The sequence below is a fragment of the Paractinoplanes abujensis genome (genome assembly GCF_014204895.1).
Classification (GTDB): Bacteria; Actinomycetota; Actinomycetes; order Mycobacteriales; family Micromonosporaceae; genus Actinoplanes; species Actinoplanes abujensis.
In genome coordinates this window covers 6591718-6647369 of sequence record NZ_JACHMF010000001.1, presented here as the reverse complement: position 1 = coordinate 6647369, position 55652 = coordinate 6591718, and the positions used below count along the sequence as shown (strand labels likewise).

The 55652-nt window shown below is 69.0% G+C and carries 52 protein-coding genes, 4 tRNA genes and 3 rRNA genes (2 of these 59 only partly in view); 37 read left to right on the top strand and 22 right to left on the bottom strand.

The window, feature by feature from the left end; all coding sequences use genetic code 11:
- Both BKA14_RS30445 and BKA14_RS30440 read left to right on the top strand, forming a co-directional pair.
- Positions 1 to 465, top strand: partial view of a hypothetical protein gene (locus BKA14_RS30445; RefSeq protein ID WP_184954236.1) — the 3' portion only. 87 nt of this gene lie to the left of the window's left edge; only the last 465 of its 552 coding nucleotides appear in the window; its start codon lies beyond the left edge, outside the window; its stop codon occupies positions 463 to 465.
- Positions 466 to 518: 53 nt separating this feature from the next.
- Positions 519 to 1700, top strand: a complete 1182-nt coding sequence (locus BKA14_RS30440; protein ID WP_239093103.1) for a PrsW family intramembrane metalloprotease — start codon at positions 519 to 521, stop codon at positions 1698 to 1700.
- Between the two features lie 6 nt (positions 1701 to 1706).
- On the opposite strand, the gene BKA14_RS30435 is transcribed toward BKA14_RS30440, so the two are convergent.
- A complete protein-coding gene (locus BKA14_RS30435) occupies positions 1707 to 1955 on the bottom strand; it encodes a hypothetical protein (RefSeq protein ID WP_184954234.1) in 249 nt (82 codons plus the stop codon).
- Between the two features lie 93 nt (positions 1956 to 2048).
- Here BKA14_RS30435 and BKA14_RS30430 point away from each other — a divergent pair, with 93 nt between their 5' ends.
- Positions 2049 to 2468 (top strand): PaaI family thioesterase, encoded by a 420-nt coding sequence (locus BKA14_RS30430; protein ID WP_184954233.1) that lies wholly within the window; start codon positions 2049 to 2051, stop codon positions 2466 to 2468.
- 51 nt (positions 2469 to 2519) lie between these two features.
- Positions 2520 to 2909 (top strand): hypothetical protein, encoded by a 390-nt coding sequence (locus tag BKA14_RS30425; RefSeq protein ID WP_184954232.1) that lies wholly within the window; start codon positions 2520 to 2522, stop codon positions 2907 to 2909.
- Here the strand turns inward: BKA14_RS30425 and BKA14_RS30420 are convergent.
- Positions 2906 to 3214 carry a hypothetical protein gene (locus BKA14_RS30420; protein ID WP_184954231.1) on the bottom strand — a complete coding sequence of 103 codons (309 nt, stop codon included), beginning with the start codon at positions 3212 to 3214 and terminating at the stop codon, positions 2906 to 2908. The two genes, BKA14_RS30425 and BKA14_RS30420, sit on opposite strands and share 4 nt — an antisense overlap.
- A 41-nt stretch (positions 3215 to 3255) precedes the next feature.
- Between BKA14_RS30420 and BKA14_RS30415 the strand changes: the two genes are divergently transcribed.
- Positions 3256 to 3903: an HAD family hydrolase gene (locus BKA14_RS30415; RefSeq protein ID WP_184954230.1), complete on the top strand. Its 648-nt coding sequence runs from the start codon at positions 3256 to 3258 to the stop codon at positions 3901 to 3903.
- On the opposite strand, the gene BKA14_RS30410 is transcribed toward BKA14_RS30415, so the two are convergent.
- Complete coding sequence (locus BKA14_RS30410; RefSeq protein ID WP_203722496.1) at positions 3887 to 4939, bottom strand: TDT family transporter; 1053 nt, start codon at positions 4937 to 4939, stop codon at positions 3887 to 3889. The genes BKA14_RS30415 and BKA14_RS30410 overlap by 17 nt on opposite strands.
- A gap of 71 nt (positions 4940 to 5010) precedes the next feature.
- Between BKA14_RS30410 and BKA14_RS30405 the strand changes: the two genes are divergently transcribed.
- The gene (locus BKA14_RS30405) at positions 5011 to 5907 is read left to right on the top strand and encodes a LysR family transcriptional regulator (RefSeq protein ID WP_184954228.1); all 897 of its coding nucleotides are present in this window, start codon (positions 5011 to 5013) and stop codon (positions 5905 to 5907) included.
- A 31-nt stretch (positions 5908 to 5938) separates the two neighbouring features.
- On the opposite strand, the gene BKA14_RS30400 is transcribed toward BKA14_RS30405, so the two are convergent.
- Positions 5939 to 6361, bottom strand: coding sequence for a YybH family protein (locus BKA14_RS30400; RefSeq protein WP_184954227.1), 423 nt, complete (start codon positions 6359 to 6361; stop codon positions 5939 to 5941).
- Between the two features lie 89 nt (positions 6362 to 6450).
- Here BKA14_RS30400 and BKA14_RS30395 point away from each other — a divergent pair, with 89 nt between their 5' ends.
- Positions 6451 to 6822: a YciI family protein gene (locus BKA14_RS30395; protein ID WP_184954226.1), complete on the top strand. Its 372-nt coding sequence runs from the start codon at positions 6451 to 6453 to the stop codon at positions 6820 to 6822.
- Positions 6819 to 8012 (top strand): RNA polymerase sigma factor, encoded by a 1194-nt coding sequence (locus BKA14_RS30390; RefSeq protein ID WP_203722506.1) that lies wholly within the window; start codon positions 6819 to 6821, stop codon positions 8010 to 8012. The genes BKA14_RS30395 and BKA14_RS30390 overlap by 4 nt, the downstream gene beginning before the upstream one ends.
- A gap of 304 nt (positions 8013 to 8316) precedes the next feature.
- Here BKA14_RS30390 and BKA14_RS30385 read toward each other — a convergent pair whose 3' ends face one another.
- The 3 genes from BKA14_RS30385 to BKA14_RS30375 form a co-directional block, all read right to left on the bottom strand.
- Positions 8317 to 8799, bottom strand: coding sequence for a MarR family winged helix-turn-helix transcriptional regulator (locus tag BKA14_RS30385; protein ID WP_184954224.1), 483 nt, complete (start codon positions 8797 to 8799; stop codon positions 8317 to 8319).
- A gap of 149 nt (positions 8800 to 8948) precedes the next feature.
- Positions 8949 to 10274, bottom strand: coding sequence for a cryptochrome/photolyase family protein (locus tag BKA14_RS30380; RefSeq protein ID WP_184954223.1), 1326 nt, complete (start codon positions 10272 to 10274; stop codon positions 8949 to 8951).
- 1 nt (position 10275) lies between these two features.
- Positions 10276 to 11163: a phytoene/squalene synthase family protein gene (locus tag BKA14_RS30375; protein ID WP_184954222.1), complete on the bottom strand. Its 888-nt coding sequence runs from the start codon at positions 11161 to 11163 to the stop codon at positions 10276 to 10278.
- Positions 11164 to 11230: 67 nt separating this feature from the next.
- On the opposite strand from BKA14_RS30375, the gene BKA14_RS30370 reads away from it, so the two are divergent.
- The 8 genes from BKA14_RS30370 to BKA14_RS30335 all read left to right on the top strand — a co-directional run bounded on the left by BKA14_RS30370 (position 11231) and on the right by BKA14_RS30335 (position 16321).
- Positions 11231 to 12364 carry a polyprenyl synthetase family protein gene (locus BKA14_RS30370; RefSeq protein ID WP_184954221.1) on the top strand — a complete coding sequence of 378 codons (1134 nt, stop codon included), beginning with the start codon at positions 11231 to 11233 and terminating at the stop codon, positions 12362 to 12364.
- A gap of 23 nt (positions 12365 to 12387) precedes the next feature.
- Positions 12388 to 13860 (top strand): phytoene desaturase family protein, encoded by a 1473-nt coding sequence (crtI, locus tag BKA14_RS30365; protein WP_184954220.1) that lies wholly within the window; start codon positions 12388 to 12390, stop codon positions 13858 to 13860.
- On the top strand, positions 13857 to 14441 hold the full coding sequence (gene idi, locus BKA14_RS30360; protein WP_184954219.1) for an isopentenyl-diphosphate Delta-isomerase: 585 nt from the start codon (positions 13857 to 13859) through the stop codon (positions 14439 to 14441). The genes crtI and idi overlap by 4 nt, the downstream gene beginning before the upstream one ends.
- The gene (locus tag BKA14_RS30355) at positions 14431 to 15324 is read left to right on the top strand and encodes a MerR family transcriptional regulator (protein ID WP_184954218.1); all 894 of its coding nucleotides are present in this window, start codon (positions 14431 to 14433) and stop codon (positions 15322 to 15324) included. The genes idi and BKA14_RS30355 overlap by 11 nt, the downstream gene beginning before the upstream one ends.
- Before the next feature lie 149 nt (positions 15325 to 15473).
- A tRNA-Glu gene (locus BKA14_RS30350) sits at positions 15474 to 15546 on the top strand.
- 56 nt (positions 15547 to 15602) lie between these two features.
- Positions 15603 to 15676, top strand: a tRNA-Asp gene (locus BKA14_RS30345).
- A gap of 14 nt (positions 15677 to 15690) precedes the next feature.
- Positions 15691 to 15767: transfer RNA gene (locus BKA14_RS30340), tRNA-Phe, on the top strand.
- 212 nt (positions 15768 to 15979) lie between these two features.
- Positions 15980 to 16321 (top strand): hypothetical protein, encoded by a 342-nt coding sequence (locus BKA14_RS30335; RefSeq protein ID WP_184954217.1) that lies wholly within the window; start codon positions 15980 to 15982, stop codon positions 16319 to 16321.
- 23 nt (positions 16322 to 16344) lie between these two features.
- On the opposite strand, the gene BKA14_RS30330 is transcribed toward BKA14_RS30335, so the two are convergent.
- The 3 genes from BKA14_RS30330 to BKA14_RS30320 all read right to left on the bottom strand — a co-directional run bounded on the left by BKA14_RS30330 (position 16345) and on the right by BKA14_RS30320 (position 19147).
- Positions 16345 to 17202 (bottom strand): hypothetical protein, encoded by an 858-nt coding sequence (locus tag BKA14_RS30330; protein WP_184954216.1) that lies wholly within the window; start codon positions 17200 to 17202, stop codon positions 16345 to 16347.
- Between the two features lie 97 nt (positions 17203 to 17299).
- Complete coding sequence (locus BKA14_RS30325; protein ID WP_184954215.1) at positions 17300 to 18316, bottom strand: serine hydrolase domain-containing protein; 1017 nt, start codon at positions 18314 to 18316, stop codon at positions 17300 to 17302.
- Positions 18317 to 18334: 18 nt separating this feature from the next.
- Positions 18335 to 19147, bottom strand: a complete 813-nt coding sequence (locus BKA14_RS30320; protein WP_184954214.1) for an MEDS domain-containing protein — start codon at positions 19145 to 19147, stop codon at positions 18335 to 18337.
- A 72-nt stretch (positions 19148 to 19219) separates the two neighbouring features.
- Here BKA14_RS30320 and BKA14_RS30315 point away from each other — a divergent pair, with 72 nt between their 5' ends.
- From BKA14_RS30315 to BKA14_RS30295, 5 genes are all read left to right on the top strand, one after another.
- Entirely contained in the window at positions 19220 to 20053 is an 834-nt protein-coding gene (locus tag BKA14_RS30315; protein ID WP_184954213.1) for a Rieske (2Fe-2S) protein, read from the top strand.
- 454 nt (positions 20054 to 20507) lie between these two features.
- A 16S ribosomal RNA gene (locus BKA14_RS30310) occupies positions 20508 to 22026 on the top strand.
- Between the two features lie 416 nt (positions 22027 to 22442).
- Positions 22443 to 25551, top strand: a 23S ribosomal RNA gene (locus tag BKA14_RS30305).
- Positions 25552 to 25667: 116 nt separating this feature from the next.
- Positions 25668 to 25784: ribosomal RNA gene (gene rrf, locus BKA14_RS30300) — 5S ribosomal RNA — on the top strand.
- Together the 16S, 23S and 5S rRNA genes form the textbook arrangement of a ribosomal RNA operon.
- Before the next feature lie 120 nt (positions 25785 to 25904).
- Positions 25905 to 27113 (top strand): phytase, encoded by a 1209-nt coding sequence (locus BKA14_RS30295; RefSeq protein ID WP_184954212.1) that lies wholly within the window; start codon positions 25905 to 25907, stop codon positions 27111 to 27113.
- On the opposite strand, the gene BKA14_RS30290 is transcribed toward BKA14_RS30295, so the two are convergent.
- On the bottom strand, positions 27110 to 27652 hold the full coding sequence (locus BKA14_RS30290; protein ID WP_184954211.1) for an RNA polymerase sigma factor: 543 nt from the start codon (positions 27650 to 27652) through the stop codon (positions 27110 to 27112). The genes BKA14_RS30295 and BKA14_RS30290 overlap by 4 nt on opposite strands.
- Positions 27653 to 27701: 49 nt before the next feature.
- Here BKA14_RS30290 and BKA14_RS30285 point away from each other — a divergent pair, with 49 nt between their 5' ends.
- Positions 27702 to 29024: a serine/threonine-protein kinase gene (locus tag BKA14_RS30285; protein ID WP_184954210.1), complete on the top strand. Its 1323-nt coding sequence runs from the start codon at positions 27702 to 27704 to the stop codon at positions 29022 to 29024.
- On the opposite strand, the gene BKA14_RS30280 is transcribed toward BKA14_RS30285, so the two are convergent.
- Positions 29005 to 29739 (bottom strand): hypothetical protein, encoded by a 735-nt coding sequence (locus tag BKA14_RS30280; protein WP_184954209.1) that lies wholly within the window; start codon positions 29737 to 29739, stop codon positions 29005 to 29007. The two genes, BKA14_RS30285 and BKA14_RS30280, sit on opposite strands and share 20 nt — an antisense overlap.
- Before the next feature lie 108 nt (positions 29740 to 29847).
- Here BKA14_RS30280 and BKA14_RS30275 point away from each other — a divergent pair, with 108 nt between their 5' ends.
- The 3 genes from BKA14_RS30275 (at position 29848) to BKA14_RS30265 (ending at position 32644) form a co-directional block, all read left to right on the top strand.
- Positions 29848 to 30990, top strand: coding sequence for a glycosyltransferase family 4 protein (locus tag BKA14_RS30275; RefSeq protein WP_184954208.1), 1143 nt, complete (start codon positions 29848 to 29850; stop codon positions 30988 to 30990).
- Positions 30948 to 32108: a glycosyltransferase gene (locus BKA14_RS30270; RefSeq protein ID WP_239093437.1), complete on the top strand. Its 1161-nt coding sequence runs from the start codon at positions 30948 to 30950 to the stop codon at positions 32106 to 32108. Before BKA14_RS30275 ends, BKA14_RS30270 begins: the two co-directional genes overlap by 43 nt.
- Positions 32109 to 32281: 173 nt before the next feature.
- Positions 32282 to 32644, top strand: a complete 363-nt coding sequence (locus tag BKA14_RS30265; RefSeq protein WP_184954206.1) for a hypothetical protein — start codon at positions 32282 to 32284, stop codon at positions 32642 to 32644.
- Between the two features lie 124 nt (positions 32645 to 32768).
- Here BKA14_RS30265 and BKA14_RS30260 read toward each other — a convergent pair whose 3' ends face one another.
- Complete coding sequence (locus tag BKA14_RS30260; RefSeq protein WP_184954205.1) at positions 32769 to 33836, bottom strand: hypothetical protein; 1068 nt, start codon at positions 33834 to 33836, stop codon at positions 32769 to 32771.
- Between the two features lie 242 nt (positions 33837 to 34078).
- On the opposite strand from BKA14_RS30260, the gene BKA14_RS30255 reads away from it, so the two are divergent.
- From BKA14_RS30255 to BKA14_RS30245, 3 genes are all read left to right on the top strand, one after another.
- Positions 34079 to 35998, top strand: a complete 1920-nt coding sequence (locus BKA14_RS30255; protein ID WP_184954204.1) for a hypothetical protein — start codon at positions 34079 to 34081, stop codon at positions 35996 to 35998.
- Positions 35995 to 37614 carry a hypothetical protein gene (locus BKA14_RS30250; protein ID WP_184954203.1) on the top strand — a complete coding sequence of 540 codons (1620 nt, stop codon included), beginning with the start codon at positions 35995 to 35997 and terminating at the stop codon, positions 37612 to 37614. The genes BKA14_RS30255 and BKA14_RS30250 overlap by 4 nt, the downstream gene beginning before the upstream one ends.
- 103 nt (positions 37615 to 37717) lie before the next feature.
- Positions 37718 to 37792 (top strand) — tRNA-Lys (locus BKA14_RS30245).
- A 26-nt stretch (positions 37793 to 37818) separates the two neighbouring features.
- Here the strand turns inward: BKA14_RS30245 and BKA14_RS30240 are convergent.
- On the bottom strand, positions 37819 to 38097 hold the full coding sequence (locus BKA14_RS30240; protein ID WP_184954202.1) for a hypothetical protein: 279 nt from the start codon (positions 38095 to 38097) through the stop codon (positions 37819 to 37821).
- Positions 38098 to 38742: 645 nt separating this feature from the next.
- Here BKA14_RS30240 and BKA14_RS30235 point away from each other — a divergent pair.
- Together BKA14_RS30235 and BKA14_RS30230 are read left to right on the top strand one after the other, a co-directional pair.
- Entirely contained in the window at positions 38743 to 39882 is a 1140-nt protein-coding gene (locus tag BKA14_RS30235; RefSeq protein WP_184954201.1) for a glycoside hydrolase family 19 protein, read from the top strand.
- A 58-nt stretch (positions 39883 to 39940) separates the two neighbouring features.
- Entirely contained in the window at positions 39941 to 41440 is a 1500-nt protein-coding gene (locus BKA14_RS30230; RefSeq protein ID WP_184954200.1) for a class I SAM-dependent methyltransferase, read from the top strand.
- Here the strand turns inward: BKA14_RS30230 and BKA14_RS30225 are convergent.
- The 4 genes from BKA14_RS30225 to BKA14_RS30210 are packed head-to-tail and all read right to left on the bottom strand — an operon-like array spanning position 41437 to position 43683.
- Positions 41437 to 41625 carry a hypothetical protein gene (locus BKA14_RS30225; protein WP_184954199.1) on the bottom strand — a complete coding sequence of 63 codons (189 nt, stop codon included), beginning with the start codon at positions 41623 to 41625 and terminating at the stop codon, positions 41437 to 41439. The genes BKA14_RS30230 and BKA14_RS30225 overlap by 4 nt on opposite strands.
- Before the next feature lie 11 nt (positions 41626 to 41636).
- Entirely contained in the window at positions 41637 to 42290 is a 654-nt protein-coding gene (locus BKA14_RS30220; RefSeq protein WP_184954198.1) for a response regulator transcription factor, read from the bottom strand.
- A complete protein-coding gene (locus tag BKA14_RS30215) occupies positions 42287 to 43432 on the bottom strand; it encodes a sensor histidine kinase (protein ID WP_184954197.1) in 1146 nt (381 codons plus the stop codon). The genes BKA14_RS30220 and BKA14_RS30215 overlap by 4 nt, the downstream gene beginning before the upstream one ends.
- Complete coding sequence (locus BKA14_RS30210) at positions 43432 to 43683, bottom strand: hypothetical protein (protein ID WP_184954196.1); 252 nt, start codon at positions 43681 to 43683, stop codon at positions 43432 to 43434. The genes BKA14_RS30215 and BKA14_RS30210 overlap by 1 nt, the downstream gene beginning before the upstream one ends.
- A 471-nt stretch (positions 43684 to 44154) precedes the next feature.
- On the opposite strand from BKA14_RS30210, the gene BKA14_RS30205 reads away from it, so the two are divergent.
- Positions 44155 to 44985 (top strand): universal stress protein, encoded by an 831-nt coding sequence (locus BKA14_RS30205; RefSeq protein ID WP_184954195.1) that lies wholly within the window; start codon positions 44155 to 44157, stop codon positions 44983 to 44985.
- Here the strand turns inward: BKA14_RS30205 and glpK (BKA14_RS30200) are convergent.
- Together glpK (BKA14_RS30200) and BKA14_RS30195 are read right to left on the bottom strand one after the other, a co-directional pair.
- A complete protein-coding gene (gene glpK, locus BKA14_RS30200) occupies positions 44969 to 46441 on the bottom strand; it encodes a glycerol kinase GlpK (RefSeq protein ID WP_184954194.1) in 1473 nt (490 codons plus the stop codon). The two genes, BKA14_RS30205 and glpK (BKA14_RS30200), sit on opposite strands and share 17 nt — an antisense overlap.
- Positions 46438 to 47193, bottom strand: a complete 756-nt coding sequence (locus tag BKA14_RS30195) for an IclR family transcriptional regulator (protein ID WP_184954193.1) — start codon at positions 47191 to 47193, stop codon at positions 46438 to 46440. Before BKA14_RS30195 ends, glpK (BKA14_RS30200) begins: the two co-directional genes overlap by 4 nt.
- A gap of 61 nt (positions 47194 to 47254) precedes the next feature.
- Between BKA14_RS30195 and glpK (BKA14_RS30190) the strand changes: the two genes are divergently transcribed.
- From glpK (BKA14_RS30190) to BKA14_RS44420, 3 genes are all read left to right on the top strand, one after another.
- On the top strand, positions 47255 to 48718 hold the full coding sequence (glpK, locus tag BKA14_RS30190) for a glycerol kinase GlpK (RefSeq protein ID WP_184954192.1): 1464 nt from the start codon (positions 47255 to 47257) through the stop codon (positions 48716 to 48718).
- Positions 48719 to 48731: 13 nt separating this feature from the next.
- Positions 48732 to 50456, top strand: a complete 1725-nt coding sequence (locus BKA14_RS30185; protein WP_184954191.1) for a glycerol-3-phosphate dehydrogenase/oxidase — start codon at positions 48732 to 48734, stop codon at positions 50454 to 50456.
- A gap of 144 nt (positions 50457 to 50600) precedes the next feature.
- Positions 50601 to 50753, top strand: coding sequence for a PIN domain-containing protein (locus BKA14_RS44420; protein ID WP_239093435.1), 153 nt, complete (start codon positions 50601 to 50603; stop codon positions 50751 to 50753).
- 29 nt (positions 50754 to 50782) lie between these two features.
- On the opposite strand, the gene BKA14_RS30175 is transcribed toward BKA14_RS44420, so the two are convergent.
- The gene (locus tag BKA14_RS30175) at positions 50783 to 51700 is read right to left on the bottom strand and encodes a tetratricopeptide repeat protein (RefSeq protein ID WP_184954190.1); all 918 of its coding nucleotides are present in this window, start codon (positions 51698 to 51700) and stop codon (positions 50783 to 50785) included.
- Positions 51701 to 51859: 159 nt separating this feature from the next.
- On the opposite strand from BKA14_RS30175, the gene sthA reads away from it, so the two are divergent.
- The 3 genes from sthA (at position 51860) to BKA14_RS30160 (ending at position 55529) form a co-directional block, all read left to right on the top strand.
- The gene (gene sthA / locus BKA14_RS30170; protein WP_184954189.1) at positions 51860 to 53263 is read left to right on the top strand and encodes a Si-specific NAD(P)(+) transhydrogenase; all 1404 of its coding nucleotides are present in this window, start codon (positions 51860 to 51862) and stop codon (positions 53261 to 53263) included.
- A 201-nt stretch (positions 53264 to 53464) separates the two neighbouring features.
- A complete protein-coding gene (locus tag BKA14_RS30165; RefSeq protein WP_184954188.1) occupies positions 53465 to 54103 on the top strand; it encodes a CGNR zinc finger domain-containing protein in 639 nt (212 codons plus the stop codon).
- 430 nt (positions 54104 to 54533) lie between these two features.
- The gene (locus BKA14_RS30160) at positions 54534 to 55529 is read left to right on the top strand and encodes a zf-HC2 domain-containing protein (protein ID WP_184954187.1); all 996 of its coding nucleotides are present in this window, start codon (positions 54534 to 54536) and stop codon (positions 55527 to 55529) included.
- 7 nt (positions 55530 to 55536) lie between these two features.
- Here BKA14_RS30160 and BKA14_RS30155 read toward each other — a convergent pair whose 3' ends face one another.
- Positions 55537 to 55652, bottom strand: the end of a protein-coding gene (locus BKA14_RS30155; protein WP_184954186.1) for a hypothetical protein. 118 nt of this gene lie beyond the right edge of the window; only the last 116 of its 234 coding nucleotides appear in the window; its start codon lies off the right edge, out of view — the gene reads right to left on this strand; its stop codon occupies positions 55537 to 55539.

Sequence of the window (55652 nt, the reverse complement as noted above, 5' to 3'; positions counted from 1 at the left end):
TCGCTGCCCGCCGAACGCGCGATCCGGAGTGACGAGCCCTATGCGATCGGCGCCGGGGTGACAGTCGTGCCCCCGCCCGGGGCGGCCCTGGACGTGACCGGCACCAGACCCGGCGCGAGCGACGGCACGGTGCTGTTCCGGCTGGGCCCGGTCAAGTACGCGATCGTCGTCCGGCCCTTCGACGGCGACCTCGACACCGCGGCCGAGCGGTTACGCCAACGGATCGTCGACACCACCGGCTATCAGGTCACCGGCGCCCAGCTCGAAGTGAGCACGGCGGGCGGGCTGGCCGGGCTGCAGGGCGGCTACACCGCGCCGGGCCGGGGCGGGCGGTACGCGGTCTTCGTCGCCGACGGTCACACCATCGAGGTGACGATCAGCGGCAACGACCTGGACCTGGGCCGCACCCTGCCGCAGATCGAGGCGAGCACCCGCACGCTCCGGCAGTCGGACGAACCGCGGTGACGACCTCGGCGGTGCGCCCCGCCCGGAGCCCGCGCGTCTCCACCCTCGTACGGGTGCCGGCCTTTTGGGTCGTCGCAACGCTGCTGGCCGCGGGCGGCTTGCGGATGGCCCAGATGACCGGGCACTTCTTCACCGCCTACCCGAAGGCCACCACCGTCGCGATCCTGCTCTTCGCGCTGCTCGCCGTGCCGTTCTGGCTGTTCGTCTCGGAACTCGACTTCCTCGAACGGGAACCGCCCGAACTGCTCGTGCTGGCCTTCGCCTGGGGCGGGCTGGTGGCCACCACCGTTTCCATCCCCGGCGGCGTCGCGCTGGAAAACCTGATGGCCAAGCTGGGCTCGCCCGACCTGGCCGCCGACTGGGGCGCCGCGGTGGCCGGGCCCACGGTCGAGGAGATCGCCAAGACCCTCGGCGTGGTGGCGATCGTGCTGATCGCCCGGTCGCAGGTCAACAGCGTGCTCGACGGGGTCGTCTACGGCGCGATGGTCGGTCTCGGGTTCCAGATCGCCGAGGACGTCGTGTTCGCCGTCGGCGCGGTCGCGCTGGCCGGGCAGGGCGACCAGGTGCAACCGGTGATCGCCACGTTCCTGCTGCGCGGGTTCCTGGCCGGCATCTGGAGCCACACCCTCTTCGGCGCGCTGGCCGGGGCGGGCATCGGTTACCTGGTGGTGGGCCGCTCGCACCGGATCGCGGGGGCGAGCCTGGCCGTGCTGGGAGCGTGGGCCTTCCACGTGCTGTGGAACTCGCCGCTGCTGGCCGACGGGCTCGGCAACGGCCCGCTCGCGCTGCTCGGCGTACTGCTGATCAAAGGGTTGCCCCCGCTGCTGCTGATCCTGCTGCTGGTGCGCCACTTCCAGGACCGCGAGGCCGACTACTACGTCGAGCGCCTGGCCCGGCTGGACGACCCGTCGCTGATCACCGCGGGCGAGCTGACGGTGCTGGGCTCGGCGTCCCGGCGGGCGGCAGCTCGACGACTCCCGGGCGCTTCCACCACCGTACGGCGGTTGCAACGTGCCCAGGCCCGGCTGGCGGTGGAGCTCAGCCGGGCCGACGCCGGGTCGATCGTGGCCGCCGAGGAGGCCGTACGGAACCAGCGCGCCGCGCTGCGGCGGCTCGGACACACCGAAGCCGTCGGCAGCCCGGTCACATGGCGGCACCGGGCCTCGACGATCGCCACCACGGCCGTGGCGATCGCCGTGCTCTGGGTCGCGTTGAGCGCCCTCGGCGGGGCCTGAGCTCCGTCAGACCGTCGGCGGGTGGCCGCCGTCGCCGTCGACGATCGCGTCCGGGTTGCCGTCCTGGTCGAGGTCGACCATCGTGATGTCCACCTTGCCGTCCCCGTCCGTGTCGAACTGGAACAAGTCGGGCTTGCCGTCCCCGTCGGTGTCGGACACCCAGACGTCAGGCTTGCCATCGCCGCTGGAGTCCTGCGCGATGAGATCGACGCGCTCGTTGCCACGCGTCTCGACGGTCTCCTGGGGCTCGGTCATGCGGGCCTCCCTGCATAGCGAACACGGTCGCAGGGAAGAGTAGGGCCCAAGTCACAGGACCGCGAGCCCGGCGTCGCCGGTAACGTTCATCGAATGGACATAGCGGCCGACAGTGTGCAAGACCTCTTCACCACCGGAGGCGGCGGGACGCTCGGTTCGCGCATGGGCATCCAGCTCACCGAGGCCTCCGCCGAGCGGGTCGTGGGCACCATGCCGGTCGAGGGCAACACCCAGCCGTACGGGCTCCTGCACGGCGGCGCGTCCTGCGTGCTGGCCGAGACGCTGGGCTCGGTGGGGGCGGTCATGCACGGCCAGAGCGTCGACCGGCCGTTCGCGGTGGGCGTCGACATCAACGCCACCCACCACAAGTCGGCGCGCTCGGGCGTGGTCACCGGCGTCGCCACCCCGGTGCACCGGGGACGCACCATGGCGACCTACGAGATCGTCATCACCGACGACGGCGGCGAACGGGTCTGCACCGCGCGCATCACCTGCCTGTTGCGTGGGGCTTAGATTTTTCGTCCCGGCGCGCGAACCTTGACCACTCCACGTACCTTCTTTCACGTGACCGAGGTACCACAGCACGCTATCGACGACGCGGCACTCGTGCTTCAGAGTGCGCTCAGCGGCGACAGTGACGCGGTGGTCGGCACGTTCGATTCCGTGGTCGACCGGTCCGGCATCGTCGGGGCCTACGACGTCGCCTGGTGCCTCGCCGCCACGATGGTCGGCCAGGTGCCCTCCGGCGGCGCGTGGACGCTCGACTTCCCCGGCATCGACGACGCGCGCTACGACAAGCGATGGGTCGCCCGCTTCATCAGTGCGTACGCCAACAGCGACATCGCCACCGCGGAAGCGCTGTTCGGCGCAGCGATCGCCGACGGGCAGCTGCCCGACTGCCTGCTCGCGCTGGCCGGCTCGACGGTGGCCACCCTGCGCCACCGCGCCGCCTAACGCCCCTTGAGGTAGAGCGCCTTCGCGTACTGCGCGGTCGCGGCCTCGTTGTACATCGAAGCCTCCTGCATATAGAAGTTGTGGTCGGCCAACGCGGCCTGCGCCTGTGACGTGCTCGCCCACCGGATGCTCGCGTCGATCTCGGAGAGGCCGCGGGCCTTGAACTGCCGACGCATCGCCATCCGGCCCTTCCGGAACGCCTCCTGCGCCTCCTCGGCATGCTTCATGGCGACGAAAGCCTTCTCGCTGAGGGCCTCGGCCATGGTCCAAGCCGCCTGTTCAGCCGCGTTGGTGAAAGTCAGCACGCTGTCCTCCTTGACCCGCGAACGCCTGACAAGATCGATGAATGTTGTTGCTGCTCGACCTGGACAACACTCTTATCGACCGCACCACGGCCTTCAAGACCTGGGCCGGTGCCCGCTTCGGCGCGTCCGAGACGCCGTGGCTCATCGAGCAAGATCGAGATGGCTATCGCCGGCGCGAGGAACTGGCCGCGCTGATCGCCGCGCGCTACCGCCTGGACGCCGCCGAAGTGCTGGATGAGCTGCGCAAAGGCATGGTCGACGAGCTGTCGCCGGATCCGCTGGTGGCCGACGCGCTGACCCGGGCCACAGCAGCCGGATACGTGCCGGTGGTGGTCACGAACGGCACGGTGGCCCAGCAGGAGGCCAAACTGCGCCGCACCGGACTGGACCGGCTGGTGGCGGCGTGGATCGTGTCGGAGGGGGCGGGCGTGCGCAAACCCGACCGGCGGATCTTCGAGCGAGCCGCGGCCGCGGTGGGCCGGACGCTGCGGGACGGCGGCTGGATGGTGGGCGACCACGCCGAGTTCGACGTGGGCGGCGGAGCGGGGGCCGGATTGCGTACGGGATGGGTGTCGGCGGGACGGGACTGGCCGGCGACGCTCACCTACCGTCCGACACTGACCGCCCCCGACTGCCCCACCCTGCTGGCCCGGTTGATCGACACCGCCGGCCCTATTTCGCCTCTATGAGGCGGTCCCCGCTGCGCGCGGCCGGGCGGGCCTCGAGGCGTGCGGGACGCCACAGGTTGCTGCGGAGTGTGCGGGTGGCGACGACCGTCCAAGCGGTGACCAGGACGGCGAAGAGGGCCACGGCCAGCGTTGTCAGCAGGGGTGAGCCGGTACGGGTGGCCATGCCGCCGGTGGCGGTGACGACTGTGCCGACGGGGAACGTGAAACTCCACCACGTCAGGGAGAAAGGCAGACCGGTCCGTACGGTGCGGAGTGTGATCGCCGTGGCCAGGGCGGCCCAGAAGAAAGCGAAGCCCAGCGTGGGGAGGCCGAAGAGCAGGGCCAGCATCTGCGCGCCGGTGGCGTACGGGTCGGGCAGCACGCCGTCAGCAGCGCGGCCGAGCAGATGGAACGCGGTCACCGACTGGCCGAGCGGGCCCAGCACGATCCACAGCGTCGGCACCATGCGGGCCGCCCCGATCTGGTGGCGTACGAGGCGGGCCCAGATCTGCGTGATCACGATCACCGCGGCGAACAGGCTGATGCCGGCGAACGCGTAGCAGGCCAGCAGCAGGTCGCGGCCGGCGCCGACGTGCGGGACGAGCAGGGCGCCGGTCGCCGCCGAGACCATCGGGGAGACCACCGGCATCAGCCAGCCGCCGAACGCCGCGTCCTCGGTGGCGGCCAGGTCGGGGCGCGTCATCATCCGGTACGGGACGGCGACCGCCACGATCAGGCCGAGGAGCGTGCCGGCGCTCCACAGCACCAGGTCGGCCGCCACAGCGAACTCGCCCGGGCCGAGCAGCAGCGTGCCCGCCCCGACGGTCATCAACGCCATCGGCGGCGCGCCCCAGAACTGCATGAGCACCGGGTCGTCGAGGTGGCTGACGCCGCGCCGGGCGGTGGCCGTGAGGACGGCGATCAGCAGCAGGGCGGCCAGCAGCCACATCACGGTGGCGAAGGCGTGCCGGCCGGGCAGGTCGACGGGCAGCGTGGCGGCCGCGGTGGCGACGATCCCGGTGCCCATGACGGAGGCGAACCAGTTGGGTCCGAACATGCTCTCCACCCTGCGCCCGGAAAGCCCAGGCCAGTAGGCGGTGATCCCACCTGAGGTCATAACCTCTTGTTATGCCTCTGCCCCCGCTGACCGCCGACCTGACCGGCTTCGACCTGCTGCTCAGCGTCGCCCGGCTGGGCAGTGTGGGCCGCGCCGCCGCCGAGCACCGCATCTCGCAGCCGGCCGCCAGCGCCCGCCTGCGCGAGCTGGAACGGCGGATCGGGCTGACCCTGCTGCACCGGACACCGCGCGGCTCGACCCTGACCGAGACCGGTGCGCTGGTGGCCGACTGGGCCCGCGCGGCAATCGACGCGGCCGAGGCGCTCGCGGCCGGGCTGGCCGCGCTGCGGGCCACCCACGAGAGCCGCCTCACGGTCGCGGCCAGTCAGACCGTGGCCGAATATCTGCTGCCCACGTGGCTGGTCGCCCTGCGCGCGGCCCACCCCGGGCTGGCCGTCACGCTGCAGGCCGCGAATTCGGCCGACGTCGCCGCCGCGGTGCTCGCGGGCCAGGTCGAGCTGGGCTTCGTCGAAGGCCCCGACCTCCCCGGCGGCCTGCACGACGAGGTGGTGGCGACCGATCGGCTGGCCGTCGTGGTGGCGCCCGGGCATCCGTGGGCGAAGCGGCGGCGGGCGGTCACGGCGGCCGAGCTGGCGGCCACCCCGCTGGTGTCGCGCGAGGCCGGTTCGGGCACGCGACGCGCGTTCGAGCAGGCGCTGGGCGACCTCACGGCGGCCGCGCCCCTGCTCGAACTGTCGTCGACCACGGCCATCAAACATGCGGTGGCGGCCGGTTCGGGCGCGGCCGTGCTCAGCTCGCTGGCGGTCACGGTCGAACTGACGGCGGGCACACTCGTGGCCGTGCCGACCGCGGTGCCGCTGCAACGCCGGTTACGGGCCGTGTGGCGCACCGCCGACCAGCTGATCGGGCCGGCGGGTGACCTCTACGCGATCGCCCGCCGGGCCTGACCTGAGGCCTCTTTCATAACGGGAAACAGGCCTAGGGCTGCAGGTCGGTCGCGGCCAGGAACGAGCCGTCCATCAGGAACGGCACCGACTCGTGTTCGTGGACGACCAGCCAGCGGCCGTCGATCCGGCGCAGGCCGAGCGTCACCCGGAACCACAGGGTGAAGTCGTCGGTGGTGCCTCGAGGGCGGCCGCTCATCGAGTCGTAGCTAGTGGCGAACGCGACATCGCCGTCCACGGTGATCTCCAGCTGGGTGACCCGGCGCTGCGGCGGCGCCTCGAACGTGGCCAGCCACTGCTCGATCGGGGCGGGGTCGCTGGTGTCGACACGCCTGCCCAGCGGTGGCGCCAGATCGAACTGGACCACCTCCGGCGCCGCGAAGGCCAGGTGGGCCTTCACATCGCCCTCGCTCAGCCGGGCCGCGCGCTGCTCGATGACTTCCTTGATCTCCTGCACGACGGGCTCCTTGATATGGGGAACTTCCGCCCGGGACGTCGAAGCCGGGCCGGTGGCTTCGACATCCTGGTGAGCAAAGGAGGAAACTCGTGAAGTATTTGATCCTCATCCAGTCGAACGAGCGCAGCCTGGCGATCTGGGACAAGATGACCGAGGACGAGCAGATGGCTTTCGGGCAGGGGCATCTGCGGTTGAGTGCGGAAATGGGCGAGGCGGGGGTGCTGGTCGCCTCCGAGGGCCTGGCCGATCCGTCGCTGGCCCGTTTCGTTTCCGTACGCGACGGCGACACTGTCGTTTCCGACGGGCCCTACGCCGAGGTCAAAGAACACCTCGCCGGCTTCTACCTGATCGACGTGGCCGGTGCGAAAGAGGCACACGAGTGGGCCGCCAAAGTGCCGGACGCGGCGACCATCGGGGTCGAGGTGCGGCCCGTGCTGGACATGAGCGGGTGGGAGTTCTGACCTCCCCGTCACTCGAGGACGTCCTGCGCACCGCCGCGCCGCAAGTGCTGGGCGCGGTGGTGCGCCGCTACGGCGACTTCGACACGAGCGAGGACGCGGTGCAGGAGGCGCTGCTGGCCGCGGCCCAGCAGTGGCCCGTCGAAGGCGTACCCGACAACCCGCGGGCATGGCTGATCCGGGTCGCGTCGCGCCGTCGCATCGAGCTGCTGCGCAACGAGGAGGCCCGGCGCCGGCGCGAGGCACTGCCGCCGGACCCAATTCCTTCCGTACGGGGCGACGACGAGCTCACGCTGCTGCTGCTGTGCTGCCACCCGGCCCTCCCGCCGGTCTCCCAGGTGGCGCTGACCTTGCGTGCCGTGGGCGGCCTGACCACAGCCGAAATCGCGCGCGCTCTGCTCGTGCCGGAAAGCACTGTGGGGCAACGCATCAGCCGAGCCAAGAAGAAGATCCGGGGTACGGGTTTCGTCATGCCGTCACCCTCGGAACTCCCGGACCGGTTGATTGCCGTACGGCAGGTCCTGTACTTGATTTTCAACGAGGGTTACACGGCCAGCTCGGGTTCCTCACTGCACCGCGTCGAGTTGAGCACCGAGGCGATCCGCTTGACCCGCCAGCTGCACGGCCTCCTACCCGGCGACGGCGAGGTGGCCGGTCTGCTCGCGTTGATGCTGCTGACCGACGCGCGACGGCCGGCCCGCACCCGCGCTGACGGCGCCCTGGTGCCCCTGGCCGCGCAGGACCGGTCGCTGTGGAACCGGGCCGCGGTCGACGAGGGCGTCGAAATCATCACCGCGGCGCTGCGCGACACGGCTTTGGGCCCGTTCCAACTACAGGCGGCGATCGCTGCCGTGCATGACGAGGCCGCACATGCGGCGGACACCGACTGGGCGCAGATCCTCGAGCTGTATCGGCTGCTGAATGCCGTGGCACCGGGGCCGATGGTCACCCTCAACCGGGTTGTCGCCTTGTCCGAGGTGGACGGTCCGTGGGTGGGGCTGCGGGCGCTGGAACAGGCGGCCGGCGATCCAGCCTTGGCCAACCACCATCGGGTGGCCGCCGTACGGGCGCACTTACTCGAACGCGCGGGAGATCTGGCAGCCGCGCGCGACGAGTATCTGCGGGCGGCCCGGCTGACGCTGAGCCTGCCGGAGCGTCGCTATTTGGAGTCGCGGGCCGCCCGCCTGCGCTGATTCGTCCGCCACAGGTTGAAGGCTGTAGCAGGAGCGGTCGAGGCGCCGCAGCCGGGCGCTCACGTGAATTGCGCAGAGCCCGTTCGTGGCGAAGAGCTACAGAAGGCGGCGGAGGCCGGCTCGGCTTGTGATGACCTGGTAGCCGTCTTCGAATTGCAGTAGGGCGCTGTTTCGGGTTCCCCGTATGAGGACTCGGCAGCGGCGGCCTGTTCGGTCCACGCCGTCCCGAACCAGGGGACGCGTGCCCGCACGCCCGGGTACTCCAGGGTTCGCCAGCGCCACGTCCAGACGTACGGGAAAGGGGTCATGGTTTGCGTTTGCGGGGAGCCGCCGACCGGGGTGGTTGGGCGCGCATGTGGTCTCGTACGCGGGAGAGGATTTCGCCCAGGGCGGTCACGTCGGCGTCGGTGAGGTTGTCGATGAGCAGGCGGCGGACGACCTCGACGTGGCCCGGGAAGACCTGGTCGATGCGGGTCCGGCCGGCGTCGGTGATGGTGACCAGGGTGGCGCGTTCGTCGCCGGGGTCGGGGGTGCGGGTGATCAGGCCGGCTTTTTCGAGTTGGGCGGCCTGGTAGGTGAGGCCACTGCGGCTGTAGACGACGCCGTCGGCCAGGGTGGTCATGGTGAGTTGGCCGTCGGCGTCGAGGAGACGCATCAGTAGCTGGAATTGGATGTCGCTGAGGTTGCCGTCGGCCCGGAGTTGTTGTTCGACGGCGTGTTGCAGCAGGCTGACTGATTCGATGAGGGCGAAGTAGGCCCCTAGCTGGTGGGGCTGCAATCCGGGCACGCGACCAGGCTACCGCTGCGAACTCGAAGCATCGGGCTTGAACCGGAGCCGGTTGGGGAAAAGGGCGCGGGGCCCGTCGGCCTCGACGTTATGACGGACGCAACGGCCGGCGGACCCCGCTGAGACCCGCCCGGGCGTACCGGGCGGGGTCACGGCCGCAGCCACACCGCTTCATCACGGTGTGACTCGAGCGGCCCCGGGTAGTCGAGGCCGCGCCGGACCTCGTCCGGCAGACGCCACGGTTGGTGCACGGCGCCGCCCTCGACACCCTTGAGTTCGGGTACGTAGCGCCGAACGTACACGCCCTCGGCATCGAATCGTTGTGCTTGCCGGATCGGATTGAACTTCCGGTAGGGCCGGGTGTCGTTGCCGGTGCCCGCCACCCACTGCCAGTTGCCGGAATTGTTGGGCACGTCACCGTCGAGCAGCCAGCGGAAGAACCACTGCACTCCGGGCCGCCAGTCGACGCCGAGGTGTTTGGTCAGGAACGCCGCCGTGATCAGCCGGGCTCGGTTGTGCATCCAGCCTTCGGCCCGCAGCTGACGCATCCCGGCGTCCACAATGGGCACTCCGGTGGTGCCGTCCTGCCAGTGCCGGAGCGCGTCGGTGTCGTCGCGCCATTCGGTGTCGCCGGACGGGCGGATCGGCTCGGTCGACAGTTTCGGCATGGTCAGGGCGACCTGGTAGTAGAAGTCACGCCAGCACAGCTGCCGCGCGTACTCCTCGGCTTCCTGCTTGATGGCGGCGTTGGCCAGTTCGAGGGGTGAAAGGCAACCGAAGCGCAGGTACGGACTGAGCCGGCTGGTGCCGTCGGCGGCCATGTCGTCGTGCAGTTCGGGGTAGGGCCCGATGTGCCGCAGCCAGGAGGCGAACAGCCGGCGCGCCTCGGTCTCGCCACCGTCGGCCGCGTCGGGCGACTCACCGGCGGGCGGCTCGGGCAACCGGCCGGGTGCGACTCCGGGCGGCAGCGTGATCTTTGTGGGGGTGGCGACCTCGTCGCGCCATGTGGCCGCTCGCCAGGAGCGGTGATAGGGCGAGAACACCCGGTACGCGCTGCCGCCCCCGCCCGGCCGCAGGGCGCCGGGGTCGACGACGGTCAGGCCGGGGAAGAGTTTGAGCGACATCCGGTGCCGTTCGCATTCCTCGGCCAGTCGTTGCTCCCGGCGCCGGGCGTAGCGGCTCACGTCGGCCGCCATGCCGATGCCTTCGGCGTCGACCGAGCGGGCCAGCTCGATGGCTTCGCGCACCGGGTCGCCCATCCGGATCACCAGGTCGCCACCCTTTTCGCGCAGGCTCGCGCGCAGGTCGGCCAGGGACTGGTGCAGGAACCGGACGCGGTTTCCGGAGAGCTCACCCAGCGCCGGGTCGAGCACGAACAGGGGGACGACCTGCTCGGCGTTGGCGCAGGCGGCGGCGAGGGCGGGGTTGTCCCGTACGCGAAGGTCGCGGGTGAAAAGGACGACGGCCGTCTTCACGTCAGGCCGCCACGGTGACGGGGGTGCCCGCCTTGGTCATGAGGCTGCGCACGGCGACCGCGGCGCGACGACGGTTGGGCACGGTGGCGCGCTGGGCGAACACGTCGTAGTCGTTGGCCTCGATCTCGCCGAGGATGCCGCCGTAGAGCGCGAACGCCGTACGCATGCACGCCTGCGACGCCGGGTCGAGCATCACGATCCCGGGGGCGGCGGCCGTGTAGTGCTCGCGGGCCACCCCGATCTCGTACCGGATCAGGTCTTTGACCTCGGGGGTGGCCTCGCGGCGTTCCAGGTCGGCTCGGGTGAGCCCGAAGCGGCCGAGGTGCGACTCGGGCAGGTAGACGCGGCCGCGGTCGAGGTCCTCGGCGACGTCGCGGATGAAGTTGGTGAGCTGGAACGCGAAGCCGAGCTGGCGGGCGGGTTCGCGCGCGACGGCCGGATCGCTCGACCCGAGGATCGGCAGCATCATCGTGCCGATCACGGCGGCCGAGCCTTCCATGTAGTCGAGCAGGTCGTCGTACGTGGGATACCCGGTGACTGTGAGATCCATCGCCATGCAGCGCAGGAACGTCGCGAAGTCGTCGACATCGAGGTCGAAGACCGCGATGGTGTGCAGGACGGCCGGCAGCAGCGGGTCGTCCACCGGTTCGCCGCGCAGGCCCGCGACGAACGCGTCGGACCACTCGGTCAGCTGCCGGGCCCGCTCATCCGCAGGAAGCTCCCAGGTTTGATCGACGATTTCGTCGGCATACCGGGTGAAGCCGTAGAGAGCGTGAACGTGCCGCCGCTTCCAGGCCGGGAGGAGCTTGGTCGCCAGGTAGTACGTACGGCCGTGGCGCTTGTGCAGCTCACGGCAGCGCTCGTAGGCGGCGGCCAGATCGATGTCCACGGGAAGCCTCCGGAGAAAAACGACGCACGAATCGACGCAACTTCAAATCAAGGGTACGGTACCCCTCGTGGCCAATGACACGCTCCAGGGAAACCTTCATCGGGGCATCCCCCGCCAGGGCGCGTCGCCGCACGCGCTGATACACGCGATCCAGGGCACGCTGGCCGATTTTCTGGCCGCCCAGATAGGGTCGCTCGATTCCGTCGATCCCGCACTCGGCCGTTTCGCCCGCACCGCCCGTGACCTGGTGCTGGCCGGCGGCAAGAGGCTGCGCCCGGTCTTCGCGTACTGGGGCTGGCGCGGCGTCGCGGGTCCCGAGGCGCCGCTGGAACCGGTGCTGCCGGCCTTCGCGGCGCTCGAGCTGATGCACACGTTCGCGCTCGTGCACGACGACGTGATGGACGAGTCGGACACCCGCCGCGGGCACCCGACCGCGCACCGCATCTTCGCCGGGCAGCACGAGCAGGATCGACGCACCGGCGACGCGAATCGATTCGGCGCGGCGTCCGCCATCCTCATCGGTGATCTCTGTCTCGTCTGGGCCGACCAGCTGCTGGCCCGCGCCGACGCGCCCCCGATCGTCCGTGCCTACTACGACCGCATGCGGGTCGAGGCCATCGCCGGGCAGTACCTCGACGTTCTCGGAGAGAGCCAGCCCAGCGCGTGGTCGGTCGAGCGTGCGCTGCTGGTCGCGCGGCACAAGACCGCCAGCTACACCGTCCAGCGCCCGCTGCAGCTCGGGCTCGCGTTGTCCGGCCGCACGGATGACGACACCGATTCCGCGTACGGGAAATACGGGCTCGCGGTCGGTGAGGCGTTCCAGCTTCGTGACGACCTGCTCGGCGTGTACGGCGATCCGGCCGTCACCGGCAAGCCGGCCAGCGACGACCTGCGTACGGGAAAACCCACCGCGCTGCTCATGCTCGCCCGCAAGCTCGCCACCCCGGCGCAGCGGGCCGAGCTCACCCTGGACCCCGCCGGAGCCGTCAACCCCGCCGACGGCTCCGGCGGCCTCACCCCCGCCGAGCTGGAACGACGCGCCCAGGTCATCACCGAGACGGGCGCACCGGCCCGACTCGAAGGGATGATCCAGGAACGTGTCGCGGACGGCATCGCGGCGCTGGCCACGGCCCCCATCCACGAGGATGCGCGGGCTGCCCTCATTGAGCTTGCCGTCCGTGTGACGCACCGACCGGCATGATGTCCTTCCGAGAGGTGCGATCCATGCGAACTGTGACAGGACCGACTGAACGGGTGGTCGTCGTCGGCGCCGGGCTCGGCGGGCTCGCCTGCGCCCTGCATCTGGCCGCGGCCGGACGCCAGGTGACAGTGGTCGAGCGCGAGGCGGTGCCGGGCGGACGGAACGGGAAGCTGTCCGTCGACGGCTACGACTTCGACACCGGCCCGACCGTGCTGACCATGCCGGAGCTGATCGCGGAGCCGCTCGAGGCCGTCGGCGAGAACCTGTCGGACTGGCTCGAACTGACGCCGCTCGATCCCGCCTACCGCGCCTACTACCCGGACGGGTCCACGCTGGACGTGCGTACGGACACGGTTCGGATGGCGGCCGAGATCGCGCGCGTCTGCGGGGCCCGCGAGGCCGACGGCTACCTGCGGTTCGTCGACTTCGCCCGGCAGCTGTGGAAGCTCGAACGCGACCACTTCATCGACCGCAACCTCGACACCCCGCTCGACCTGATGAACCTCAACCTGCTCAAGCTGCTCGGCATGGGCGGGTTCCGCCGGCTCCAACCCAAGATCAACCAATACTTCCGAGACCCCCGCACGCAGCGGATCTTCTCGTTCCAGGCCATGTACGCGGGCCTGGCCCCCCAGGACGCGCTGGCCATCTACGCCGTGATCGCCTACCTCGACTCCGTGGCGGGCGTCTACTTCCCCAAGGGCGGCATGCACGCCGTCCCCCGGGCGCTGGCCGGCGCAGCCGAGAAACACGGCGTGACCTTCCGCTACGAGACCACGGTGACCGACGTCGAGACGGCCAACGGGCGGGCCACCGCCGTGATCACCGCCGACGGCGACCGCATCCCGGCCGACGTCGTCGTCCTCAACCCGGACCTGCCGATCGCGAAGCGCGACCTGCTGCCCCCACGCCGCGAACGCCGCCTGAAATACTCGCCGTCCTGCGTGGTCCTGCACATCGGATCGCGGCAGGGCTACACCAAGACCGCCCACCACAACATCCACTTCGGATCCAAGTGGCAGGGCACTTTCGACGAGATCATCGACAAGGGGCACCTGATGAGCGACCCCTCCCTGCTCGTCACCAACCCGACGCACACCGACCCGTCGCTCGCCCCGGCCGGACGGCACAGTTACTACGTGCTCGCCCCCACCCCCAACCTCGTCGCCGGCCCGATGGACTGGCGCGGCGGCCTCGGCGACCGGTACGCCGCCTCCCTGATCCGCACCCTCGAACAGCGCGGATACGTCGGTTTCGGCGACGGCATCGAGGTGCAGCGCATCATCACCCCGGCCGACTGGGAGGACCAGGGCATGGCGGCCGGCACCCCGTTCGCGGCGGCCCACACGTTCGCCCAGACCGGCCCGTTCCGCCCGGCCAACCTGCACCCCGGCCTGGACAACGTGGTCTTCACCGGCTCCGGCACCCAGCCCGGCGTCGGCGTGCCCATGGTGCTGATCTCGGGCAAGCTGGCCGCGGCCCGGGTGACGTCATGACCCGCTCCGGCGATGGTCGCGAGGCCCACCTCGTCGAGCTCGTCGACGCCGAGGGGGTGGCGCTGGGCTCGGCCACGGTTTCCGACGCGCACACGGCCCCGGGCCAGTTGCACCGCGCGTTCTCCGTGTTCCTGCGCGACCCGTCGGGCCGGGTGCTGCTGCAACAGCGCGCCGCGGTCAAGACCCGCTTCCCGCTGCGCTGGGCCAACACGTGCTGCGGCCACCCCCTGCCCGGCGAGGCGCTGCCGGTCGCGGCCGCCCGGCGCCTGGTCGAGGAGGTCGGGGTGGCCGACGTGCCGCTGACCGAGGTCGGCGTGTACGCGTACTACGCCGAGGACCCCGCGACCGGGCGCGTCGAATACGAGTACGACCACGTGCTCGTGGGTGACCTGCCCGTCGGCGTGCGGCCGGAGCCCGACCCGGACGAGGTGGCCGACCTGCGCTGGGTGTCGGTGCCGATGCTGCTGGGCGAACTGGAAAGCGATTCCCGGGCGTACGCGCCCTGGCTGCTCGGTGTGACCCAGCGGCTCGCCGCCTCCCACGTGCCGGAGCCCGATCCCGTACGGCCCGATGGCCGTTGAGGGCCTGACCGCCGGAGCCGTGGCCCGCCGCCTGGGGGTGGCGGTCACGACGCTCCGCACATGGCATCAGCGCTACGGCCTCGGCCCCAGCGAACACGTGCCCGGCCACCACCGGCGCTACACCGATCAGGACCTCAACCGCCTGCAGGTGATGCAACGGCTCACCGCGCAAGGGGTGGCGCCCGCCGAGGCGGCGGCGTGGGCCCGCCGTGCGCCGCTGGACGGCGCCCCGCCCGCTCACGGGCGTCAGGGCGGCGGCAACACCATCGCCGTCGGCGACGCCGGCCCCGCCGCGCGTGGTCTGGCCCGGGCCGCCATGCGCCTGGACGGTCCGGCCATGCGCGACATGCTCGAGATGGTGGTGGCCGAACGCGGTGTGATCGGCGCCTGGAGCGACGTCGTCATGCCCGTGCTCATCGGCATCGGCGAACGCTACGAGGCCACCAAACGCTTCATCGAGGTCGAACATCTGCTGTCCCGCGCCGTCACGGAGGTGCTCGGAACGGTGTCTCGTCCCCCCAGTCACATACCCCCACGGGTGCTGCTGGCCGCCGCGGATGAGGAACTGCACACGCTGCCCCTGGAGGCGCTGGCCGCCGCGCTGGCCGAGGCAGGCGTACCGACCCGCCTCTTCGGTGCCCGTGTGCCGGCCGCCGCCCTGGCCGACGCGATCGAACGCACCGGCCCCGCAGTGGTCGTGCTGTGGTCGCAAACCCCCGTGACCTCCGACCCCGCCCAGCTCGAACGCATCGCCACCGCCCCCCACCCACCCCTGTTGGTGGCGGCAGCCGGCCCCGGTTGGCCCACCGAGCTACCCCCCGGCGTGGTCCAGCTCACCGACCTCACTTCAGCCACCGAATTGATCGCAGCCGCCGCCTTCTGACGTTTTCCCTGGTCACAGCCCCGACCTCCGGAAGGGGATACCGATTTGAAGCGGAGGCGGGGGATCACGTATGCTTTCCAAGCCTCAAGCGGGGGCCCGGTTGGGGTCAAAGCCATCAGGCATTGCAGACATGCAATACTGAAGGCGTTGCCCTCATCGTCTAGTGGCCCAGGACGCCGCCCTTTCAAGGCGGTAGCACGGGTTCGAATCCCGTTGGGGGTACTGGTAAGTTAGCGGCCGAACCGGTTCGCTAGACTGCCGGAGCAGTACAAGAGCAAGGTCCTGTGGAGCAGTTGGAGTGCTCGCCGCCCTGTCAAGGCGGAGGTCGCGGGTTCAAGTCCCGTCAGGACCGCAAGGCACCATCAAGGCCAGGTAGCTCAGTTGGTACGAGCGTCCGACTGAAAATCGGAAGGTCGGCGGTTCGACCCCGCCCCTGGCCACCAGGCTCTTCGCCGGGCACTGAGCATCGTCCACCAGCGTTTCGCGCGGTGGACGTTTTGCTTTTCCCAGCAAATCGCCGTCGCCCCGACCAGTCACCTTCCCATCCCTAAGGCGCGTCTCCGTCGTAACCCTTCCGCGTGCTGTCGGGAGGATGACGTGTCTTGGCCGTCCAGCACCTGTCGGGCGCGACCCCTGCCATGGTCGGATGTCACTTATGACCGAGCCTGTGCCGCACCAGACCAGGACCCGACGCGGACGATCGGCTTTCTGGGCGCTCTTCGTTGTGGTCGCCGGGATCGTTGTGGCGATCAAGGTGTGGCCCGGGTCGCTGGACGATCGGCGCGACGCGGCTGTCGGGCTCTGCAAGACCGAGGTCGACGCGGTCGAGCCGACGCCGGGCCGAAAGCTGTGGCAGGAGTCGTCGTTCCAGGTCGGCGGGGACCAGGTGATTACGGTGTGGGGCCGGTTCGCCGCGAAGGACGCCGATCCCCGGCAGTTCACCTGTGAGGTCGAGGACGGGAAGGTCACCAGCTCACAGGTCGGCCCCGCGAAGTAGGCGGTGGAGCACGCAGCACCGTGCTAGGGGCGGAGCACGCGCCAGCTGCCGTAGCGGTGGATGGCCACGCCGGCGTAGGCCGCGGATCTGCGGGTGGCCGTGTCCACCTGGCGCAGAGTTCTCAGCATTTTGCGGGAGCCTTCCTCGGCGAACGTGCAGTGGGTGCACTCGGCGAGGGGGTCGGTTTCGGCGGCCAGCCGTACGCGCTTCTTCGTGGTGGCGCCGCGGCGTAGCCAGTCCTGGCTGACGGCGACCATCGAGTTGGGGCCGGTGGCGGTGTCCCGATAGCTCATGACCGTGACGGCGTCGACGCGCTTGAGCACCTCGTCGGCGAAGTTCTTGCCGTTGACCTGGTGTTCGCCGTACCAGAACGGGACGTCGGCCTCGATCGGGAGCGGGTTGCCGGCGCGCATGCGCTCCAGCAGCGCCAGGTAACCGGCCTTGGTGCCGGCCGGGTCGGTCTGCCAGGCGGGCAGCGCGTACGGCTCGACGTCCAGGTGGATGGCGTTGAACAGGTTGGTCGCCAGCACGGCGTCGCGCCAGGCGAGGGCGTTGGCCGGGTGGGTGGCCCAGTCGGGTTCGCCGCCCAGGGCGGCCAGGCGGATGCCGGCCTCGTCGGCGCGTTCGCGCAGGTCACGGAGCCGGGTGAGGCTGCCGTCGGTAGCGACCGACCACGGGACGTACGCGAAAACCTCGGTCACGTTCTGCGCGGCGGCCCACGCGATGACTTCCGCCGGGTCGTAGGCGCCCCACAGCCACATGGCGCGGGTGCCGGCCGGCGCAGCCACGAAAGCGCGGCTGGTTCTGGCGGTGCCCACGACACCGGCCGAAGCCGATGCCGCGGGCACCGTCAGCGAGGTGGCCGCGAGAATGACAGACACCAGCCCTGCCTGCCACCGCTCCCTCACAACCGCCTCCTTGTGAACCCTCTTCCGCGAGGGTCCAGAATCGGCTGGGGAGTGCGGCGGATAAGGATTTCTACCGCGGCAATGCCGCTTCGATCCGGTCCAGCGCCGCGAAGTCGCCGAGCCGCTTGCTCACATACGCGATGGCCAGCCCGCGGGCCGGGTTGACGTACCCGGCCGAGCCGCCCAGGCCGCCGTGCCCCCAGGTGCCGTCCGGCTCGATCTGCACCCCCAGGCCCCAGGTCGTCTCGTCGCCGATGAACAGATCGGGCCCGACGAACTGCGGCACCGCGACCGCCGGCAGTGAACCGTCGAGAATCGCCGCGTAGAAGCGCGCCACCCCGGACGCACTGGCGTGCAGATTGACTGCGGGAACCGACGCGCGCCGCCACATCTCGCTGTTGACGACGGCCAGATCGCGGGCCCCGGCCGGATTGCTGATGGCTCGCGACTTCATCGACCCCGGCTCACCGGCATTGCGTGCGGGCCAGTCGGGGGCGTCGAATTCGAGGTCGGCGCAGCGCGCGACGTCGGCATCGGACAGTGCGAACCCGAAATCGAAACCGAGCTCGTCGGCGATGAACTTCGCAGGTGTACGGCCGTCGACGCGGCGCACCAGTTCCCCGAGCAGATGCCCGTACGTCAGTGCGTGCTCGGCGGCCACCGTGCCCGGCTCCCATGCGGGCTCGGCCGCGGCCAGGTCGGCGCAGAGCAGATCCCAATCGGCGAACGCGGACGCCGGCCGGGCTACGGGAAACGTCGCCAGGCCGGAGGTGTGCGACAGGACCTGCCGTACGGAAGCCGGGGTCCGGAACGACGGCCAGTAGGCGGACATCGGCGCATCGAGGTCGAGCGCGCCCCGGCCGGCCAGGATGACCACCGCCATCGCGATGACCGGCTTTCCCGTTGAATAGACATTGACCAGTGTGTTCGTCTCCCAGGGGCGGGTGCGGGCCGCGTCACGCCAGCCCTCGACGACCTCCACCACCGGTTCGCCGTCACGCAGAATCGTCAGCGCGGACCCGCCACGCGGATCGGCTGCGAACGCCTCACCGACTGCCTCGAAACCCGGTGCGATCAAACCGTTCATGAGCGGCACGGTAATGGGCTAACGGTCGCGGACCAACAACCGCAGATTCGGTACGCCGTGCGCCCCGGCCACGCGCAGGGTGCGACCCGCCTGCCGATCACCGACGACAATCATGTGCCGGTTCCGGGGCAACCCGGCCGCTGCCCGTACGATCACCGCGGCCGCGCCGTCGTCCAACGAGCGCAAATGGCCGAGGTTCAGATGCACGTCCGGATCCAGGCGGACGGCTTCGGCCAACGCGTCTTGCAGCGCTCCGGACCGGCCGACGTCCAAGGTGCCGGCGACCCGGACGCCCGGGGGGACGTGCTGGCGGCAGATCCGCAGCTCGGCGTCCTCGTGATAAACGGCCGCGGTCACCGTACGGGGATGGGTGCGGGCCGCGTACGCCAAAGTCACCGGGTCGAAAGCCTCCCGGTCGTATTCGCAGAGTGCGGTGAGCCCACCGTCGGCGAAGAGCTTGGCCACCTCGTTCTCGAAGGCCAGCAGTTGCTCGGCGCCCGCCTGCGGACGCGCCGCCCAGCACATGTCGAGGGTGATCCGCAGGCCGCGCGGCGACCGATCGCGCTCGGCGGTGAGCCGGCGCACCATCGCGGCCGCGTTCGGGGTCGCGCCCACACCCCACAACTCCTCGATCGGCAGCACCGTCTCCTCGGCCGGCAGCCCACGTTGCCGCATGTCGGCCGCGACCGGATCGTCGGTGAAGCAGAGCACGCGCTCACCGAGCTGATGACCGCGGCTGACGAACGCGGCGAGCAGATCGAGGCGTTCCTCGGGGTCGGTGTAGGTCAGGCAGGCGTGGTCGCCGGGCTGGAGCCGATCAACCGTTTCCATCGCCGGGATGTACCCGCCCGGTTCGGCGGCCATGCCCGGTTTCGCGAGGCCCGCTGCGGGAACCCGCCTGACATGCAGATCCTCAACCGGCTCGAAGAGGCCCGCTCGCTCGACGGTGTGGCCGAGAAGTTGCAGGCCGTGGTCACCGCTGTGGCGAAGCCTCGACGACTGCGCGACCTGCTGCACGGCACGTACGTCGGTCATGCCGTGCATCCGGTGCTGGTGCAGTTGCCGGTGGGTGCCTTCATGTCGGCCGCCGTCCTCGACCTGGTGCCGGGAGCGCACAAGGCGGCGACCACGCTGATCGGCGTGGGGACCGCGGCCACCGCGCCGGCCGTGGCGGCCGGGTGGGTCGACTGGTCGCAGCTGACCAAGGACCGGCAGCGCGTTGGCCTGGTGCACGCGGCGGCGAACGCGGTGGCGATCACCCTGTACGGCGCGTCCCTGGTGGCGCGTCTGCGCGGTGGTTCCGGACGAGCGTTGAGCTACACCGGTCTGACGGTGGCCGGGCTGGGCGCCTATCTGGGCGGCCATTTGTCGTACGCCCGGGGTGCGGGAGTCAGCCACGCCGCAACCGAGCTGACGCGGGTTCCGTCGGCCTGGACCTCGGTGGGCCCGCTGGCCGAGCTGCCGACGGGCAAGCCGGTGGTGCGGACTGTGGGGGATGTGCCCGTGCTGTTGTGGCGGGACGGCGATCAGGTGACCGCGATGATCGAGCGTTGCAGTCACGCGGGCGGTCCGCTGGGTGAAGGGGAAGTGACAGCCGAGGGATGTGTGGTGTGTCCGTGGCACGGCAGCACGTTCCGGCTGCGCGACGGCGTGGTGGTGCACGGGCCGGCCTCGGCAAATCAACCCCTGCTCCGCGTACGGGTAACCGGTGGCGACGTCGAGGTGGCTCAGCCGTAGCGGGCGGTTTTCCCCGCGTTCACCTGCGCTGACCTGCCCATATGCGAGACACTGGTACCCGATTTGGAGCCCGGGGAACGCGCGTGTAATGTTTTCCGAGCCGGCAGGGAAACGGGCGAGGCAGCGGAGAGATCCGCACCGGCCGTCCTGCCAAATCCTACGAACTGCGGATCGCAGCGATGCTGCGCGCCTCAGAGCGTGGGGATACTAGGACGAAGCGGCACCAACCGGGAGAAACCGGTTGACACGGCCAGGAAGACTTAGTAAAGTTGAGCGAGTGCCCCGGAGCGGTTAGCCGGGTGTGGTTGTTCTTTGAGAACTCAACAGGGTGCTTGATAAGCCAGTGCCAATTAGTTATACCCCGGCCGGCTTGCTCGTTCTTCGGGACGGGGTTTGTCGGTGGGTGATTCCTTTGGCAGTTGTTTAACTGCCGGGACAGTTTTTCAACAGGTTTTTGTTGGAGAGTTTGATCCTGGCTCAGGACGAACGCTGGCGGCGTGCTTAACACATGCAAGTCGAGCGGAAAGGCCCTTCGGGGTACTCGAGCGGCGAACGGGTGAGTAACACGTGAGTAACCTGCCCTGGACTTTGGGATAACCCTCGGAAACGGGGGCTAATACCGAATACGACACAGCTTTGCATGAAGTCTGTGTGGAAAGTTTTTCGGTCTGGGATGGGCTCGCGGCCTATCAGCTTGTTGGTGGGGTGATGGCCTACCAAGGCGACGACGGGTAGCCGGCCTGAGAGGGCGACCGGCCACACTGGGACTGAGACACGGCCCAGACTCCTACGGGAGGCAGCAGTGGGGAATATTGCACAATGGGCGGAAGCCTGATGCAGCGACGCCGCGTGAGGGATGACGGCCTTCGGGTTGTAAACCTCTTTCAGCAGGGACGAAGCGCAAGTGACGGTACCTGCAGAAGAAGCGCCGGCCAACTACGTGCCAGCAGCCGCGGTAAGACGTAGGGCGCGAGCGTTGTCCGGATTTATTGGGCGTAAAGAGCTCGTAGGCGGCTTGTCGCGTCGACCGTGAAAACTTGGGGCTCAACCCCAAGCCTGCGGTCGATACGGGCAGGCTCGAGTTCGGTAGGGGAGACTGGAATTCCTGGTGTAGCGGTGAAATGCGCAGATATCAGGAGGAACACCGGTGGCGAAGGCGGGTCTCTGGGCCGATACTGACGCTGAGGAGCGAAAGCGTGGGGAGCGAACAGGATTAGATACCCTGGTAGTCCACGCTGTAAACGTTGGGCGCTAGGTGTGGGGGACCTCTCCGGTTCTCTGTGCCGCAGCTAACGCATTAAGCGCCCCGCCTGGGGAGTACGGCCGCAAGGCTAAAACTCAAAGGAATTGACGGGGGCCCGCACAAGCGGCGGAGCATGCGGATTAATTCGATGCAACGCGAAGAACCTTACCTGGGTTTGACATCGCCGGAAAACTCGCAGAGATGTGGGGTCCTTCGGGGCCGGTGACAGGTGGTGCATGGCTGTCGTCAGCTCGTGTCGTGAGATGTTGGGTTAAGTCCCGCAACGAGCGCAACCCTCGTTCGATGTTGCCAGCGCGTTATGGCGGGGACTCATCGAAGACTGCCGGGGTCAACTCGGAGGAAGGTGGGGATGACGTCAAGTCATCATGCCCCTTATGTCCAGGGCTTCACGCATGCTACAATGGCCGGTACAAAGGGTTGCGATGCCGTGAGGTGGAGCGAATCCCAAAAAGCCGGTCTCAGTTCGGATCGGGGTCTGCAACTCGACCCCGTGAAGTCGGAGTCGCTAGTAATCGCAGATCAGCAACGCTGCGGTGAATACGTTCCCGGGCCTTGTACACACCGCCCGTCACGTCACGAAAGTCGGCAACACCCGAAGCCGGTGGCCTAACCCCGCAAGGGGAGGGAGCCGTCGAAGGTGGGGCTGGCGATTGGGACGAAGTCGTAACAAGGTAGCCGTACCGGAAGGTGCGGCTGGATCACCTCCTTTCTAAGGAGCAACTCGACCACGAAAGTGGTCCAGTAGCCCGCGACCTGCGAATGTCAGGTCGGGGTGCTCATAGGCGGAGACACTGGCTAGTCAGATCCGGCAACGGCCAGCGAGCTCAGTACGGTTCCCTCCGGGGGGCATGGAACAGTGAGCGGTGCGGCTGGAATCTGGCGACAAGAGATAGCACCCTGTTGGGTATCTGAAAGAACAACCGCTTGCCGGCCTGAGGGTCGGCGCCGTGAAGCCCCTTCTGTGGGCAGCGGAGCTCCGTGAGGGAGTGGTTGTTTTTCAGCACCAGGCATGGCCTGGTTCCCTATACCGCTTAGCGATGCTGGGGTTTGGTAGGGAACTGTTCGGGTTGTGGGTTGGTCGTTGGTTGAGAATTGCACAGTGGACGCGAGCATCTTGTTTTCTGTGGTTAAGTTGTCAAGGGCGAACGGTGGATGCCTTGGCACCAGGAGCCGATGAAGGACGTGGGAGGCCGCGATAGGCCTGGGGGAGCTGTCAACCTAGCTGTGATCCCAGGGTGTCCGAATGGGGAAACCTAGCACGAGTCATGTCGTGTTACTCCCGGCTGAATACATAGGTCGGGTAGAGGGAACGCGGGGAAGTGAAACATCTCAGTACCCGTAGGAAGAGAAAACAACAGTGATTCCGTGAGTAGTGGCGAGCGAAAGCGGATTTAGCCTAAACCGTGTGCGTGTGATACTTGTCAGGGGTTACGCATGTGGGGTTGTGGGAGCCACTTACCATATCTGACAGTGTGGTGGAGAGTTACAAAGCTTTGGGTTAGTGGAACGGTGTGGGAAAGCCGGCCGTAGAGGGTGAGAGCCCCGTAGACGAAAATTCAAAGCCTCTTTGTGGATTTCCCGAGTAGCAGCGGACTCCTAGAATCTGCTGTGAATCTGCCAGGACCACCTGGTAAGGCTGAATACTTCCTGGTGACCGATAGCGGACGAGTACCGTGAGGGAATGGTGAAAAGTACCCCGGGAGGGGAGTGAAATAGTACCTGAAACCGTTCGCCTACAATCCGTCAGAGCCTTTCGGGGTGATGGCGTGCCTTTTGAAGAATGAGCCTGCGAGTTAGTGGCACGTGGCGAGGTTAACCTGTGTGGGGTAGCCGTAGCGAAAGCGAGTCTGAATAGGGCGTTGTTAGTCGCGTGTTCTAGACCCGAAGCGGGGTGATCTAGCCATGGGCAGGTTGAAGCGTGGGTAAGACTGCGTGGAGGACCGAACCCACCAACGTTGAAAAGTTGGGGGATGACCTGTGGTTAGGGGTGAAAGGCCAATCAAACTCCGTGATAGCTGGTTCTCCCCGAAATGCATTTAGGTGCAGCGTCGTGTGTTTCTTGCCGGAGGTAGAGCACTGGATGGTCTAGGGGGCCTACAAGCTTACCGAAATCAGCTAAACTCCGAATGCCGGTAAGTGAGAGCGCGGCAGTGAGACTGCGGGGGATAAGCTTCGTAGTCGAGAGGGAAACAGCCCAGATCACCAGCTAAGGCCCCTAAGCGTGTGCTAAGTGGAAAAGGATGTGGGGTCGCTTAGACAACCAGGAGGTTGGCTTAGAAGCAGCCATCCTTTAAAGAGTGCGTAATAGCTCACTGGTCAAGTGGTTCCGCGCCGACAATGTAGCGGGGCTCAAGCACACCGCCGAAGCTGTGGCATTCACACATGACATCCGCCTTCCGATTCGTCGGTTGGTGCAGTGGTGTGGATGGGTAGGGGAGCGTCGTATGGCGAGTGAAGCGGCGGGGTGACCCAGTCGTGGACGCCATACGAGTGAGAATGCAGGCATGAGTAGCGAATGAAGAGTGAGAACCTCTTCCGCCGGATGACCAAGGGTTCCAGGGCCAGGCTAATCCGCCCTGGGTGAGTCGGGGCCTAAGGCGAGGCCGAGAGGCGTAGTCGATGGATAACGGGTTGATATTCCCGTACCCGCGAAGGAACGCCCAAGACGAACCTTCATGTACTAACCGCCCAAAACTGGTAATGGCTTCGGCCGGCATCAGCGGAGCGCGGGACCTTGTGGGGTAGTAGTTTAGTGATGGGGTGACGCAGGAAGGTAGCTGGTCCCAGGCGGTGGTTGTCCTGGGGTAAGCGTGTAGCCCGGACTATAGGCAAATCCGTAGTCCATGTAGGGTGAGACGTGATGCCGAGCCGTTTCAGGTGAAGTCAGTGATCCTATGCTGCCGAGAAAAGCCTCTAGCGATGTTCCGAGCGGCCCGTACCCTAAACCGACACAGGTGGTCAGGTAGAGAATACCAAGGCGACGGGTGAACTGTGGTTAAGGAACTCGGCAAATTGCCCCCGTAACTTAGGGAGAAGGGGGGCCGGACGCGTGAAGCCACTTGCTGGTGGAGCGTGGTATGGCCGCAGAGAGCAGGGGGAAGCGACTGTTTACTAAAAACACAGGTCCATGCCAAGTCGTAAGACGATGTATATGGACTGACGCCTGCCCGGTGCTGGAACGTTAAGGGGACCTGTTAGCCTTTCGGGGCGAGGCGGAGAACTTAAGCGCCAGTAAACGGCGGTGGTAACTATAACCATCCTAAGGTAGCGAAATTCCTTGTCGGGTAAGTTCCGACCTGCACGAATGGCGTAACGACTTCCCCACTGTCTCAACCACAGGCCCGGCGAAATTGCAGTACGAGTAAAGATGCTCGTTACGCGCGGCAGGACGGAAAGACCCCGGGACCTTTACTATAGCTTGACATTGGTATCCGAATTTAATTGTGTAGGATAGGTGGGAGCCGGTGAAGCTCGGACGCCAGTTCGGGTGGAGGCAATCTTGAAATACCACTCTGTTGGGTTTGGGTATCTAACTTGCGGCCCTGATCGGGTCGAGGGACAGTGTCTGGTGGGTAGTTTAACTGGGGCGGTTGCCTCCTAAAGGGTAACGGAGGCGCCCAAAGGTTCCCTCAGCCTGGTTGGCAATCAGGTGTTGAGTGTAAGTGCACAAGGGAGCTTGACTGTGAGACTGACGGGTCGAGCAGGGACGAAAGTCGGGACTAGTGATCCGGCACTTGCGTGTGGAAGCGGTGTCGCTCAACGGATAAAAGGTACCCCGGGGATAACAGGCTGATCTTCCCCAAGAGTCCATATCGACGGGATGGTTTGGCACCTCGATGTCGGCTCGTCGCATCCTGGGGCTGTAGCAGGTCCCAAGGGTTGGGCTGTTCGCCCATTAAAGCGGTACGCGAGCTGGGTTTAGAACGTCGTGAGACAGTTCGGTCCCTATCCGCCGTGCGCGTTGGATACTTGAGAAGGGCTGTCCCTAGTACGAGAGGACCGGGACGGACGAACCTCTGGTGTGCCAGTTGTCCCGCCAGGGGCACGGCTGGTTGGCTACGTTCGGAAGGGATAACCGCTGAAAGCATCTAAGCGGGAAGCTCGCTTCGAGATGAGGTATCCCACCACCTTGAGTGGGTAAGGCTCCCAAGAGACTATTGGGTTGATAGGCCGGAGATGTAAGCCAGGTAACTGGTTCAGTCGACCGGTACTAATAGGCCGAGGGCTTAACCACCCTAAACTTTTTGCTCGACGCGTCCACTGTGTGATTCACAGCAAACGAACAACCAGAAGCGCCGGCTGAACATGGCCGTGCTGCTGAAACTGGTTTGTTCCACCGCTGATAGCTGTTTCGGTGGTCATAGCGGAGGGGAAACGCCCGGTCTCATTCCGAACCCGGAAGCTAAGCCCTCCAGCGCCGATGGTACTGCACTCGGGAGGGTGTGGGAGAGTAGGACGCCGCCGGACTCAACGTGAACAGTAGGCCCACCCCATCACGGGGTGGGCCTACTGTCGTTTCCGAGGTATACAGGGTTGTTCAACCGGCGGTCGCCCAAACGCCAGGTTTATCGGGGAAGGTCACTGGCTATGCGTCGTACCGTGGGGATCGTTGCTCTCGTCGCGTTGAGCACAGCCGTGGCCGCGCCCGCGCAAGCCGGCGAGCGACCCTCCGAGAGCCAGCTGCGCGAGATCACCGCGTCGGTGGAGACCCCCGCCCTGTTCGACGACGAGGCCGGCGGGGACGCGGATGCCGACGACCCCGCGATCTGGGTCAACCGGACTGACAAGTCGCGCAGCCGGGTCATCGGCACGGCCAAGAACGGCGGGCTACGCGTCTACGACCTGGCCGGCCGTGAGGTGCAGTCGATCCAGCCACCCGAGGGCGGCCGGTTCAACAACGTCGACCTGGTGACCGGGTTCGGCCACCAGCGTCACGACTACGCCGTGGTTACCGACCGTGGGCTCGACAAACTGCGCATCTATCGCATCGAGGCGTCCGGCAAGCTCACCGACGTCACCGCGGCCGACGCACCGCTGCTGTTCTCCCGCGACGACGCCGAGGTGGAGGTCCAGGCCACGGGGTACGGCCTGGCCACGTACGGGAAATATGCAGTGGTCAGTCGTCGCCACACCACGCGGTTGGGCATCTTCCGGCTCGAGGAACGCAAGGGTGCCGTGAGCTACCGGGTTACCGACACCATCGACCTGCCCAAGGAGTTCCGCCTGGCCAACGGCTCGATGTGGACGCCGTGCCGGGAACCGGGTGAGGAGCCACAGATCGAGGGCATGGTGGTCGACGCCGAGGCGGGTGTGCTCTACGCCGCGCAGGAGGATGTCGCGCTGTGGAAGATCCGGCTCGACCGCGACCGGTTCATCGGCGTGCCGCGGGTGGTCGAGCGTGTCGCGGAGTACGGCGCGGCCGGCACCTACGATCCCGAGACCGAGGAGTGCACGCTCGGCGAGCCGGCCCCCGAGGCCGGGCGCATCCGAGCCGACGTCGAGGGCGCCACGATCTATCGCACCGGCCGGCGTGACGGCTATCTGGTCGTCTCCAGCCAAGGTGACAGCAAGTTCTACGTCTACGACCGGCGCACCAATCGTCCGCTTCGAAGCTTCCGGGTGGCCGACGGCAAGCGCACCGACGGCGTGCAGCATTCCGACGGCGCGGCCGCCACCAGCGTGGCGCTGCCCGGCTATCCGCAGGGCCTGCTCGTGCTGCACGACGGCGAGAACAAGCCCGATGACGGCCGGGTCAGCACCAACTTCAAATACGTGGACTGGCGCGAGGTCTTCTAAGCCAGCAGCGTTTCCCGCACGCGGGTGCGCGCGTGGTGAATCCGCGACTTGACCGTGCCCTCGGGCAGCCCGAGGTGGCCGGCGATCTCGGCGTAGTCGAGCTGGCAGATGTCGCGCAGCACCATCGGCGCGACCAGCTCGGGCCGCTCCGATTCGAGCAGTTCCAACGCGTCCAGCAGGTCGAGCCGGGAACCCGCGATAACGCTCGTGGTGCGCGGATCGGGCACGTCGACCGGGGGCAGCGCGTGGGCCTGCTCGGCCGCCCGCCGCTTCAACGACCGGTACGTCTGCCGGGCGCAGTTGGCGATGATGACATGCAGCCACGTCGAGAACTTGGACCGTCCCTCGAACCGCCCGATGTTGCGGGCCACCTGCAGCAGCACGTCCTGCGTGGCTTCCTCGGCGTCCTGATAGCACGGCAGGAAGCGGGCGCAACGCCGCAGCACCTGAGGCCGGATCGTGCCCAGCAGCTGGTCGAGCGCCGGTCCGTCGCCGCCCGCGGCCCGCAGGGCCAGTTCTTCCACCTGTTCGTCGCGCATCCTGCCCCCGTAAAAGATCAATGACGGCCCCATAATGACCGTCGTGTCCATGCCCAGCAAGATCGGTCGATACGACGTGGAGCGCCGCCTGGGTGCCGGTGCTTTCGCCACCGTATGGCTTGCCGCGGACGAGGCGCTCGACTCGTGGGTCGCGATCAAGGTGCTGGCCGACAACTGGGCCCACCACCCCGACGTGCGGGGCCGCTTCGAGCAGGAGGCCCAGGTGCTGCGGCGGGCCGACTCCGAGCGGCTGGTGCGGGTGCTCGACATCGGGGACTTGCCGGACGGACGTCCCTATCTGGTCATGACGTACGCCGACGGTGGCACCCTGGCCGAGCGGCTCGAAGCCGGCCCGCTGCCCGTGGCGGAGGCCGTGAGCATCACGCTGGAGATCGCTCGGGCTGTCGCCGTCCTGCACGACTCCGGTGTGCTGCACCGCGATCTCAAGCCGTCGAACGTGCTTTTCCACACCGTGCGCGGCGAGCAGCGGGTGCTCGTCGCCGATCTGGGGCTGGCCAAGGAGATCGCGCAGGCGTCGGGCTTCACCGTGATGGCCGGCACGCCCGGTTACATGGCCCCCGAGCAGCAACTCCCCGGCGGTGGGCTGGACGTGCGGGCCGACGTGCACGCGATCGGTGCCATGCTGTTCCAGATGCTCACCGGGCGGATGCCCGGATCGAAGCCGCGGACCGGCGTACCGGCTCGGCTCGATCGGGTGGTGCAGCGAGCGCTGGCGACCGACCCCGGCAAGCGGTGGCCGACGGCCGCGTCGCTGGCCGCCGCGCTGGAGCAAGCCGCCGTGCCGCCGCCCCCGCCCAGACGGTGGCCGCAGCGGGTGCTCGGTGCGGCCGTGGCGATTGCGGCCGTGCTGGCCACCGGAAGCGCGGCGCTCGCGCAGCCGACCGCGGAGGGCTGGAAGCGGGTGACCGACGCGACCGGCGAGCTTTCGGTGGCGGTGCCGCCGTCGTGGGCGCGTCAGCTGGCCGACGGCGGCTGGGATCCCGCGGTGGCCGGCCTGCGGGCCAGGCGGTCACCGGGGCTCACGGTGGGCCGGGACCTGGCGGACTGGTCGGTTCCTTCCGGCACGTCCCCCGGGGTCTTCGCGGGTCTCAGCGACGATGCCACCGGGGCCGTGCTGCCGCGGCACGACGGCTGCGCCGCCGCACCCGACCGCGGGATCGTCGTGGCCGGGCTGACCGGCCGGGTGCGGCGCTGGACGGGCTGCGCGGGCACGTCGGCGTCGTACAGCGAAGTGGTTCTGACCTCGACCGGCGGGCCGGGCGTCCTTTTGCAGATCCGGCAATCGGACGGGGCTGATCGCACCGACGAGGTGATCCGGGGCGTGCGGATCCTCAGAAGCGTTCGACGGTGATCGTGGCGACGCCGGAGGTGGCGTTGACGTCGTAGCGGGCGGCCGCACCCTCCCAGCCGTCCTGCGCCCAGACCGACCCGCCCGCCACGCCGGTGCGCACCTGCCCGTCGATCGTCACGCTGCCCGCCCCGCCGAGCGCCGAGACCCGTACGGGCGCTCGGCCGGGCACCCGTACGGAAAGAAGGCTCGCCCCGCCGCCCAGGGTGACCTTCTGGGTGCCGTCGGCGGCCGGCAGCACCACAGCGGCACGGGTAGTGCCGGCGCTGAAGTCCACGTCGCCGCCGCGGCCGCCGCTCAGGTCGACCGACTCGTCCTGGGCGCCCCCGGCCAGCCGGACCTGCCACCGCACGTCGTCGCTGAGCACCACGGTGAGCACCGCCGGGCCGCCCCGGCCCGTGGCGCGCAGACCCGCCACCAGGTCGGCTCCCTCGATCGAGGCGGTCGGGGCGGCCTTGGAGTCGTCCGGCGTGGACAGTTCGTACAGGTCGCCGCCGAGGTCAGCGAGCCGTACGCGGACCACGTCGGCTCCACCGAACAGCTGGAAGGAGGTCACGTCGCCGTCGCCGCGGATCTTGTGAGGCGGGCCGCCGTCGCGTTCACCAAGGACGTACCCGGGCCGGTTCTCGGGGTTGCGGTCGCGGCCGTCACCGCCGGCCCAGTCACACCCGCCGACCAGGCCGACCACGAGCACCAGAGCCACCGTCCGGATCCGCACGGCGGCCACTTACCCGCCCGGTGCTTCTCCTAGTCGTTCGATCAGCGTTTGGGATCCGGCTACGGCCCGTACGGTGTGCCGGACATGGACGCGGCCCATCGTGACTGCATGCGAGTCGCTCTGGTCACGGAGTCGTTCCTCCCCGATGTGAACGGCGTCGCCAACTCGGTGGTGCGCACGGCCGAACATCTCCTGCGCCGTGGGCACCAGCCGATGGTGATCGCACCGCAACCACCTCCCGCGGTGCGCGACACCCCGGTCCACGTCCCCTATCCGGTGGTCCGCATCCCATCCCTGCCCATGCCGGGCTACCCCCAGATCCGGCTGGGCCTGCCCACGCCGACCCTCACCGGCGCGTTGCGCGCGTTCGGCGCCGACCTGGTGCATTTGGCCAGCCCGTTCGTGCTCGGCGCGTGGGGGATGCTGGCCGCCCGCACGCTGCGCCTGCCCACGGTGGCCGTCTATCAGACCGACGTCGCCGCGTACGCCCGTGCCTACAAGGTCGGCATGACCGAGGGCGCCGCCTGGAAGTGGATCAAAACAGTGCACAACCTGGCCTCGCGCACGCTGGTGCCGTCGTCGGAGTCGGCCCTCGCGCTCGACACGCACGGCGTGGAGCGGGTGCACCTGTGGCGGCGCGGGGTCGACGACGAGCTGTTCCACCCGAGCCGCCGCAACGCCGAGGTGCGCCGTGCTCTGGCCCCGAACGGTGAGGTCGTGGTGGGGTTCGTCGGCCGGCTCGCCGTCGAGAAGCAGATCGATCTGCTGGCCGACGTGAGCCGCCTGCCCGGCGTACGGCTGGTCGTCGTGGGTGACGGCCCGGCGGCCTCACAGCTGCACAAGGCCCTGCCGGCCGCGACGTTCCTGGGGGTCCGCCGCGGCGAGGAGCTGGCCCAGCTGTACGCGAGTTTCGACATCTTCGCGCACACCGGCCCGTACGAGACGTTCGGCCAGGCCGTGCAGGAGGCGATGGCGAGTGGGTTGCCGGTCGTCGCGCCGAACGCGGGCGGCCCGGTCGATCTGGTCGGCCACGACCGTACGGGCTTCCTGGTGCGGCCGTTCGCGTCCGAGGGCTTCACCTCCGCCGTACGGGATCTGGTGACCGACCCGGCCAAGCGCGCGGCCTTCGGGGTCGCCGGGCGCCAGGCGATCGAGGGGCGCAGCTGGTCCGCGGTGGGCGAGGAATTGCTCGGCCACTACGGTGCGGCGTGCAGTGTCGGTTACGTCGAGCGCAGGGCGGTTGCCGCGTGAGAATTGTCCGGGTGGCGAACTTCGTGACCCCGCGGTCCGGAGGTCTTCGCACCGCTTTGCGCCACCTGGGCGCCGGATATAAAGCTGCAGGTCACGACCCTGTTTTAGTGGTTCCGGGCGCCGGTGAATCCGACGAGACGACCGACCAGGGCCGGGTGATCACGCTGCCCGGGCCGCTGGTGCCGGGCATGGGTGGCTATCGCGTGCTGCTGGATCGGGGCCGGTTGAACTCGACGCTGCGCGCGCTGCGGCCCGACCGGCTCGAGATCTCCGACCGCTCGACGCTGCGCTGGCTGGGGCGCTGGGCGAGGCATCGCGGCGTACCGTCCATGATGGTCTCGCACGAGAGTCTCGACGGATTGTTGCGCCTGTTCGGGCCGGGTGTCAGCCGTCGCGCGGGCGATCTGATCAACGCGCGGACGGCCGCCGAGCACGACCAGATCGTGTGCACGACGCAGTGGGCGGCCGCCGAGTTCGCGCGTCTCGGCGTACGGAATCTGCGGCAGGTGCCGCTCGGGGTCGACCTCGAGCGGTTCACGCCGGCGAACCGGGACCAGTCGATGCGGACACGCTGGTCCGCCGCCGATGACGTGCTGCTGCTGCATTGCGGCCGTCTCTCACCGGAGAAGAAGCCCCGCCGCTCGCTCGAAACTTTGGCGGCGCTGCGTAAGTCAGGCGTGCCCGCGGTGCTCCTCGTGGCCGGCGGTGGTCCCCTGCGACCCGCCCTGCAGTCCGAGGCGGCCGACCGCGGTCTGCCCGTACGTTTCCTCGGCCACCTCAGCGACCAGGCGAAACTGTCGGCTTTGCTGGCCACTGTGGACGTTGCGATCGCGCCCGGACCGATCGAGACGTTCGGCCTGTCCGCGCTGGAGACCCTGGCCAGCGGCACCCCGGTGGTGGTGAGTTCCGAGAGCGCCCTGCCCGAGGTGATCGGCGACGCGGGGATGGCCGCGTCCGGCGAGGGGTCCGCGTACGCCGAGGCCGTCCGTTCGCTGCTGTCCCGACCCGAGCCCGTACGCCGGGCCGCGGCGCGCGCGCAAGCCGAACGCTTCCCGTGGGACCGGGCGGTGGCCGGCTTCCTGGCCGCGCATCAGGTCCCGGTGGCGGCCCCTTTTTAACCGTTTTCCAGCAACCGAAACGTATTAGTGGCACTCGTCTTTTCGGTTATCAATCGTCTGGGTTACCCGGCGTGTTGAATGCACTATTTGTCCGTCCCGGGATGCTTTCCTGATCATGCAACACGGAATGAGAAAGCAACCGCTCGGAAGGGGAAATAGGCATGAACAAGACGATGCGACTCCTGACGACCACCGGCCTGGGCCTGCTCGCCGGGGCTGCCCTCGGCGTCGGCCCGGCGCAGGCGGCGGACGCCTCGCCCGCGGCTGCCGCCAAGTCCCAGACCGGCCGGACGGCCCAGGCCGACCAGCACCGCGACCGCGACGTGGTCGTCGGCTACTACCGCTCGTACCGGGCCTGTGAGCTGGCCGGGCGGATCGGTGAGCGCTGGGGCCGCTGGGACGACTACGACTGCGACTACCAGCGCCGGGGCTTCCACCGCGGCTCGTTCGCCCTCGAGGTCGAGCGCGGCTGGGGCTGGAACCGGCCGGGCCACCACTGGGACAACGGGCACCGCGGCCCGCGCGGCCCCCGCTGACCTGACCCGCCTGACCTGACTACGCATTCCGAAAGGAGGCGCCCCGGGAACAGCCCCTGATTACTCCCCGCAGGTCCCCGTCGGGTGCCGGCCGCACACACAGCGGCCGGCACCCGATCTGCGTTTATGCGACCGGCTCGAGCAGGGCCGCCTCGGCCGCCAGGGCCTGCCGGTAAAGCGTGAGCCAGGACGCGGCCTGGGCGGACGCATTGGCCCGCTCGGTCTCCCAGTCGGCGCGCGCGTCCTGCGAGGCGGCGGCGATCGTCAGCCAGTTCGCGCTGGTCGAGGTGCCCGCGGCCTGCGAGACCAGCAGCCACGTGTCGGCCTGACGCAGCGCCACCTGCTCGGCGTCGGCCCACGCGACCCGGGCCGGGCCGGTCTGCGCGCCGACCAGCGCCCAAGCCCGGGCCGCGGCCTCACGCATCTGCGCCTGCGCCTCGCCGGCGGTCTCCCGGGCGGCCTTCTCGGCGGCCTGTGCGTCGATGACCAGCTGGCGGGACTTGAGGTGCCAGCGGCGATCCTCGTCGGCCAGGCGGGTGCGGAACGTCTGCATGTCGAGCCCGGACGCGCTGACCCAGCCGTACCGGAAGAACTCGACGACGTCGGCGTCGGTGGTGCCGGGGGCGACGGCCCGGCCGGCCCACGCGCGCACCTGGGCACCCGGGTCCTCAGTGCTCAGCAGCGTGACGTAGTCGCGGTCGCTCTGCCGGATCGCCTCGGCCTGATCCTCGTCGTCGTCGATGTCCTTGCGGTCGAGCTCCAGCGCCTTCGCGTAACCGCTGTTCACGAACTCCGCGAGCTCCTCGTCGGTGCCGACCAGGGCGCGCTGACCGGCCGCGTTGACCCGCGGGTAGTACTGCAGCGGATGGGTTCTGATCATGCGCTTGGTGAAGTCGAGATTGCGGGTGCGCAGCTGCTCGGCCCGCAGGATCGCGGCGTCCCACCCGGTGATCAGGAAGGTCGCGATCGCCTCGGCGCCGCCCTGCAGCGCGCCCCGGGCGGCACTGCGCACCGCGAGCCGGGGCTCGTTGACCGACAACCACTGCACGAAGAGCTTGTCGGCCTCGGCCTGATCCCACTCGTCGGCGGCCAGGACGGCCGACAGCGGCGGCACCGCCGCCTGCGACGCCGCCGGGACGGCCACGACACTCATGGCCGCAGCCAGCGCGAGCGCTACTGCACGCGTACGCATATTCAGTTTCCCCCGTGAACACTTCTATTGATCGATCGCTATGCGGTCGCGGTCATCTAAGCATGGAAACCAGGACCGCGCGGGACCGGCCCAACGACGTTCATCACAATGACGTGGCCTTGTGCCGGAGGGTGAGCGACCGCTAACGTACCGGCCGACATCGATCTCCGCGGTTTTCCCTGTGGTGAAATCCCAGGTAGAAGGCCGTGCGTCAAGCCAGAACACACCACGGGGACAATTTCATGACTTCGATCAACCGCGCTGTCTGGGCGCGGCCACTGCTGGCTGCTGGAGTCGCGGTGGCCGCCCTCACCGCGACCACGGCGGGCACCGCGCAGGCCGCACCCTCCACTCAGGCCGCTCCCTTCTCGGCGCTCGCCGAAGGCAGCCTCGCCAGCTACGACCAGAAGCTCGCCGTCGCCGTGAAGTTCGGCCTCGGCGATGACTTCGCCCTGCTCGAGAAGGTCGACCGCGACTTCGTCGTGGGCATCTGGAACCACGTCAAGGACGACCCGGCCCACGCCGAGGTCCGCCTGGCCGCCGAGGCCGCGTTCAGCGCCGAGCCCGTCGAGGCCGACTCGGTCGACCAGGCCTGCTACCAGTTCATCGTCACCGGCGTGTTCGCCGCGTTCGATCGGGACCTGGCGCGGGTCAAGCGCGAGGCCGACGAGAAGCGGGTCAGCGACCTGGCCCGCAGCGCGGCCGCGGCCAGCATCGACGTCGTGGCCGACGCCGCCCTGCTCGACGGCAGCGACGCCGACTTCGTCCGGCTGATCTGGGAACGGGTCGCCGAGGACGCCAAGTGGCCCAAGGTCAAGGCGGCCGCGCGCGCGGCCCGCGACGGCAGCGACTCCGACCGGCAGGTGTTCATCGCGACCGGTCTGGCCGAGGCGGCCCACCAGGACGTGGACGACCGGATCGCCGCCGACGAGGCCAAGACCGAAGCCGAGAAGGCCGCCGAGCGGGCGCGGGCGGCGAAGAAGCTGGCCGCCAACCGGATCGGTCTGACCGTCACCGACGAGCTGCTCAGCCTGCCCGACCGCGACTTCGTCACCGTCGTGTGGAACTTCGCCACCGAAGGCTCCGAGGTGCACGCCGCGGCCGTCGCCGCCGCGCGCAGCCTGGACGCCGCCGTGTGGAAGGCGTTCATCGACACCGGCATCCACGCCGCCAAGGACCGCGACATCCAGATCGCCCTGGCCAAGAAAGAAGCCGAGGACCGGCGCCTGGTGCAGGCCATCCTGGACCGCGCGACCAAGAACTCGCAGCGCGGGCTGGCCACTGCGGCCCGGGCCGCGCTGGCCGGCGACGCCAACACGGTCGCCGACTTCCTGCGCGTCGGGCAGTTCCAGATCGGACCGGACGTCACCCAGTTCGCGGTCACGACGACGCGACTCGGCATGCTCACCGCGGACGGCACGGCGTACGTCAAGGAAGGCGGCCTCGACGCCACCTGGGTCAAGGTCTACACGAACGTCAAGCAGATCGCGCTGGCCAGCAACCGGATCGGTGTGCTGACCAACTCCGGCGTCGCCCTGGTCAAGCTGGGCGGTCTCAGCGCGGGCTGGACGCAGCAGCAGACCGGGGTCAAGCAGCTCGTGCTGGCGGCCGACCGGATCGGCATCGTCCGAACCGACAACATCGCCTACGCCAAGCAGGGCGCGCTCAACGCGGGCTGGGTCAAGCTCTACGACACCGCCGTCACGCAGCTGGCCATGTCCGGCACCCGGATCGGCATCCTCCGGCCCGACCTGGTCGCGCTGGTCAAGGACGGCACCACCGCCTCGACGAACTGGTCGGTGCAGCAGGGCGCGGTCAAGCAGCTCGTGCTCTCCGGCAACCGGATCGGCGTGCTGCGCACCGACAACGTCGCGTACGTCAAGGAAGGCGCCCTCAACGCGAGCTGGGTCACCGAGCACAGCGCGGTCAAGCAACTGACCCTGGCCGGCACCCGGATCGGCGTCGTGCACACCGACGGCATCGTGCGGGTCAAGGAGGGCGGCCTGTCCGCGCTCTGGACCCAGGTACGCACCGGCTCCTACACGATGGCGCTGGAGACCAACCGCATCGCGGTGATCGCCAACGACGGCGTCGGCTACGTCAACTCGGGCGCGGTCGCCGCCCCGTTCACTACGTTCAAGATGGCGGCGAACCCGGCATGAAGAAGCTGATCCTCGCGGCCGGGCTGGCCGGCTCGCTCGTCCTCGGAACCGCCGCGGCCACCTTCGCGGCACCCGCCTCCGCGGTGCTGGCCGCCGCGTCGGCGAGCTACGACCAGAAACTCGCCGTCGCAGTGAAATTCGGGCTCGGCGACGACTTCGCGCTGATCGAGAAGCTTGACCGCGACTTCGTCATCGGGATCTGGGACCACGTCAAAGACAACCCCGACCAGGTCGAGGTGCGGGTGGCGGCCGAGACCGCGTTCACCAGCGATCCGGACCTCTCGTACGAATTCATCACGGTCGAGGTGTTCGCGGCGTTCGACCGCGACGTGGAACGGGAAAGGGCAGAGGCGGAGACCAAGCGGGCGAGTGACCTCGCCCGTACGGCCGCCGCGGCCAGCATCGACGTGGTGGCCGACGCCGCCCTGCTCGACGGGAACGACACCGACTTCGTACGGCTGATCTGGGAACGGGTGGCCGAGGACGTCAAGTGGCCCAAGGTCAAGGCGGCCGCGCGCACGGCTCGCGACGGCAGCGACACCGACCGTACGGCGTTCATCGCGAACGGGATGGCCGACGCGGCCCGGCAGGACATCGACGACCGGATCGCCGCCGACGAAGCCAAAACCGAAGCCGAGAAGGCCGCGGAACGGGCCCGGGCCGCGAAGAAGCTGGCCGCCAACCGGATCGGCCTGACCGTCACCGAGGAACTGCTCGACCTGCCCGACCGCGACTTCATCATCAAGGTCTGGAACCACACCGCCGCCGGCAGTGAAGTGCAGGCGGCCGCGATCGCCGCCACCCGCAGCCTCGACCCGGCGGTGTGGAAGGCTTACATCGACACCGGCCTGCACCAGGCGGTCGACCGCGACATCCAGATCGCGCTCGACCGCAAATACCAGGCCGACAAGACGCTGGCCCAGCAGATCAAAGCCACGGCGGCCAAGAACAAAGACCTGAACCTCGTCCACTGGACCGACAAGGCGCTGGCCGGCACCCCCGACCAGCTGGACACCTTCCTGCGCGTCGGCCAGTACGACCTCGACCTGAACACCAGCTTCGGGACGGGCGACGTGCAGCCCAGCTGGTCGAACACGGTGGCGTGGGCCAACGGCATCGTCAACGTGGCCGGCATCTGCTGCAAACTGACTGGCCCCGAACTGGGCGTGCGGACGGAGCCGGGGCACACCGGGGCGACGTCGCTCATGTACGCCGGCCTCGACAACAGCGCCACCAAGTCGTACGCGTACCTCAAGTCGATGGCCCTGAGCCGGATCACGATCAAGCCGACCACCAAGCTGTCGTACTGGATCTACCCGCAGGCCAACACCGTGCGGCCCGAGGTCAAACCGGCCAACAGCACCTGCGTGGCGATCGACCTGCTCTTCAGCGACGGCAAGAACCTGCGCGACAGCGGGCTCAAAGACACCCGCGGCAACCGGGCTCACCCGGCCTTCCAGTGCAACAAGGTGACGGTCGGCAAGTGGAACGAGGTCGTCGTGCCCCTGGGCGCGCTGGCCGGCAAGAAGGTCACGACCCTGGTGGTGGCCTACGACCAGCCGGCCGCCACGGGCGGTTACCGAGGCCTGATCGACGACGTCAGAATCGCCGACTGACCTGCGGTTTTACCGGGGCGCCGCACCACTGTGCGGCGCCCCGTCCCGCAAGACCCGGATACCTGCAAGGCAATGCGGGCGGCCACAGGTACTCTATGATCGCGGGCCGCTAGCTCAATGGCAGAGCTGAGGACTTTTAATCCTTAGGTTCGGGGTTCGAGTCCCCGGCGGCCCACCAGTAAGACCGCGATCCGCATCCGCTCTTCACGGGCCGTATGTTTTCGTGGGCGCACCCAGTTCGGCTGCTCGCCACGCTGCCGCGGAGTGGTCGGCCAGCACCGCGGTGAGCAAACCCTGATCGAACGACAAAGCGAGAACCGCGCTCCGCCGACCGGCCTGGGACTCGCGTCGTGCCGAGTCGAGGCGGGTCCGGTCGCGAATCTGAACGGTGCCGTCGGCGAAACCGATCGCGAGGCTGTTCTTCACCCCGGCGTCGAGGGCAAGCGCGGTAATGCCGCCATGGTCACAATTCCAGCGATCCATCGCCTCGGCCCACCGCCAAGGTGTTGCGACTGGTCTTGTCGATGGCCAATGACCGTACGGTCGCGGCCTGGCCGATTTCTCCTGCCCGAAGGGCGACCCGCGGCTGCTCCACCTCCCACTGAGCGAGAGTTCCGTCCACCGACACAGCGGTGAATACGCCGGGCTGGTTCGGGTCCGCGGCGGCGACTTTGATCGGCCCGCCCGCAGGTGGACTGTCCGCCGTGCCACTGGCAGGCGGAGGGCGGCGCTGTGCTTGTCGGCGCCTTCGAGTCGGATCGCGCGGTGCCGATCAGGTAGCCGCCGATACACCCGCTGCAAGCACGACAACAATCGCCAGAATGCCGCCGATGAAGGTCCGGCTGCTACGGGAGAAGAGCGTGACCCCCAGAGCCAGAACAACGACGGCAACGGTCGAGATGACGAGGGTCTTGATGCCGCCGCCCGTATTCGACTCGATGAACTGGAAGACGGCCGCGACGACGCCGAGGACACCACCGATGGACGTGAAAGCTCCGTCGCGGGCGACCTTAAATAAGTTTAAGAATCCTTACTGATCCTTGACGCTGTGCGGGGGCGTGCAGTTGAGTCGATCTCGCTCCCATTCCCCCACATGCCAGCGCGTTCCCCGCGCGCGGAAGGTTCTGCATGTCCAAGAAAAGGCTCTTGTCGATCCTGGCCGTGGTCAGCGTCGGTGTGGCCGGTGCGGCCGCGGCCATCCTGCCCATGACGACGTCGAACGCGGCCGAGGCCTGCGCCGCCGCGTACAGCAGCTCCGCGGTCTACACCGGCGGCACGCGGACGTCGCACAACGGCCGCAACTGGACCGCCAAGTGGTGGACTCAGGGCGAGACGCCCAGCACCGGCGGTTCCGGCGTGTGGAGCGACAACGGCGCCTGCGGGGGCGGCGGCACCACGCCCACGACGCCCCCGCCCGGCAACGGCGGCGGCACGACTTGCAACCACCCGAACTGGGTCGCGGGGCAGTACTACAACGCGGGCGCGATCGTGCGTTACACCAACGGGAAGTACTACAAGGCGACGAACGCCAACCCGGGCTACGACCCGGTCATCAGCACCTGGTACTGGTCGCCGTTCACCTGCACCGGCGGCGGTGGCGGCACCACGCCCACGACGCCCCCGCCCGGCAACGGCGGCGGCAGCACGAGCGGCTTCCCGGTCAGCGAGGCCCAGTTCAACCAGATGTTCCCGAGCCGGATCCCGTTCTACTCGTACGCGGGTCTGGTCGACGCCATGAAGAAGTTCCCGGCCTTCACCAAGACCGGCAGCGACACCGTGAAGAAGCAGGAAGCCGCGGCGTTCCTGGCCAACATCAACCACGAGTCGGGCGGCCTGGTCTACGTCGAGGAGATCAACCAGGCGAACTGGCCGCTCTACTGCGACCGCAACCAGTCGTACGGCTGCCCGGCCGGGCAGAGCGCCTACCACGGGCGCGGCCCGATCCAGCTGAGCTGGAACTTCAACTACAAGGCGGCCGGTGACGCACTCGGCATCGACCTGCTCAATAACCCGGACCGGGTCAAGAACGAGGCTTCGGTCGCCTACCAGACGGCGATCTGGTACTGGATGACCCAGCGCGGACCGGGCTCGATGACGCCGCACGACGCCATCGTCAACGGCCGCGGTTTCGGTGAGACGATCCGCAGCATCAACGGCGCGCTGGAGTGCAACGGCGGCAACCCCGCCCAGGTGCAGAGCCGCATCAACGCGTACAACCGGTTCACCGGCATCCTCGGTGTGACGCCGGGCGGCAACCTGTCCTGCTGACAGCGGTAGTGCGCGAAGGGCCGTCCCCGCTCGGGGGCGGCCCTTTGTACGCTGCGATGTGCCCAACAACGAGTTCGGTGACTTCCAGACGCCGCTCGTCCTCGCGCGTCAGTGTCTGAGTCTGCTGGGACTGCCCGGTGACGCCCGGATCCTGGAGCCGACCTGTGGCACCGGAGCTTTCCTGGAAGCGAGCGCCGCGCTCAGCCCCGGCAGCGAGCGTCAGGGGCTGGAACTGCACCCCGAGTACGCCGAGCGGGCTTCGCGCTGGGCCCGGGTCGAGGTCGCCGACATCTTTCGCACCCGGCTGACCGACCTCTTCTCCTGGACGACGGACGGCCCCCTTTTCGTGGTGGGGAACCCGCCGTGGGTGACCTCGGCGGAACTCAACCGGATGAAATCCAGCAACCTTCCGGCCAAGGCGAACATCAAAGGGGTCCGGGGGATCGACGCCGTCCTCGGATCGTCAAATTTCGACGTCTGCGAATACATCATCACCAAGGTCTTGACCGAGTATCGATCGGAGCCGTTCACGCTGGGCATGCTGTGCAAGACACAGGTCGTCCGTAACGTCATGGAGCTGGCGGCCTCGACGCGAATGCCACTGGCCGGCGGGGACGTCTATCGCATCAACTCGAAGAAGTGGTTCGGCGCCGGCGTGGACGCGTGCTGGTTCGTCGTACGCGTCGACCCGAGCCGACCGGCCGACTACACCGCGCGGATTCACGACGACGTGTTCGCCCCCGAGGAGTCCGCCGGGAACCGGTTCGGTGTCGTCGACGGCCGCCTGGTCTCCGATGTGGATCGCTACCGCGGTGTCCGGGTCGCCGACGGCCTTTCCCCGTACGAGTGGCGCTCCGGCATGAAACACGACGCGTCCAGCGTGTTCGAGTTGACCGCGACCCCGGCCCCGGCGACCAGGAACGGGGTCGTGCTCGACCTGGAACCCGAGTTCGTCCATCCGTTCCTGAAAAGCACCGACGTCTTCCGCGGGCGTCACCGCGACCTGACGAAATGGGTGATCGTCCCGCAGAAGACCTTCGGCGCGGAAACGGACTCCCTCGAGTTCAGCGCGCCCGCGCTGTGGAAATACCTGAACGCGCACGGCACCACGCTGGACGGCCGCCGGTCCTCGATCTATCGGAACCGGCCCCGCTTCACAGTCTTCGGCCACGGCGACTACACGTACGCGCCGTACAAGGTGGCCGTCTCGGGGCTGCACAAGAAACCCGTGTTCCGGTTGGTCGCGCCGCTCAACAACCAGCCCGTCGTGCTCGACGACACCTGCTACTTCCTGCCGTTCCTCGACGGCGTGGAGGCGGCGGTGGTGACAGCCGTGCTGAACAGCCGACCGTGTATCGACCTGATCGAGTCGCTGGTTTTCTGGGACTCCAAGCGGCCGATAACCAAGAAACTGCTCTCACGCATCGACCTCAACCAATTGCCGTACGACGCCGAGCTGGTCCGCGAGTCAGCCGTGGAACACGCGGCAGCGGCCGCCGTCCCGTTCGACGAGGCCCTGGTCCGCCGGCGGGTTGAAGCGGCACAGTTCGGGAGCTAGTCGCGTTGCCAGGTGGCGTGGTCGGGGTCGTATTCGGCCAGCGGCTCCAAGGAGGCGTCCTGCACGATGATGTCGCCGTCGGATTCGTAGATTCCTTCCTCGGCGGCGTCGGGGTGAGACCTGCGGACGTGGTCGGCCAGATCGGAATCGGGGACGTCTTGGTGGCAGAGGGTGCACGTCGCCATGGCTTTGCCTTTCAGGTCAGGCCCTGTCGCTGCGCATAGCTTGCCGCCTCGGTGCGATTACGCGCACCGATCTTGGCGAAGGCGTTGTTGATGTGTGTCTTCACGGTCGTCTCGGCGACGAAAAGGGCCGCCGCGATTTCGGCGTTCGTGCTGCCCCGGGCGATCTGGCCGAGCACTTCGGCCTCGCGCTGGGTGAGCCCGTCGGGCAGGCTGTCGCGGGCCGGCGGCGCCGCGGGACGGTTCATCGCCTCGGCCAGCCGGGCCGCCACGGCCGGGTCGAACAGCGCTTGACCGCCGGCCGCGGCCCGCAACGCCATCGTGATCTCGGCCCGACCGGCGTCCTTGGTCAGGTAGCCGCGGGCCCCCGCCGCGAGCGCCCCCGCGATCGACTCGTCGTCGGCGTACGTGGTCAGCACGACGACCGCGACTTCGGGAAACTCGGCCCGAACGCGAGCGGTCGCCGCCGTGCCGTCCAGCACCGGCATCTTCAGATCCATCAGCACCACATCCGGGCGGTGCTCGGCGACCAGTTCCAGCGCCCGCGCGCCGTCGCCCGCCGACCCGACCACCTCGACACCGCCGGTCAGTTCCAGAAGAGCGGTCAGGCCCTCCCGTACGAGCTGTTGATCGTCCACCACCAGCACGCGCAACGGCTCGTCGGTCATCCCGGCACCTCCGCGGTGACTCGCCACGCGCCGTCGACGACGCCCGCGTCCAGGGTGCCATCGACCAGCGCGATGCGCTCCCGCGCGCCGACCAGGCCAAAACCGCTTTCCCCCGTACGCGGTGAGCCCGCCGGATTTTCCACGACGAGCCGGACTGCCGACTCCGCGTAGGCGAGCGTCAACGTGACCGGTTCGCCCGGCGCGTGCTTGGCCGCGTTCGTCAACGCCTCACGCGCGGTGCGCAACAACGCCACCTCGGCCGCCGACGGCAAGGCCCGCGCGGGGCCGTCGGTGCGCAGCGTCACCTCGACGGCGTGGTTCTCGCGGTGCACACCGGCCAGGCTGTCGAGCGCCCGAGCCAGCGGCGGCGCGTCGGACCGCAACGCCGCGACCGCCGAACGCGCCTCGACCATGCCGTCCGCCGCCAGCCGCCGGGCCCGGCGCACCCGTTCCGCCGCCGCCTCCACGTCACCGCGTTCGGTCAGCTGAGCCTCGGCCACTTCGAGCTGCACACCCAGGGCGCCGAGCGAATGCGCGAGCACATCGTGCAGTTCCCGCGCGATCCGCGCCCGTTCGTCCAGCGCGGCCGCGCGCGCCTGCGCCTCCTGCGCCCGTGACGTCTGCGCGAGCAGTTCCGCGGTCTGCTCGGCCCGCAGGCGGTGCTCCCGGCGGTGCAGGCTGGCCAGCACCACCACGACGACCACGCCGGGCTGGGTCAGCATCGCGGTCGGCCCGTTACCGGCCACGTGCAAGGCGATCAGCAGCACCACGATCAGGGCACCGGTCAGGGCCAGGATCGCCCACAACGGCATGCGCGGCAGCAGTACAAAGGTGAACAGGGCCCCGTACAGGAAAAGATGAGCCGCCCCGTTGTGCGGCAGCGCGGACACCGCGGCCGGCAGCAGGGTGGACAGGGCCAGCAGGATCCGGGCCGGGACAGGGTGGCGCTGGTCGGCGACCACCCAGAAGACCCAGCCGGCGAAACTCAGCAGGAGCGCCCGGTGCACCTCCGGAGCGATCGCCGGCCACAACGCCAGCGCCCACACGAACAGCGCCGTCAGGACGATACGCACCAGCCAGCCCGTCTCGGGGTCGTCGGCCCGCAACAGGCGCAGACTTCCCCGGGCCAGCCGGCGCAGCATCAGTTCTGTTCCCGGATCACGGTCAGGATCAGGTCGAGCACCAGCAAACGGTAGGCGACGAAGGCGATACCCACCACGGCCAGGACGACGAGGATCGCGACAACAACGCGGCCGGTCAACTTTCCACCCTCCTGATCGAGCACCTTGCCCACCACAGCCCCGGCCACCTGGCCGGTCCTGGTCTTCTGCCGATTGATCAGATAGTTGGTCGCTTCGACAACAGCCTTGCTACGAGTGTTCGGCTCGTTCATGCCCAGAACGCTACGAACGCATCGGGTGGAATCGACACCTGCAGAGGGTGGAGATCTGGGTGGAGACAGCTTCCGGAACGCTTCCGTCGAATAGATCGGCTTGCCGCACGCCCGGCCCATCGCCATCCCCGGACCTTCACGCTGCCGGCCCGGCCCGGCGCGGCGATCGTGGCGGCGCTCGGCAAAATCGACGACGCGGATCAGATCTTCCTGAACGGGGTCGAGATCGTCTGTACCGGAGGGTTCCGCCCACCTTCGACTCGACGTGGGAGGTGCCGCGCGAGTACTACCCGGCGGACGGCCTGCTGCGCTGGGGTGCGACTAACGTGCTGGCAGTGCGGGTCTACGACGGCACCGGGGGCGGGGGCTTCTATCAAGGACCGATCGGGCTGTTCTCCCGAGTTCGGAGCGTCGTGGAACTGTCATCTCACTGAGGGACGTCCGACACGCCGACCAGGCAAAACAGGAAGTATGAACGTACGGGAGCCGGTTGTTGCCGGGGTGGACGGGTCGGACGGAGCCGCGGCGGCGGTCCGGTGGGCGGCGCGGCACGCGCGCGACACCGGGCTGCCGTTGCGTGTGATCTACGCGGCGAGCACGAACGAGCCGGTGGCCGTCAGCGAGCGGGTGCTCAACGCCGCGGTGGCCGAGGCCGGTTCGGGCGTCGACTTCTCCGCGTACGAGGTCCCGGGCGACCGGGTGCCGGCCCTGATCGGGGCGTCGAAGGGGTCGGCCCTGCTCGTGCTGGGCGAGAGCGACCGGGGGTGGTTCGCGGCCGCGCTGACCGGCTCCACCGCCGTACGGGTGGTCGCCGAGGCGGAATGCCCGGTGGTCGTCGTGCGCGGCGACACCGACCCGGTCGGCCCGGTCGTCGTGGCGGTCGACGGCACCCGCGCGAACGAACCGGCCCTGGTCTTCGCCTTCCAGGAGGCCGCCCGGCGCGAGTGCGCACTGTTCGCGGTGCACGCGTGGCAGCAGCCGCTGGTGCCGACGGGTGCGGGCACGCTGGCTGCCGCAGCCGGTGGCGCGGCGTCGCGCGAGGAGTGGGCGGCCGCGGCCCAGCGCCTGCTGACCGAGGCCGTGGCCCCCCTGCGGTCGGCGTTCCCGCTGGTGGCCGTGTACGAGCGCTTGGTCGAGGGGCCCGCCGAGTCGGTCGTCAGCCACGAGACGGCCGGCGCGGCGCTCGTGGTGGTCGGTTCGCGCGGGCGCGGCCAACTGGCGGGCCTGCTGCTCGGCTCGACGAGCCAGGCCCTGATCCGGGACTCGGAGTGCCCGGTGGCGATCGTCAGGGCCGCCGACTGAAGAACACTGCCGACTCGACGGCGCGCTTCCAGTTCGCGTACTCGGCAGCGCGCCGATCCTCGTCCAGACCCGGCTTCCAACGCCCCGCCGAGTGCCGGTTGTGCCGCAGGTCGCGCAGATCCGACCAGTAGCCGACGGCCAGCCCGGCCGTGTAGGCCGCGCCGACCGACACCGTCTCGGCCACCATCGGCCGTACGACGGGAACTTGCAGGAAGTCGGCGATGATCTGCATGAGCAGGTTGTCGGCAGTCATGCCGCCGTCGACGTTGAGGGCGGTCAGGGCCAGCCCGGAGTCCGCGTTCATCGCGTCGACCACGTCGCGTGTCTGCCACCCGGTGGCCTCGAGCACCGCGCGGGCGAGATGACCCTTGGTGATGTACGAGGTGAGGCCCACGATCACTCCGCGTGCCTCGCTTTCCCAGTACGGCGCGTACAGCCCGGAGAACGCGGGCACGATGTAGCACCCGCCGTTGTCACCGACCGTGCCCGCCAGCGTCTCGATCTCGGAGGCCGTGCCGATCAGCCCGAGCCCGTCGCGTACCCACTGCACCAGCGAGCCCGCGATGGCGATCGACCCCTCCAGCGCGTACGCCACCTGGCCCGTCCCGATCTGGTAGCCCACCGTGGTGATGAGACCGTGACTCGACCACACCGGCGACGAGCCCGTGTTCATCAGCAGAAAACCGCCGGTCCCGTACGTGCATTTGGTGTCGCCGGGGTCGAAGCAGGTCTGCCCGAACAGCGCGGCCTGCTGGTCGCCGAGCACCCCGGCGATCGGCACCCCGTCGAACGCCTCCCCGTAGACCTCGGACGACGACCGGATCTCCGGCAGCATGGCCCGCGGAATGTCGAACATGTCCAGCAGATCCGGATCCCAGGAGAGCGTGGCCAGATTCATCAGCATCGTCCGGCTGGCGTTCGTCACGTCGGTCAGATGCTTGCCGCCGGTCAGGTTCCAGATCAGCCAGCTGTCCATCGTCCCGAACAACACCTCGCCGCGGGTGGCGCGGGCCCGCAGGCCGGGTGTGTTGTCGAGCAGCCAGCGCACCTTCGTGGCCGAGAAGTAGGCGGCCAGCGGCAACCCGGTCCGTTCCCGGACGAACGAGCCGTCCAGCGTGTCCAGCAACGACGACGTCCGCGTGTCCTGCCAGACGATCGCGGGGGCCACGGGCGTACCGGAAGCCTTGTCCCACACCACGACGGTCTCGCGCTGATTGGCGATGCCGATGGCTGCTACCTGCGCCGGCCCGATGCCCGCCTCGCGCATCGCCCGCTCGATCAGGCGCTGCACGTCGCGCCAGATGCGCGCGGCGTCGTGCTCGACCCAGCCGGGGCGCGGATACGACTGCCGATGCTCGCCGCGCACCACCGAGACCACCGTCGCGCGCCGATCGAACAGGATGCACCGCGTCGACGTGGTGCCCTGATCGATGGCCAGGACGTAACGTTCGCTCACGAGCCGGCCAGATCGCGCGTGATCGACCGGGCGGTCGCGGTCACGTGTTCGACCAGCGCCGTACGGGCCTGCCGCCGGGTGTCGCACAGCCGCTCGACCGGTCCGGAGATGCCGATCGCGCCCACCACCAGCCCGCCGAAGCTGCGCACGGGCGCCGCGATCCCGGCCCGGCCGGCCTCCCACTCCTCGACCGCCAGGCTCCACCCCCGCTCGCGTGTCTCGGTCAGCGAGCGCGCGAGATCACGGGGCGAGGTCAAAGTCCTTCGCGTGTACGCCTCCAGGCCCGCTCGCGCCGCGGCGTCGACCGCGGGCGCGTTGTAGGCCAGCAGCACCTTGCCCAGCGCGGTGGCGTGCGGCGGCAACAGGTGGCCGGTCTGCAGCGACTGCATCGAGTCGTCCGGCCGGAACACGTGGTGCACCACAACGACCCGGCCGTCGCGCAGGGCGCCGATGCGCACCTCCTCGCCGCTGCGCGCGGCCAGCGCGTCGGCCCAGTTGAGCGCGCGCCCGCGCAGCTCGTTGAGGTCGAGCTCACCCTCGCTCAGGTCGAGCAGCCCGCGCCCGAGCCGGTAGCGCGCGGTCCGCTCGTCCTGCTCGACGAAGCCGATGTGCTCGAGCGTGCGCAGGATGCTGTGCGCGGTCGACTTGGGCAGGTCGAGCGCGTCGGCGATCTCCTTGACCCGCAGCCGGCCCGCGGCGAGCAGCCGCAGCACGGCCGACGACCGCTCTATCGACTGGATCAAGCCGGGCACGTGCGACATTGTCGCACGCAACCCGTTGTCGGCCCCGCCGAACCTTCCTAACTTCGACCACATGAAGCAGTACGTCGGCGCGATCGATCAGGGCACGACCAGCACCCGCTTCATGATCTTCGATCGGTCCGGGGCCGAGATCGGCCGCCACCAGCTCGAACACCGGCAGATCTTCCCGGCGTCGGGCTGGGTCGAGCACGACGCCACCGAGATCTGGGAGAACACCCGCAAGACGATCGACGCGGCCCTGACCGGCGCCGGGCTCGTCCCCTCGGATCTGGCCGCGATCGGCCTGACCAACCAGCGCGAGACCGTCGTGCTCTGGGACAAAGCTTCCGGTACGCCCGTGGCCCCGGCGATCGTCTGGCAGGACACGCGGACGTCGTCGATGCTCGACACGCTCGACGGTGCCCTGATCCGCTCGCGTACGGGGCTCCCCCTGGCCACCTACTTCTCGGCCACGAAGGTGCGCTGGCTGCTCGACAACATGCCCGGTCTGAGGGCCCGCGCCACCCGCGGCGAGGTGTTGTTCGGGACGATGGACAGCTGGCTGATCTGGAACCTGACCGGCGGCAAGCATCTGACCGACGTGACGAACGCCAGCCGCACGATGCTGATGAACCTCGGCACCCTCGACTGGGATCCCGACCTGCTGGCGCACTTCGACATCCCGCGGGCCATGCTGCCCGCGATCCGCTCGTCGGCCGAGACCTACGGCGAGGCATTGCCCGGAGTGCCCATCGCCGCGGCGATCGGCGACCAGCAGGCCGCGCTGTTCGGGCAGACCTGCTTCGACCCCGGCGACACCAAATGCACGTACGGGACCGGCGGTTTTCTGCTGATGAACACGGGCTCGTCGCCGGTGTGGTCGAGTCACGGGCTGATCACCACGGTTGCCTACCGCTTCGGCGACGAGAAGCCCGTGTACGCCCTGGAAGGCTCGATCGCGGCGGCCGGCGCGGCCGTGCAGTGGCTGCGCGACCAGCTCGGCATCCTCGACTCCGCGGCGGCCAGCGAAACCGTGGCCGGCCAGGTCGAGGACAGCGCGGGCGTCTACTTCGTACCGGCGTTCTCCGGCCTCTTCGCCCCCTACTGGCGGCCGGACGCGCGCGGCGCGATCGTCGGGCTGTCCCGCTTCCACACCGCCGCGCACCTCACCCGGGCCGCGCTCGAAGCCATCTGCTACCAGACCCGCGACGTCGTCGAGGCGATGGCGCAGGACAGCGGCACGGCACTCGACCGGCTGCGCGTCGACGGCGGCGTCACAGCCAACGACCTCTGCATGCAACTGCAGGCGGACATCCTGGGCGTGCCGGTCAGCCGGCCCGCCGTCGCCGAGACCACCGCGCTCGGGGCCGCGTACGCCGCGGGTCTGGCCGTCGGTTTCTGGGAGTCCGTCGGCGATCTGCGCGCCAACTGGCGGGAAGACCGGCGCTGGCAGCCGACCTGGACCGCGGAACGACGCTCGGAAGGCGTCACCCGATGGCGAGCCGCCGTCGACCGAACCCTCGACTGGACCATGTGAGATGGGGACCCTCATGCAAACCGGACTGATCTCGCCACAGACGCGGGCCGACGCGCTGACCGCCATGTCGACCGGCGACGAACTGGACGTGCTGGTCGTCGGGGCCGGCGTGGTGGGCGCGGGCTCGGCCCTCGACGCGGCCACCCGCGGCCTCAACGTCGGGCTCATCGAAGCCCGCGACTTCGCCAGCGGCACCTCCAGCCGCTCCAGCAAACTCATCCACGGCGGGCTGCGCTACCTCGAGATGCTCGACTTCTCGCTGGTCCGCGAGGCGCTGCGCGAACGTGGGCTGCTCCTGCAGCGGCTCGCACCCCACCTCGTACGGCCGGTGCCTTTCCTCTACCCGCTGCGGCATCGGGCCTGGGAGCGCCTGTACGCCGGGGCCGGGGTCGCCCTGTACGACGTGCTCGCGCTCAGTGGCTGGGGGGCGGGCCTGCCACGGCACCGCCACCTCACCAAGACCGAGGCGATGAAGGCGTTCCCGTCGCTGCGCCCCGACTCGCTGGTCGGCGCCATCCGCTACTACGACGCGCAGGTCGACGACGCCCGCCACACCATGTTCCTGGTGCGCACCGCTACCGCGTACGGGGCCAAGGTCGCCGCACGCACCGAGGTGACCGGCTTCCTGCGCGCGGACGACCGGGTCGTCGGCGTCCGGGCCCGCGACCTCGAAACCGGCCGCGACCTCGAGATCCGGGCCAAAGTCGTGATCAACGCGACCGGCGTCTGGACCGGCGACAGCCAGGCCCTGCTGGCCGGCCTCGCACCTCAGTTCGGCGTCACGGCCAGCAAAGGCATCCACCTGGTCGTGCCGCGCGACCGCATCTCCGGCGGCACCGGCATGATCCTCCGCACCGCGACCAGTGTCCTGTTCGTCATCCCGTGGGACCGGCACTGGATCATCGGCACCACCGACACCGCGTGGACCCTCGACAAAGCCCACCCGTCCGCCTCCGGCCGCGACGTCGACTACCTGCTGACCGAAGTCAACAAGGCGCTGGCCACCCCGCTGACCCGGGACGACGTGCAAGGCGTGTACGCCGGCCTGCGCCCCCTGCTCTCGGCCGAGGCCGCCACCACGGCCAAACTGTCCCGCGAACACGCCGTCGGCACCCCCGTGCCCGGCCTGGTCGTGGTGGCCGGCGGCAAATACACGACGTACCGCGTGATGGCCAAGGACGCCGTGGACGCGGCCGCCCACCAGCTGCAGACCCCGGTGCCCCCGTCGTGCACCGACCAGGTGCCACTGCTCGGCGCCGTCGGCTACAAAGCGGCCTGGAACCGCCGCGCCACCCTGGCCCGCCAGGCCGGCCTGCAAGTCGCCCAGCTGGAACACTTGCTGCGCCGCTACGGCACCCTGGTCGACGAACTGCTGGCGTCGATCGCGTCGGATCCCGCCCTGGCCACCCCGGTCCCGGGCGCCCCCGACTACCTCATGGCGGAACTGCTCTACGCAGCAACCCACGAAGGCGCCCGCCACCTCGAAGACGTCCTGACCCGCCGCACCCGCATCTCGATCGAAACCCCGGACCGCGGCATCACGGCGGCCCGGGCGGCGGCTCCGCTGCTGGCTTCGGCGCTGGGCTGGGCCGGGGCGGAAACAGCCCGGGAGCTGGCCGCCTACGAGTCCCGGGTGGCCGCCGAACGGGCCGCCCAGGAACAACCCGACGACGAAAGCGCCGACGCCACCCGCCGGGACGCCCTCGAAGCCGTACCCCTGACGACGTCGGCCGCTTGACCTGCTCGGATCCGATACGGCATCGCGCGACTGCCGGAAGGGCGTCGTAAACACGATCTGCACCAAGCGGCCGACGAAATCTTCGCCGCCTTCCCCCGCCAGGTCCTGCCCTTCGGCCTCGCCGCGGCCACGGCCTACGCCGACGTGGTCGCCGGTCGCGAAGAAGACGGCAACCCGATCAGCGGATTCGACGGCCAGATCGCCGCCATCTGCCGATGGCAGGTCGCGACCCTCGCCACCCGCAACGTCAAGGACTTCGTCGATACCGGGATCTCGGTCATCGATCCCTGGCAGTGAAGAACTGCGTTCGGCGGCTCTGATTGTGATCAAGTGCCGTCGGAGTGTGGTGTGCAGGAGTTCAGGCGGTGGCGGCGCTTGGCGGCCTCGGCTGAGCGGCGGGTGTGGCCATTGGCGTCGTCGAGGACTGTGGCCTGCTGTTCGAGGTCGGTCAGCAGGGTGCGGGCGGTGGGCAAATCGCGGCGGTCGAGGGCTGCGTCGGTGGCGCTGCGGAGGGCGAAGAAGCACGCGTACGGGGAACCCAGACGTCCGGCGAGTTCCAGATACCTCGTGGCGGTGATGCTCGCGGCCTCGTGGTTCCGTGCGGCGCGGTGGGCCTCGACCAGGGCGTGCAACGGCAGGCGGAGGGCTTCGGCGCCCAGGCTTTCGGCTTCCCGTACGGCGGCGGTGGCGTGCCGGACGGCGGTGGGCGGGTGGTGTCGCTTGAGTGCGCAGTTGGCCAGGCCGACGTGGGCCTTGTAGCGGCCCGGCTCGGGGGTGCCGAGGACCGCGCGGAAATGTGGGACGGCGTCGTAGTGCCGGCCGGCGCCGAGCAGGATGTCGCCCAGCCGGTAGCGCAGGGTCCCCGCTGTCGTACCGGGGGCGCCCGGTGTGTGCGCGGCCAGCGCCTCCTCCGCGGTCGTGATCGCCTCGTCCCACTCGGCCAGCTCACGGTGGGTGGCCGCGCGCTGGATGAGCAGGCCGCTGCGCCAGTCGGGGCGGCCGATCGACTGCAGGTAGCGGTCGGCCGCGTCGAGCACCGGGAACAGTGACCGCAGCGGGACACCGGCGAAGCGGGCCGCCTCCACCCAGAGCATGTGGGCCGTGGCCACCTCGCGGGCCTGCCGGGCCGAACCCGCGCGGGCCAGCACCCGGGTGTAGCAGGCGAGGGCGCCGCCGTGATCACCCGCGCCGGTCAGCGCCGCGCCTTGACGGATCAGGGCGTGCAGGTCGGGTTCGGGGTTCACGAGGCCAGTGTGAACCCTGACCGCCCGCGTTCGCGCCGGTCGCCACCGTGCCGGCTCCCGCCGTACGGGGAAAGGGTCCTGTCCGGCCGGAGGTAAATAGACCAGGAAAAGAATCGGACTCGGTGGACCGGACGGCCCGGCACTGCGACGCTAAGCATTGTGTATGACTACGACCTGTTGGTGCTGGGCTCCGGGCCCAGCGGTCAGAAGGCCGCCATCGCTGCCTCGAAACTCGGACGCCGGGTCGGCATCGTCGACCGGCGAGACATGATCGGCGGCGTGTGCATCAACACGGGCACCGTGCCGTCCAAGACGCTGCGTGAGGCCGTCCTCTATCTGACCGGCCTGAGCCAGCGTGACCTGTACGGCAGTAGTTACCGGGTCAAGGACGAGATCACCGTGAGTGACCTCGCGGCCCGGACCCAGCATGTGATCAGCCGTCAGACCGACGTGATCCGCAACCAGCTCGCCCGGAACAAAGTCACCATGATCACCGGGACGGGCCGGTTCGCCGACGCCAACTCGATCTGGATCGACGGCGGCAGCGGCCGGGAGACCAAGGTCAGCGCCGAAAAAATCATCATCGCGGCCGGTACGAGGCCCGCCCGGCCCGACAGCGTCGACTTCGACGACCGTACGATCGTCGACTCCGACGGCGTGATCAACCTGCAGTCCGTGCCGCGCAGCATGGTCGTGGTCGGCGCCGGGGTGATCGGCATGGAGTACGCGTCGATGTTCGCCGCGCTCGGCACCAAGGTCACCGTGGTCGAGCGGCGGGAGCAGATGCTCGACTTCTGCGACGACGAAATCATCGAATCGCTGAAATACCACCTGCGCGACCTGAGCGTCACGTTCCGTTTCGGCGAGGAAGTGGCCGCGGTGGAACGACACCAGACGGCCGCGCTGTGCATTCTCAAGAGCGGCAAAAAGATCGTGGCCGACACGGTCATGTATTCGGCCGGCCGCCAAGGTCAGACCGACGACTTGGCACTCGAGGCGGCCGGGCTGCAGGCCGACCGGCGCGGCCGCATCGAGGTCGACAGCAATTACCGTACGGCGGTCGACAACATCTACGCCGTCGGTGACGTGATCGGTTTCCCGGCGCTGGCGTCGACCTCGATGGAGCAGGGACGCCTCGCCGCCCACCACGCGTGCGGCGAGCCCGCCCGCGAGATGCACCAGCTGCAGCCGATCGGCATCTACACGATCCCCGAGATCAGCTTCGTCGGGAAGACGGAGGACGAGCTGACCGAGGCGGCGACACCGTTCGAGGTGGGCATCGCGCGCTACCGCGAGCTGGCGCGCGGGCAGATCGTCGGGGACTCGTACGGGATGCTCAAGCTCCTGGTCGCCCCCGACACGGGCAAACTGCTCGGTGTGCACGTCTTCGGCACGGGTGCCACCGAGATCGTCCACATCGGCCAGGCCGTGATGGGCTGCGGCGGCACGGTGGACTACCTGGTCGACACGGTCTTCAACTATCCGACGCTGTCGGAGGCGTACAAGGTGGCCGCCCTCGACGCCGCCAACAAGATCCGCAACATCACCCGGATCGACGGTTAGCTCCGGCTGCCGCGCGTGTCCTCCTCGGCGCGCGCGGCTCTTTTGAGACGATCGTTACGCGTAAATTTTTGTTACCCGCACCCCGCATCGCGGCGAATCGGCACAAGTGGACCACCCCACAACGATGGAAATCTGATCTCTTAAGGGGAACCAAAGCCGAGGTAGGGGCGGTCATGAAAAAGAATCAAGTACGCTTCGGCTATGTCATGGATGGCCAGCGCGCGGCACGGCGTGCGGGAGGCGCCCGCCGGTCTGGCGCTCCTACAAGAGCTGCTGAACACGCGAGCCCCCATGTCGTACGGAACCGACCTGCTGGTGACGGCCGATGACGCCCAGCCGTGGCTGACCGAGGCGCTCAGCACGTGGTCGCTCGTCTCCGGCCTCCCCGCCCCCACGCTGCTGATCTCCTCGGCCGACCTGCGCTCCCTGCGCCGGCTACGCACCACCTTTGAAAACGTGCTGGTCGTGGGCGGCACCGGAGGCCCCGAGGGCGCGCTTCCGCCGGCCGACGTGCCGGTGAGCCTGGTGCCCGACGCCGACGGGTGGGTGCGCATCGTCCCCACCGGCCGGGGCACCCGCTGGCTGGCGTCGGCGCTGTGGGCGGAAGCCCTGCTGGCCCAACAGGCGGGCATCTGGCCGCGGCTCAAACTGTGCAACAACTTCGAGTGCCGGGCTGCCTTCTTCGACACGTCCCGGAACAACAGCGGCGTCTGGCACGACGTCAGCACCTGCGGCAACACGGCCAACCTGCGCGCCTTCCGCGAACGCCGGCGGCTGATGGGCGGAAGCGGGGCGCTGCCGCCGCGGCCCACGGTGCAGGGCCCGCCGAGCCTGATCTGATCGCGGTCCGTCCGGTCTGACCTGCCCGCTCGGCGCTCCCATAGACCGGTCACATTTGTCCCATTAATGGTGGATGTCGTCCAGTACGTCCCACTGCCATCCCTTGAGGCCGCCGCACGCCGCCAACCAATCAGTTGGCTGGCATTCGCCGGAACATATCGGCGGTGGGGTGCCGGGGCGTAGGTGTGACGGGTGGGACGCGCCGTTCCGCAGACGTCCCGATGTGTCGGGTAGGGCGGTCCAGGACGTGTCCGGTGGGCCCGGACGGGTGGGGGTGGGCCGGGACGGGTGGGGTGGGCCGAGACGTGTGGGGTGGGGTGGGCCGGGACGTGTGGGCTGTTCGGTCGAACGCGGGCGGGTCGGTCGGCCGGATGGAGATGTAAGCCGCTTGGGTGGGAACTCTCGGGGTGGGCCGGGCGACTATTGAACTATGGCTTGTGAGCGGTGGCGCGAGATGCTTTCGGCGCAGCTGGACGGTGAGGACGACCCGGCTGACCGGGTCGCGGTCGACGCGCATCTGGCGGGATGTGCCGGATGCCGGGAATGGCTGGACCGGGCGGCGTCGGTCAACCGGCTGACCAGCACGAGTATGGCCACGCCACCTGATCTCACGGCCTCGATTCTGGCCGGGCTGCCGGGGCTGGCCGACGACTTGGCCGAGGCGGGACCGGTCGGTAAGCCGCGGTTGGGCGGCCTGGTGTCGGTGCCGGCCGGCGACAGCGGGCTGACCGCTGCCGTCGGCGGGAAGCGGGCGGCCCGGGAGCGGGCGGCCCGGGAGCGGGCGGCCGAGGAGCGGACGGCTCGGGAGCTGGCGGCCGTCGGTGGGCGGCAAGGAGGCGGCGGGAAGGGTGCGCGCTGGCGTGAGCGGCTGCAGGGGTTCCCCGTGGCCGGCGTGCTGCTCGTGGCGCTGGCCGCCGTGGGGGCTGTACAGCTCATTCTGGGGCTGGACCAGATCGGTGGCGGCGTTGTCGGGGGGCACCTGCACACGGGGCCCGACGCCAACCCGGGTCACCTCTGGCACGAGTCGGCGGCCTGGAACGTCGCTGTCGGCACCGGCTATCTGTTCATCGCGCTGCGGCGTACCCGGCCTTCGGGGTTGGTGCCCATGTTGACGGCCTTCGTCGGGATGCTTCTGCTGCTCTCGGTCAATGACCTCACGGCGGCCCGGGTGGATGCGGCCCGGCTGATCAGCCACGGGTTCGTCATCCTGGGCTACCTGCTGATCGTCGCGCTTTCGCGGATTCCGGGGGGTTTTGTCAGCACGCCGCCCGGTGCGCGGTCGGGTGGGGGCACGTGGCGGGCCAGCTTTGCCGGTGGTGACGACGAGGAGCCGGTGGCCGAGGCGTACCGCCCGGGGTTGCGGCTGGTGCCTCGCGGGCCGATGACGGCCGGGCACGAGGAGCACGACGGGCGGCAGGCGGCCTGAGCGGGAGTCAGCGGGCCGGCGGGCGTACGGAAAGTTCGCGCCAGTCGCCGGGGGCGGCGAGCAGCATGCGGACCGTGTTGAGGGCGTCTTCCTCCGACGAATACTCGAAGAAGTGCGAGACGC

Excerpts from the sequence above, each read along its gene's own strand:
- BKA14_RS30435 (WP_184954234.1), bottom strand. The coding sequence starts at position 1,955 with ATGACCGAGCCCCAGGAGACCGTCGAGACGCGTGGCAACGAGCGCGTC.
- BKA14_RS30430 (WP_184954233.1), top strand. The coding sequence starts at position 2,049 with ATGGACATAGCGGCCGACAGTGTGCAAGACCTCTTCACCACCGGAGGC.
- BKA14_RS30415 (WP_184954230.1), top strand. The coding sequence starts at position 3,256 with ATGTTGTTGCTGCTCGACCTGGACAACACTCTTATCGACCGCACCACG.
- BKA14_RS30410 (WP_203722496.1), bottom strand. The coding sequence starts at position 4,939 with ATGTTCGGACCCAACTGGTTCGCCTCCGTCATGGGCACCGGGATCGTC.
- BKA14_RS30405 (WP_184954228.1), top strand. The coding sequence starts at position 5,011 with ATGCCTCTGCCCCCGCTGACCGCCGACCTGACCGGCTTCGACCTGCTG.
- crtI (WP_184954220.1), top strand. The coding sequence starts at position 12,388 with ATGCGAACTGTGACAGGACCGACTGAACGGGTGGTCGTCGTCGGCGCC.
- idi (WP_184954219.1), top strand. The coding sequence starts at position 13,857 with ATGACCCGCTCCGGCGATGGTCGCGAGGCCCACCTCGTCGAGCTCGTC.
- BKA14_RS30355 (WP_184954218.1), top strand. The coding sequence starts at position 14,431 with ATGGCCGTTGAGGGCCTGACCGCCGGAGCCGTGGCCCGCCGCCTGGGG.
- BKA14_RS30335 (WP_184954217.1), top strand. The coding sequence starts at position 15,980 with ATGACCGAGCCTGTGCCGCACCAGACCAGGACCCGACGCGGACGATCG.
- BKA14_RS30325 (WP_184954215.1), bottom strand. The coding sequence starts at position 18,316 with ATGAACGGTTTGATCGCACCGGGTTTCGAGGCAGTCGGTGAGGCGTTC.
- BKA14_RS30320 (WP_184954214.1), bottom strand. The coding sequence starts at position 19,147 with ATGGAAACGGTTGATCGGCTCCAGCCCGGCGACCACGCCTGCCTGACC.
- BKA14_RS30315 (WP_184954213.1), top strand. The coding sequence starts at position 19,220 with ATGCAGATCCTCAACCGGCTCGAAGAGGCCCGCTCGCTCGACGGTGTG.
- BKA14_RS30295 (WP_184954212.1), top strand. The coding sequence starts at position 25,905 with ATGCGTCGTACCGTGGGGATCGTTGCTCTCGTCGCGTTGAGCACAGCC.
- BKA14_RS30290 (WP_184954211.1), bottom strand. The coding sequence starts at position 27,652 with ATGCGCGACGAACAGGTGGAAGAACTGGCCCTGCGGGCCGCGGGCGGC.
- BKA14_RS30285 (WP_184954210.1), top strand. The coding sequence starts at position 27,702 with ATGCCCAGCAAGATCGGTCGATACGACGTGGAGCGCCGCCTGGGTGCC.
- BKA14_RS30275 (WP_184954208.1), top strand. The coding sequence starts at position 29,848 with ATGCGAGTCGCTCTGGTCACGGAGTCGTTCCTCCCCGATGTGAACGGC.
- BKA14_RS30265 (WP_184954206.1), top strand. The coding sequence starts at position 32,282 with ATGCGACTCCTGACGACCACCGGCCTGGGCCTGCTCGCCGGGGCTGCC.
- BKA14_RS30260 (WP_184954205.1), bottom strand. The coding sequence starts at position 33,836 with ATGCGTACGCGTGCAGTAGCGCTCGCGCTGGCTGCGGCCATGAGTGTC.
- BKA14_RS30255 (WP_184954204.1), top strand. The coding sequence starts at position 34,079 with ATGACTTCGATCAACCGCGCTGTCTGGGCGCGGCCACTGCTGGCTGCT.
- BKA14_RS30250 (WP_184954203.1), top strand. The coding sequence starts at position 35,995 with ATGAAGAAGCTGATCCTCGCGGCCGGGCTGGCCGGCTCGCTCGTCCTC.
- BKA14_RS30240 (WP_184954202.1), bottom strand. The coding sequence starts at position 38,097 with ATGGATCGCTGGAATTGTGACCATGGCGGCATTACCGCGCTTGCCCTC.
- BKA14_RS30235 (WP_184954201.1), top strand. The coding sequence starts at position 38,743 with ATGTCCAAGAAAAGGCTCTTGTCGATCCTGGCCGTGGTCAGCGTCGGT.
- BKA14_RS30225 (WP_184954199.1), bottom strand. The coding sequence starts at position 41,625 with ATGGCGACGTGCACCCTCTGCCACCAAGACGTCCCCGATTCCGATCTG.
- BKA14_RS30220 (WP_184954198.1), bottom strand. The coding sequence starts at position 42,290 with ATGACCGACGAGCCGTTGCGCGTGCTGGTGGTGGACGATCAACAGCTC.
- BKA14_RS30215 (WP_184954197.1), bottom strand. The coding sequence starts at position 43,432 with ATGCTGCGCCGGCTGGCCCGGGGAAGTCTGCGCCTGTTGCGGGCCGAC.
- BKA14_RS30210 (WP_184954196.1), bottom strand. The coding sequence starts at position 43,683 with ATGAACGAGCCGAACACTCGTAGCAAGGCTGTTGTCGAAGCGACCAAC.
- BKA14_RS30205 (WP_184954195.1), top strand. The coding sequence starts at position 44,155 with ATGAACGTACGGGAGCCGGTTGTTGCCGGGGTGGACGGGTCGGACGGA.
- glpK (WP_184954192.1), top strand. The coding sequence starts at position 47,255 with ATGAAGCAGTACGTCGGCGCGATCGATCAGGGCACGACCAGCACCCGC.
- BKA14_RS30185 (WP_184954191.1), top strand. The coding sequence starts at position 48,732 with ATGCAAACCGGACTGATCTCGCCACAGACGCGGGCCGACGCGCTGACC.
- BKA14_RS30165 (WP_184954188.1), top strand. The coding sequence starts at position 53,465 with ATGTCATGGATGGCCAGCGCGCGGCACGGCGTGCGGGAGGCGCCCGCC.
- BKA14_RS30160 (WP_184954187.1), top strand. The coding sequence starts at position 54,534 with ATGGCTTGTGAGCGGTGGCGCGAGATGCTTTCGGCGCAGCTGGACGGT.